The sequence below is a fragment of the Streptomyces sp. VTCC 41912 genome, assembly GCF_045799175.1.
GTDB lineage: Bacteria > Actinomycetota > Actinomycetes > Streptomycetales > Streptomycetaceae > Streptomyces > Streptomyces albulus_C.
This window is the reverse complement of sequence record NZ_JBJMAB010000001.1, coordinates 449,436-506,565: the sequence shown is the minus strand read 5'-3', so window position 1 is coordinate 506,565 and position 57,130 is coordinate 449,436. Positions and strand designations below refer to the sequence as shown.

Genomic DNA, 57,130 nt, shown 5'->3' with positions numbered 1-57,130 from the left:
GGAACAGCCCGACCGCGGCGCCGACTTCGTGGACCTGACGATCCTGCGGCTGGGCCTGTCCGGCCAGCGACGCGAGGTGGCCGAGGCCACCCGCTGGCTGGACGAGGGGGACCGCGCGCTGCTGTCGCTGTGGTGGCTGGAGGCCGCCGGCGAGATCGGCAGACCGGAGCTGGCCGCCGCCCTGGGGTGCGGGACGCGGCACGCCGCGGTCCGGGTCCAGCGGATGAAGCAGCAGTTGGAGACCGGGCGCCTCGTCGTCCGCGCCCTCGCCGGGAACCCGCCCTGCCCGGAACTCGTGCGACTGACCGACGCCTGGGACACCCACCCCGCGCCGCTGTGGCGCAAACGCATAGCCCGCCACGCGCGGGACTGCGCGACCTGCTCCGGTCACGCACGCGACCTGCTGCCCGCCGAGGGGCTGTTGGCCGGTCTGGCGATGCTGCCGCTGCCCGCGCACCTGACCCCGCCGCCGGTCCCCACCGCCGCGGCCGCCGCCACCTCCGCCACCTCCACCACCACGTCCGCCACCTCCACCGCCTCGGCGTCGGGCGGTCACCGGGCGCACCACCTGCTGCGCCGGCCGCCCCGCCCGCGCGGGGCCGTCGCGACCACCGCGGTGTCCGGCACCGCGGCGCTCACCGCGGCCGTCGTCGCCGCCGTGTGGTGGGGCTCCGGCGCCCCGCGGGACGAGCCGCCCACCGCGCCCCGGGCCGAGCCGACGGTGCAACGAACCACCGCCGTTCCCACCCCCACCCCCACGCCGACGCCCACCCCGACGCTCACACCCACCCCGACGCGCACCGCGTCCGCCACCCCCACGCCCGCGCCGCCGTCCCCCACGGCCACCCCGCCCGACCTGGAGGAACAGGCCACCGCGCTGATCAACCGCAAGCGGGCGCAGGTCGGTTGCGGTCCGCTGCGCATCGACCGGCGGCTGCACGCCGCGGCGCAGCGGCACTCCGCCGACATGGCCGCCCGCGGCTACTACGAGCACGTCTCGCCGGAGGGCGTCGGCCCCGATGCGCGGATCACCGCCGCCGGGTACCAGTGGAGCAGTTGGGGCGAGAACCTCGACCGCGGCCCGCAGAGCGCGGCCGCGGCGGTGCGGGACTGGATGGGCGACGCCCCGCACCGCGACAACCTGCTCGACTGCCGGTTCACCGCGGTCGGCATCGGGATCGTCCACGGGGCCGGCGGCCCGTGGTGGACCCAGGACCTCGCGGCCCCGCGCTGAGCGGGCGGGCCGCCCGGTGACGGGCCCGGCCCGGCCCGTCACCGCAGCATGGTCTCCACCAGGTCCGTGCCGATCCGGGCCGTCGCCTCCAGGTCCAGCTCGTGCAGGACGTAGCGGCCGCGCCGGCGGGTGCGGAGCAGACCGGCCCGCTTCAGCACGGCGAGGTGGCGGGAGACCTCCGGGGCGGTCAGCTTCCAGGACGCGGCGAGTTCGAGGGTGGTGCGCGGGCCGCGGGAGAGCGTGTGGGCCAGCCGCAGCCGGGTGGGGTGGGCCAGCGCCGCCAGCCGACGGCTCGTCAGGTCCAGCGGCATCGGCTGCGGCAGCCCCGGTTCCGGGACGGGGTAGTTGACGACCGGCTGCCAGCCCGCGGCGTGGACGACCAGGACGTGCGGATGGCCGAACGCGGTCGGCACGAAGGTGAGGCCGTCGCGGGCGCTGGTGGTGCCGTCGTAGATCTTGTCGACGACGATGCGCTGCCCACTGGCGTCGAGGGACAAGCAGGCGGAGACGGCCGGGAGGGCGCCGGTCAGGCCGAAGCGGCGGAAGAGCTCGGTCTTGTGCCGGGCGTCGGCGGCCAGCGCCGGCCGCACCCGCTGCCAGTGCTCGGCGAAGAACGCGCCCTCGCAGTCCTCCCACAGGCGGCGCAGCCGGCCGCGCACGGCCGGCGGGTCGGCGAGCAGCGCGTCGAGGAACGCGGCGGCGCGCGGACCGTCGGCCTGCGCCAGGACGCGGGCGCGCTCCCGGGCGGCCGGGTCGGTCAGCGGGGACCCGTCCGGCCGCGTCGGGTCGGCGCCGACGGCCAGGCAGAGCGCCCCGGCCACGAACTTCTCGTCGGTCAGCCGGTCCAGCGCGTCCAGCTCCTCGGCGAGGGTCGCGGCGGGCGCCGGCGGGAGCAGGAAGTCCGCACGGGTGGTGCGCCACAGGCAGTCGGCGGCCGACAGCCGGGCGGCGAGGGACGCGTCCAGACCGGCGCGGACCGAGCGGGCCCAGTCCTGCCGCGGCGGATGGTGCCCCGGCTCGGACAGCACGTGCAGCATCGCGGTCAGCTCGGCGAGTGGGGAGGGCGCGAAGCGGACGCCTCCGGGGGCGAGGGTGCTGATGTCGACGGTCAGGCTCACCCGTCCATACTGGCGGACCGGGCGGGGCGGCGGCCGACGGGAGCGAACGCGATGTTCTGCTGGTCCACGGGAACCGCCTCTTCGGGGGCGGCCGGCACCTTCCGGCGGGACGTGCGATGCGGTGCAGGGGATGCGACGCCCGGGGGCCGGACGCGTTCCGCGTGACCCCACATTCAGGTCGGTGGGCACCGCATGACGGTATTCCCAGGTAATCGTGCGATGTCAAGCCGGAACGAAGACGGACCGGAAAACCCTCTCCAAGGGCGAGCGGTTTGAGGGATTTGTCCTTTCAGGCGCGGGAATTGCCGAGCGTTCCCGGGCGCTTGGCGAAGAGTCGGCGGTGCGAATCCGCCAACTGTCCGGCGCGGCTTGACGACGTCGAACGGAAAAAGATCAAGTGGTGGTGCTTCGCCCGGACCGCATCGTTTCGTTGACCGACAGGAGGAGCTCCCTTGAGCACCGCGAACCTTCCGCCGGCCGGCACCCCGGCCGATGACGAAGGCTTCCGCCGCAGGGCCGGCGCGCTCCTGCACAGCGCCGCCGGCGACCTCAAGCGCACCTCCCGTTCGGCCGCCGCCGACCTGGGCCTGACCGACGCGGACTACGCGGCGCACCTCGCCCCTGAACAGGGCTTCTCCTGGGACCTCGCGCAGCGCGCGGCCACCGTCTGGCCCCTGAACGAACGCGATCTGGTGCCCGTCCGCAACGACTGCCCGCGCGGCGTGCGGGTGCTGCGCGCCACCGAGTCCGCATCCTCCGCCCGGGTCTTTCAGCGTGGCGGGATCGACTATTACGAGTACCGCGACACGGCGATGTCGCGCCTGGCCTCATTCCGCTCCGCGTGGATCCGGATGCTCTCCGTCGTCACCGACGACGATCCGCACAACGCCGACGTGCACTGGAACAACGGCCATGCGCTCTATCAATTCACCTATTGCGTGGGGCCGGTCAACTACTATTACCGCTGGAACGGACGCGACCACGTACTGCGGATGAACACCGGCGACTCCATCTGGGGCCTGCCCTTTTCCCCGCACACCTTCACCGCCCGCAATGCCGAGGAACCGGCATACGTCCTCGCGCTCACCTACGGCGGTGAACTCATGGGCGACGCGCAGCACGAACTCGCCGCCCTGGGACCGGACACCGCCCGCGGATTCGCCCTCGACACCGACTCCGCCGCGGCCGCCCAGGGCCGCCTGCTCCGCTCCTACCTGGACGCCTCGGCGCTCCCCCTGGAGCACGCGGCCGAGCTCTCCGGAATTCCGGCGGGCCGCCTGGCCGGCGTCGCCGACGGCGGCACCACCCTCACCCCCGGCGAGGTCACCGCCCTCGCCGCCGCACTGCGCCTGTCCCCGCGCGACCTGCTGCCCGTCGTGCCCGACGCCGTCGACGGCGTGAGCTTCCGCCCCGCCGCCACCTCCCGCTCCTGGTACCACCCCTCCGCCGGGCACCGCGACTACCGGGTGCGCGAACTGGCCGGCGACCGGCTGCACCCGCACACCCGCGCTCTGGAGATCCACCCGCAGCGCGCCGACTCCGACTCCGCCGACCAGGCCGTCACGCCCCTGCGCACCCACCAGCACCAGTACCTCCACAACGTCGGCGGCGGCCCCGTCCGGATGGCCTGGCAGCACGGCGGCGAGCGGTACGAAACGGTGCTGGAACCCGGCGCGTCGGCCTACGTCACGCCGTTCGTCCGCGCCGAGTTCACCCGCAGCGGTCGCGGCGACCCCACCGACCCCACCCGCCTGCTCGCGCTGCGCATCGGCGGCCGGGTGACCACCGAGGCCCGCTCCGCTCTGGGCTCGATGTACCCGGGCAGCCTGGAACGCCACCTGCACGAGGACCGCCAGTGGTGCGAGGAGCGCGGCACCGGCGGGAGCTGGACGTGAGCGCACCCGCGCCCGCCGGCACCGCGCCGCTGCTCCCGACCCAACACCGCTTCTTCGGCCGGGCCTTCGGCGAGATCGGCCACGACAACGAGCCGCTGCTGTTCGCCGTCGACCACTGCCTGGACCGGACCGCGCTCGCCCGCTGCCTGACCCGCCTCGCGGACCGCCACCCGGCGCTGACCTCGCGCTTCGTCGAACTGGCCGGCGAGCGCCGGGTGCGTCCTGGCGATTCGGCGGTGGCCGTCCCGCTGGAGTGGCACGACCACACCGGGCTCGACGAGGCCGCCGCCGACCGGGCGTTCACCGATGCGGCCCGGCGCCTCCACCACCGCCTCGACCTGCGCGAGGGACCCGTCTGCCGGGCCGCCTACTTCCGCCGGGACGGCGGGGACCGCCTGCTGCTCCTGCTGCACCACCTGGTGTGCGACGGCGTCACCCTGCACACCCTGGCCGAGGAACTCTCCACGCTCTACCGGCAGACCGCCGCAGGACTGGACGACACCCTCGGTCCGCCGCCGCCCTCGGCCCTGGACCACGCCCGCGAACTCCAGGACCTCGCCGACGCACTGCCCCGCGAGACACCCCAACTCGACGCCTGGCTGCGCCTCCCGTGGGACCGGGTGCGCCCCTTCCCGACCACGGCCGAGGACCCGGGCAGCCTCGCCCGACCCCACCTCCGCACCCTGCGCACCAGCCTGGACCCGCGCACCGCGCGGACGGTCCGCACGGTGGCGCGGTCCTCCCCGTACACCACCGAGGACCTGCTGATCGCGGCGGTGGCCCGCGGCGTCGCGGAGTTCTCCGGCGCCTCGGCCGCCTGCCTGGACGTGGTGCGCCACGGCCGGCTCTCCCCGCTGACGGCGGCCGACCTCAGCCGCACCGTCGGCCGGCTCTCCACGATCACCCCGTTCGTCCTCGACACCGCGGCCGACGGCACGCCGCCCGGTGCACCGTCCGCCGCCGGCGCCCTCCCCGACCTGCGCGCCCTCAGCGCCCAGATCGGCCGGCTCCACGCGATCGAGCACGTCTGGGGGGTGCTGCGCCACCTCCACCGGGACCCGGCCGTCGCCGGCCGCCTGGCCGGGCTGCCGAAGCCCGAGGTGTACCTCGACTTCCGCGGCGCGGGCCTGCACGACCTCCCGGTCGGCCCGCCGTTCTCCCTCGTCACGGGGGACACCGGCGTGACCCGGACCCCCACGCACCCCCGGCCCTACCCCCTGGAGATCAGGATCGACGTCGCGGACCAACGACTCGACCTGCACTGGAAGTTCAGCCTCCGGCGCAACGCCGAGGACGACATCCGCCGGCTGGCCCGCCGCTGCACCGACCTCCTCGTGCGCCTCGCGGAGTCCGCCACCGGTGCCTGAGCCATGCCCGCCGCCCGGCCCTCACGCCGGTGGTGCGGTGGAGCCGCGCACCACCAGGGAGACCGGGACGTCGGCCGGGCGGACGGGACGTTCGTCGGCCAGTATGGAGACCAGGGCGGTCATGCCCCGCCGGCCGGCCTCCTCGGCGGGCAGGCGGACCGTGGTCAGTTCCGGTTCCACCGCCGAGGCGAGGGTGAGGTCGTCGAAGCCGGTGATCGACAGGTCCGCCGGCACGCGGAGCCCGAGCCGGCGGGCGGCCTTGAGGGCGCCGACCGCGAGGACGTCGAAGTCGCACAGCAGCGCCGTGGGGCGGCGCCCGGGGGCCCGCAGCACGGTCTCCGCCGCGTGCCGTCCGGCGTCCATGGTGAGGGCCGCGCGCACGGTGCGCAGTTCCGCGCCGGTGCCCTCCAGCGCCGCCGCCAGCGCCCGGGAGCGCACGGCGAACGTCCAGGACTCCACCCCGGCGGCGAGGTGGGCGATCCGCCGGTGGCCCAGGGCCAACAGGTGCTCCGCGACCTGGCGCATGCCGTCCGCCACGTCGAGGTTGACGGTGGTGGCGGCCCGGGAGTTGGCGGGGTCGCTGTCCAGCATCACCAGCGGACGCCCGCCGTCGTCGAAGTCGGCGAGCACGTCGGCCGCCATCGACGAGGCGAGCACGCCGTCGAGGCTGGCCGGCGCGGACCCGAACGGGTTGCGGGCGGGACCGCCGTCCGCGGGGGAGGGGTACAGCACCACGCCGAATCCGTGCTGGGCCGCCACCCGCGCGGCACCGGTGTACAGGCGGGCGTAGTACTGGTTGGTGAGGGCCGGCACGATCAGCATGACGGTCTTGGTCCGTCCGGTCCGCAGGTTCCGGGCCGCGAGGTTGGGCCGGTATCCCAGTGCGTCCGCGGCGTCGCGGACCGCGGTGGCGATCCGCTCCGAGACCCGTCCGTGCCACTTCCCGCCGCACACCAGCGAAACCGTCGCCTGGGAGACGCCCGCCTCCCGGGCCACGTCGCGTGAAGTCGGGCGTGCCTTGTCGGCCACGGGGACGATCCTTTCCGATACGACCGGAGCCACTGGACCGGCTCACACCCAACATGCTAGACATCTCGCGGGAGTTATACGTACTACCGGAGTACGGAATTCCGTCGCCCGGCGGGCCGGGGCGGGAAATGGCCGGGGCCGTGGGGGAGTTCGCCCGGCCGTGCGGATCGCGGGCACGTCGCGCCTGTCGCAGGTATGTGCTTTGGCCGATTTTCCCCGGTGTCAAACCGTGTCACATCGCAGCAAAACGGTTGTGGTGAACGAGTTGAAAAGAAGTCAACTTCCGTTCTCGCGGGTAAGGCTCCGCAACGAAATCGCCGACCGCAATGCGGGTTGAGGTGCCACGTCGGTGAGGGGGGCGGTGGCGTGCGAGGGGGTGTCGAGCCGTCCCGGTGGCGTGACCGAATGGGGCGAGCGGTGCCCGATGCGGGCCAACCGCTGGTTCCGGACAATCGCCGATCGAGCCGTGTTCCTCTGTACACGGTTGTGATCAAATGTGAATATGACATGGCCATGGGCGGCGCAGAGAGTTATTCAGGAGTGCGTAACGCCCTGATGGTCGGTGCGGGGGCTGGTCGGAGAGTGTGGCATGCAGAGGGGACACATGAGCCAGATATCCGCAGTTCCTTGACGGTTCTCTTGCCTGAACTGGTTTCGCACGGCTGATCCTTGCTGGAAGCTTGGGCTTTGCAAAGCTGATCGGGTACCGGGGGATTGTGCTGCGTGTCGCACGCAGGAGTTGGCGAACCCGTTTGCTGGAAAGCCAAGTTGCCGCATGGCGCACGGCAACATGGAGAAAAGCGAATGACGAAGCGAGTAGTTTTTTCGAATGCCTCGTTCGGCTCGTCGTTGCGGCTCTTGCGCGAAGAGCGGGGACTTTCTCTTGGTGACCTGTCCCGGCTGGTGAATTATAGCAGGAGTCATCTGAGCCGCGTGGAAACGGGAAAGAAGCAACCGGCCGAAGGACTGGTGCGGCTGTGCGACGAGGCCCTGGACGCAAAGGGAAGTCTGCTCGCGCTGCTGGTGCGGGCCCCGCGGCGCCAGAGCGGACGCAGCTGTCCCATTCAACTGCCGCGGAGTATTTCCGACTTCACCGGTCGGGAGGGAGTGCTCGACGAACTCAACGCCCTGCTCTCCGAGGTGCACCGGCAGAGTGACGGGCAGGCCGTGGTCACGGTGGTCGAAGGGGCCGCGGGCGTGGGGAAGACGGCCACCGTCGTGCACTGGGGGCACGGCGTGCGGAGCCACTTCCCGGACGGCGTGCTCTTCGCCGACCTCCAGGGATTCGGCCCCGGCGGCCGCCCGGTCAGCACCCGTCAGGTGCTCCGGAACTTCATGACGGCACTGGGCGCCGAACCGGTCGAATTCTCCGGTGAAATCCACCACTTGGCCGCCAGCTATCGCAGCCTGCTCACCGGACGAAGGCTGCTGATCGTCCTCGACAACGCCGCCACCGCGGAACAGGTGCGCCCCCTCTTACCGGCTTCGCCCCGCTGTATGACGGTGATCACCAGTCGCAGTCGACTGACCGGACTCGTCACCCGGGACGGCGCCCACCGCATCACCGTGCCGCCGTTGACCGCGAGCGAGTGCGACGCGCTGTTGTCCCGTCTCGGGGTCGCGTCCCGACCGCCGAAAAGCGCGAGCCCGTGCGCCTGCCAATACCTGCCGCTGACCGTGCGGATCGCGGCGGAACGCCGGGAGACGGTCGGCGGCATGGACATTTGCGAGCGGTGCGGATCGGATGCGTTGCTCACTTACCTCTACAGCACGGGCGACGACGTCAGCAACATGTACACCGCGCTCTCCTGGTCGTACCGCTATTTACCGCCGGCGGTCGCCAGGGCATTCCGGGTGCTCGCGGCCGAGGTGCGCGACACGGTCACCGTTTCCGCGGCGGCGCGGTTGCTGGGCGTCGAGGTGATGGGGGCACGGAAAACGCTCGAATCCTTGGCCGACATCCATCTGTTGCAGTGCCTCTCCTCCGATGAGTACCGCTTCGAGAAGACCGTGCGGGGATTCGCGCGGGAACTCGACGGGCGGGACGTGGCGCGCTTCGCCCGTGCGGGTCACGACGCCGAGCGGGTCATGAGCTACTGAACGCCTCCCGAGTGTCGGTCCTGCCGCCCGCGCCGGACAGGGGTTGCCCGATGTCCCTTCCCGCGGACAACGGGCGACGGGCCGTGCCTGGGCCTCCCGCGCCGCGCCGACCGCCGGGACACCGCGCGGGACGCCGTTTCGGTGCCGCCCGCACCGACTCTCGGTAGGCCCGGACCCCGGTCACGGTCGTGGCCGTGATGTGCCCGCGGAGCGCCGAACGGACCATGGGGCGGTGCACTTCGCCGGACGTCGGGTGCGACCCGGCGCGGCGAGCGGTCCTATCCCAGCAGGAGGGTCTGCATGGCTTTTCGGATCACCAAAGAGTTCCACTTCTCGGCCAGTCACCGGCTCGCCGAGCTGCCCGAAGGGCACCCGTGCGGCCGGATGCACGGGCACAACTACGTCGTCGAACTGGAGCTCGCGGCCCCGGCCGACGGCCTGGACAAGGCGGGCTTCGTCCGCGACTACGGCGACCTCAAGCAGTTCAGCCGGTGGTTGGACGCCGAGGTGGACCACCGTCACCTCAACGACGTGCTGGACCGCAACCCCTCGGCCGAGCACCTCGCGCAGTGGCTGTACGAGCGGTGGCTGCCGCACTACCCGCAGTTGAGCGCGGTGCGGGTCTCCGAGACCGCCAAGACGTGGGCGGAGTACCGGCCGTGACGCAGATGCCCGCCACCCCGTCGCAACACCGAGGAGGTGGTGCCGCGGTGGAACCGAAGCTCGTCGTCAACGAGATCTTCGGCCCCACTTGAGGGCCGTGCAGGGAGAGGGCCCCTCGGCCGGGCAGCGGTGCGCCTTCGTGCGGTTGGGCGGCTGCAACCTGTCCTGCCGCTGGTGCGACACCCCGTACACCTGGGACTGGACCGGAGTGGGCGACTCCGGGGTCGCCTACGACCCCAAGCGGGAACTGCGGCCGATGCCGTGGACCGACGTGCTGCGCGCGCTGCTCGCCTACGAGGTCCCGCTGATCGTGGTCTCCGGGGGCGAACCCCTCAGCCAGCAGCGCCGGTTGCTGCCGCTGCTGGGCGCGCTGACGGAGGCCGGCCGCAAGGTGGAGATCGAGACGAACGGCACCGTGGTGCCGCAGGACGACCTGGTGGCGCTCGGCGTGCGGTTCAACGTCTCGCCCAAGCTGTCGCACTCGGGCGATCCGCAGGCGCGGCGGATCGTGCCGGACGCGTTGCGGGCGTTCGCGGCCGTCCCGGGGACCGCCTTCAAGTTCGTCTGCCGCACCACGAGCGACCTCGACGAGGTGGCGCAGCTCGTCGACCGGTACGGGACCCGCCCGGTGTGGATCATGCCCGAGGGGCAGGTACCCGCCGAGGTCGGCCAACACCTGTCCGCGCTGGGGGACGACGTCGTGGCACGCGGCTGGAACCTGACCACTCGATTGCATGTTGCCGTCTGGGGCGACAGGAGAGGCGTGTGAGCACAGTGAGCGGAGCCCCCGAACTGGACGTCCTCGACGACTCCGGGCCGCAGGTCCCGGACCCGCTGGAGGACGTCGCGCGCAAGCTGCTGATCGAGATCGGCGAGGACCCGGAGCGCGACGGGCTCAAGGAGACGCCGGCCCGCTTCGCCCGCTGGTGGCGGGAGTTCTCCCGCTACGACGCGGGGGCGGTCGACACGCTGTTCCCCCTCCAGACGGAGGGACAACTGGTCATGGTCTCGGACATCAACGTGTGGTCGCTGTGCGAGCACCACCTGCTGCCCTTCTCCTGCTCCCTGACCATCGCCTACCGGCCCAAGGGCGACGTGCTCGGACTGTCGAAGTTCGCCCGGATCGCCCATCGCCACGCGCACCGGCTCCAGGTGCAGGAGCGCCTGGTCCGCGACATCGCGGACGAGGTCACCAAGGTGACCGGTTCGGTCGACGTCGCGGTCATCGCCACCGGCGAGCACCTGTGCATGAGCATGCGCGGCATCCGTACCCCGGCGGTCATGACGTCCACGGCCTACTCCGGGGTCTTCGAGGAGTACGGGCCGGCCCGTCAGGAACTCGTGGCGACGGTGTTCCCGCTGCGCAAGTGACCCGACCCCGTCCACGATCGACAGGAGTACGCACGTGGCAGTTCGCGACATACGCACCGGGCTCAGCCTGGACGACGTCCTGCTGGTGCCCCGCCGCACCTCGGTGGTGAGCCGCTCGGCGACCGACACCAGCACCGAGCTGGCCGGGATCACCCTGCGGGTGCCGGTCCTCTCCGCCAACACCCCCTGGTGCACCGGCCGGCAGATGGCCGTCGCCATGGCGGTGGCCGGTGGGCTCGGGATCGTCCACCGCATGCAGACCGCCGAGGACCAGGCCGCGGAGGTGGCCGCGGTCAAGGCGACGCCGGTGCCCGACGGCACGGAGCGGGCCACCGTCGACGCGCAGGGCCGGCTGCGCGCCGGGGCGGCCGTGGGGGTGACCGACGACTATCTGGAGCGGGCCGCCCGGCTCGTCGAGGCGGGCGCGGACGTCCTGGTCACCGACGTCGCCCACGGCCACGCGGACTACGTCCTGGCCTCCGTCGAGAAGCTGCGGGCCCGTTTCCCCGACACGCCGCTGATCGCCGGGAACGTCGCCACCGCCGCCGGCACGAGGGACCTGATCGAGGCCGGCGCCCACGCCGTGAAGGTGGGCATCGGCCCCGGCGGCATCTGCACCACCCGGCTCGTCGCGGGCAGCGGGGTGCCGCAGCTGACCGCGGTCCTCGACTGCGCCGAGGAGGCGGCCGGTTCCGGCGTCCCGGTGATCGCGGACGGCGGGATCAAGGCGCCGGGCGACGTCGTCAAGGCGCTGGCCGCCGGCGGCCACGCGGTGATGCTGGGCAGCGCCCTGGCCGGCGCCGACGAGAGCGCGGCCCGCCTGGTGGAACGCGACGGCGTCCCCGTGAAGGTCAGCACCGGCTTCGTGACGTTCGGCATGCAGCTGACCCTGAAGCGGGCCCGCGGCGAAGAGGTCAGCCGCGAGGAGCTGGACGCGTACACCCCCGAGGGCGTCGAGGCCACCTTCGCCCACACCGGGCCGCTGGCCGCCACCCTGCGGCCGTTCGTCGGCGGACTGCGGTCGGGCATGAGCTACTCCGGGGCGCACACCCTGGCCGAGCTGCGGGCGCAGGCCGAGTTCATCCGGGTCACGCCGGCCGGACTGTCGGAGAGCCGCCCGCACGCCCTGGAGCGGACCCAGCAGGTGGCCCTGGACTACGCCCGGGAGGCCACCGGATGACGAACCCTTGGGAGGACGGCCGCTACGGCAGCCCGGAGATGCGCCTGCTGGTCAGTGACCGCAACCGCTACCAGCTCTTCGTACGGGTGGAGGGGGCGTTGGCCGCGGAGCAGGGCCGGTTGGGGGTGATCCCGTCCGAGGCCGCCGGGGCGATCGCCGCCCGGGCCCGCGACCACCGGTGCGACCTGGCGCGGATCGCCGAGATCGAGACGGTGAGCCGGCACGAGCTCTACGCCGTAGTCCAGCAGTTCGCCGAGACCTGCGCGCCCCACGGCCGCTACGTGCACCACGGGGTGACCAGCAGCGATGTCATCGACACCGCGCTGGCGCTCCAACTGGACGCGGCGATCGGGCTCCTGGGCGAACGGCTCGGCGTCCTGATGGCCGCGCTGTGCCGGCAGATCGCCGAGGAGGGTGGGCGGGTGATGATCGGACGGACCCACGGCCAGCACGCCCAGCCCGTCACCCTGGGGTTCAAACTGGCGGTGTTCCTCGACCAGTTGACCCGGTGCCTGGCGCGGCTGGCGGAGCTGCGCGAGCGCGCCGTGCGGGGCAAGGTCGCCGGTGCGGTCGGTTCGCTGGGCGGACTGGGACCGCAGGGCATGGCGGTGCAGCGGGCGGTGCTGGCCCGGCTGGGCCTGCCGGAGCCGCAGATCTGCGCCCAGGCGGTGGCGCGGGACCGGATCGCGGAGTTCGTCTCCTGGGCCGCGCTGACCGCGGCCTGCCTGGAGAACCTCGCGACCGAGATCCGCAACCTCCAGCGGACGGAGATCGGCGAACTCGCCGAGTCCTTCGCCGAGGGGGACCAGATCGGCAGCTCCGCCATGCCGCACAAGCGCAACCCGGTGCGCAGCGAACGCATCTGCAGCCTGGCCCGGCTGCTGCGGTCGCTGGTCGGCCCCGCGCTGGAGAACGTGGTGACCTGGCACGAACGGGACCTGGCCAACTCCGCCAACGAACGCTTCACCCTGCCGCAGGCGTGCGTGCTGCTCGACGAGATGCTCCTCACCACCACCGCCGTGGTGGACGACCTGAGGGTCTTCCCCGAGCGGATGCGGGAGAACCTCGACCGGTCGCGCCACAGTCACCTCAGCGAGGCGGTGCTGCTGGCCATGGTCGACCGCGGGACGGACCGGCTCGACGCCTACCGGGCCCTGCAACGGGCCAGTGCGCTCGCCGCCCGGGACGACCGCGACCTGGTGGCGGTGCTGGCGGACGACGCGTCGGTGACCGCGGTGCTGCCCGCACCGGACCTCGCGGCCCTGGCCGAGGCGGCCGCGGACACCGGCTTCTGCGACACCCTGGCGCAGGAGACCGTGCGCCGGGCCGAGGAAGCGCTCGCACAGTCGACGGAAGGAGCTCGGACATGCCCGGCACGGTGATCGTCGGTGGCCAGTGGGGCGACGAGGCCAAGGGGAAGATCTCCAGCTATCTGGCGATCCGGGACGAGCCCGCGGTGGCGGTGCGCGCCGGACTGGGGCCCGGCGCCGGCCACACCGTGGTGCACGCCGGACGCACCATGAAACTGCGCCAGTTGCCCAGTGCGGTGATCCGCCCGGCCACCCGCCTCCTGCTGGGCGCCGGCGTGTTGATCCGCCCGGAGGTCCTGTTGCGGGAGATCGCGGAGTTCTCCGCCGAGTCCCGGGTCGGCGTGGACTTCCGCGCCACCGTCATCGACCCCGAGCACGTCGCCGCGGAGGCGGCCGACGCGGGGCTGACCGACCGGGTGCGCAGCACCGGCAGCGGCCACGGCCCGGCCCTGGCCGCCCGCGCCATGCGTGCGGCGCGCCGCGCCGAGGACGTCCCGGAACTCGCCCCCTACCTCACGGACACCGTGCGGGTGGTGAACGACGCGGTCGACGCCGGGGACCGGGTGCACGTCGAAGGCACCAACGGCTTCGGCCTGTCGGTGCTGTACGGCACCTATCCCTACACCGTCGGCAAGGACAGCACGGCGAGCACCGCGGCGGCGGACGCCGGACTGGGCCCCACCGCGATCGACGAGGTGGTGCTGGTCTTCCGGGCCTACCCCACCCGGGTGGGCGCGGGGCCGTTCCGCACCGAGATGACCGAGGCGGAGGCCGAGCGGCTGGGCATCGTCGAGTACGGCACGGTGACCGGGCGGCGGCGCCGGGCCGGCACGTTCGACCTGGACCAGGCACGCGAGGCGGTGCGCGTCAACCGGCCCACCCGGATCGCGCTGACCTTCCTGGACCACGTGGACGCGTCCTGCCGCGCGGTGCGCACCGGGGAGTTGCCCGAGGCGGCGGCGGCGTTCGTGGCCCGGGTCGAGGAGGGCCTGGGCCGGCCGGTCGACCTGCTCGGGACGGGGCCGGGCACCGCCGACGTGGTGGACCGGTGGAACGGCCGGCCCGCCGGCACGGCCCGCAACGTGACGAGCGGCCAGGGAGGCGACCGATGAGCGGCACACCGATGTGGCGGCGGGACCGGCTGTTGACGATCAGTTGGGAGGCGATGGGCCGGATGCTGGCCGGACTGGCGGACGACGTCCGGGCCAGCGGCTTCGCCCCGACCGCGGTGGCGGGCATCGCCCGCGGCGGGCTGCCGCCGGCCATCGCCCTGGCGAACCTGCTGGCGATCGAGGACTTCCGCATCCTGGGCATCCCCCGCAACACCTCCAACTCCCGGTACAGCGAGCGGGGGGCGGCGGTGCTCAAGTACGTCGTTCCGGAGCGGGAGTTCGGCGGCGCGCGGGTGCTGCTGGTCGACGACATCATGGGCGACGGCGGCACCATGGCCCTGGCCAAGCGCACCGTGGAGGAGCTCGGCGCCGCGGAGGTCCGCACGGTCGCGGTGGTGCGCAACCTGGGCGCCGCCCAACGGGCCGACTTCCAGGCGGTCGAGGTGGACGACTGGACGGTCTTCCCGTGGGAAGCACCGCCCGGGGACAACGAACTCGCCGTACCGTTGCGGGTGTGAGCGACATGGTTGAGGAAATGGGTCGGACAGGGCGGACCACGGTCGTGCTGGACCGGGACGGCACCCTGTTGGACTTCTACGAGATGTTCCACCGCTTCGTCCTGGACCTCCACCGGCAGGAGGGGGTGATTCCGCCGCCCCGCGAGGAGATCCTCGGCTTCGGCTACTGGTCCTCGATCACCAGCGGGGCGCTGCACATCGGGTCGGTGCGGGTGCGGGACCGGGTCGACGAGGTGGCCCACCGGTACATGGCGCACGGCACGCTCTACCCCGGGGTGGTGCCGATGCTGTCGGCACTGTCCGGGGCCGGGGTGCGGCTCGCGCTGGTCAGCTCCTGGGTCGGCACCGAGGCCACCGTGGCCCTGCTGGAGCGCTACGCGGTCCGCCCGTGCTTCGGCCCGATCCTGACCCGGGACGACCTGGACGCGGGGGACGGCCCGGTCTCCGACGCCGACTGCAAGACCGCGTTGGCGCGGCGGGCGTTGGACGGGCTCGGCCACGCGCCCGACCACCGGCTCTACGTCGTCGGCGACACCCCGTCGGACATCGCGTTGGGCCGCCGGTTGGGGGCCGTCGTGGTCGGGGTGCGCACCGGCAACGGCGGCGGGCTGCCGGCCGAGGGCACGCCGGAGGGGCCGGACGTCCTGCTCCCGTCGGCCGCGGACCTGGGCCGCTTGATCCTCCAGGCGGAACCGGTGGGGTGAGCCCCTTCCGCCCGCCGAGGGCGTGCCGACGGGCCGGACTCCGCACGGAGTCCGGCCCGTCGCGGTGCTCGGCCCGTGGGCGGGGCCGGGCGCGCCCGGGGCGTCAGGGCGCCGGGTACGCCGTCACGTCGTCGAGGTAGCCGGTCGGGTCGGCCAACCCGGCGTTGCGGAACGCCTCCCGCCGCTCGTAGCAGGTCCCGCACGTCCCGCAGTGCCGGTCCCCGCCCTTGTAGCAGGACCAGCTGAGTTCCAGCGGGGCGCCCAGCCGGACGCCGTGCGTGGCGATGTCGGTCTTGGCCCAGGAGAGGAACGGCGCCTCGACCTGGGGGACCGCGAAGCCCTCGTTGGCCGTCGCGACCAGTTCGCGCAGCGCGGCGACGAACTCCGGCCGGCAGTCCGGGTAGATGAAGTGGTCGCCGGCGTGCATGCCCAGCGCCACCACCGACGCGCGGTGCGCCACCCCGATCGACACCGCGACGTTCGCCAGCACCGCGTTGCGGTTGGGCACGACGGTGGCCCGCATGGACTGTTCCGCGTAGTGCCCGTCGGGGACGCTGACCCGGTCGTCGGTCAGTGCGGAGCCGCGCAGCAGCGCCCCGTAACCGCGCAGGTCGACCACGTGGTGCTCGGCGCCGAAGTGGGCCGCCACCGCCCGGGCCGCGTCGATCTCGCGGTGGTGGCGCTGCCCGTAGTCGACGGTGACGGCGATCAGCCGGTACTGGAGGGCGGCGTAGTGCGCCATCAGCGTCGTGGAGTCCAGACCTCCGGACAGCACCACCACGGCGGTGAACGGGTCGGTGCGGCTGTCGTCTTGATCCATCACAAACCTCCGGAGTGGGAAGGGAAACCGAACGACCGGGACGCGGGGCGGCCCGGCGCCCGGGGCCATCGTGGCGGCCGGCCGGGCCGCGGAACATCACGGCCGGTGCCGTAGCGCGGGCGCCCCGGTACCGAGGGGTGGGTCCCGCGCGCCGGTCAGGTGGCGGCGGAATCGACCAGCAGCGGCCACAGCCCCGCGGTCCGGAACAGGTGCGGGAAGTCCTTGCGGCCGGTGATGTCGAGCTTGCGGTACGCACTGGACAGGTGGAGTTCGACCGTGCGGCGGGTGATGTGCAGGGTCGTCGCGATCCGTTCGTTGGTCGAGCCGCGCACGGCGTCGATGAGGATCTGCTTCTCCCGCTTGGTCAGCTTCAGCACGCCGCCCAGCGGCGACCGGTCGGCGGAGCGCCCCTCCGCGGCGGCGAGCCGCTGCCGCACCCGCAGCGCGAGCGGTCGGGCGCCGCAGCGGTCCGCCAGCTCCAGCGCCGTGCTCAGCTCCGCCGTCGCCTCCTCGTAGCGCCCGTCGTCGAACAGCAACAGGGCCAGGTCGGCGGCGGCGTGCGCGAGGTCGAAGTCGGCCTCCGCCGCGGCCAGCAGGCGCATCGCCTCGCGCAGCAGGTCCTCGCCCTCGGGGGCGCCGCCCAGTGCGCCGAGCACCCGCAGGGCGATGCCGCGTTCCCGCGGTGTGCCCATGGCCTCGGCGACCCGCAGCAGCGTCCGGGCGGTCTCCCGGGCCTGCACGTGCCGGCCCACCTGCGTCAGCAGATCGACGGTGTGGACGTAGGTGTGCACGCCGCCGGTGGGTCCCCCCGGGGCGTCGGTGAGCTCGGCCAGGTCCGCCGCCACGCCCGCCAGGTCACCGCCGTCGGCCCGCAGCCTCGCCCGGGTCAGCCACACCTCGCGGTGCAGTCGGTCCGGTGCCGGGCCGTCCAGGCAGCCGTGTTCGTGCAGCAGCGCGCGGGCCTCGGGGCCGCGTCCCATGGCCAGGCGGACCTCGGCCAGCATCCCCACGAGCCAGATCAGCAGCGGGTGTTGGGGCCGGGTCCCGTAGTGGGCCAGGGCGTCGAGGGATGCGCCGAGCCGGTCGTGCGCGGTGCGCAGCCGGCCGCGCAGCAGGGCCAGGTGGGCGGTGACCGGCAGCAGCAGGGCCCGGTGCAGCGGGTGCGCGTGGCAGTGCCCGCAGTCGTGGTGGAGCCGCAGGTGGGACGTCACGTCGGCGTCGCGGCCGTTCCAGGCGAGGATCATCAGCGCCATCAGCCGGAGCACCGGGTGCAGGCACAGTCCGCCCTCCGCCCGCAACGCCTCCCGCGCGCCGTGCACCGCGTCGGCCGGCCGACACGTCAGGTGGCTGCGCAGGGCGCGCACGACGGCGTCGGCGGCGGCCCGGTCCGCGCCGCAGCAGTCGGCCCCGCCGGTCTCGGGGCACCCCGGCCCGGGCTCCTCGGGCGCGAGGCGCTCCCCGGTGCGTCGGGCGGTGTCCGGCAGCGGGTAGGCGGCCAGGCCGTCGAGCAGGGCGTGCACGGGATGCCAGTCGGGCCGGGCGTAGTCCGGGGCGGGCGTCGTCCGGGCGGTCGCGCCGGGGTCGGTTCCGAGGTAGCGCGCGGTGCTGATCCTGGCCAGCAGCGGGAGCCGGAGGGCGTCCTCGGTGGTCTCCTCCAGGGTCCGGACCGCCTCCCGCAGCCCCGCTTGCAGGTCGATGCCGATCTCGGCGTCGACGAGCTCCAGCACCGCGGTCCGGCGGTCCGCGCCCGACGCCGCGCGTACGGCGTGCGCCAGATAGCGCCGGGCCCGTTGCGGTTCCCGGGCCGCGAGGGCCTTCTGCCCGGCCCGCAGCAGCACGGGGGCGGCCCACGGCTCGTCCAGGGTCACCGTCGACGCCGCGAGGTGGTCGGCGATCCGGTCGGCGGGCGCCTGCTTGCCGTGCAGGTGGGTGGCGGCCGCGAGGTGGGCGGCGTTGCGGGCCATCAGCGTCATCCGGCCCAGCAGCGCCTCGCGCACGACGCGGTGGCGCAGGTACAGCGTGTCGTCGTCGGCGACCAGGTGCATGCACACCAACAGGTCGACCGCGGCCAGGGTTTCGGCCAGGGTCAGCCCGCTGAGGTGGGAGACGAGCAGGGGCTCGGCTGCGGAGTGGGTCTCCGCGACGGCGATGGCCAGGGCGACCTTGCCGGCGTTCGGATCGAGTCCGGCCAGCCGGGTGCCGATCAGTTCCGCGACGGCCGCGGGCCGCAGTGCGGCGGCCAGCGGCGCACCGGCGCGATCCGCCGGCCGCTCGCGCAGCACCCGGGCGACTTCGGTGAGGAGGGCGGGGTTGCCGGCACAGGCGCGGTGGCACTCCGCGGCGACGTCGGGGGCCGGTGCCCGGCGGGCGACCCTGCGGAGCAACGCCGCGGACTGGGACGGGGCCAGCCCGGTGAGCGGCAGTTGCCGTGCGCCGGCGAGGAGTTCGGGCAGTGTGCCGGGGCCGCCGCCGCTGCGGTTCTCGCCGTCCCGGGCGGAGGCGACCAGGACGACGCGGGCGAGCGGCGGGGCGAGCAGGGCCCGGTGCAGGAAGTCCAGCGAGGCGGCGTCGGCCCGGTGGGCGTCGTCGAGGCCGAGGAGCACGGGTGCGCCGGCGGTCAGCGCGGTGAGGGCCGCCCTGACGTGGCCCAGCACCACGTCCGCCGCCACCGGCGTCGGGTCGGCCGGTCCGGTGCGGTCGGCCGGCGGGTGCGCGACGGCGTCGAGCGCGGTGCGGCGGGGGTGCTCCGGCGGCAGCAACGCGGCCAGTCGGCCCGCGAGGTGCCGGGCGAGGCCGAACGGCGGCAGGTGTTCGTGCGGCGGGCACCGCACCTCGACGGTGATCCAGCCCCGGGCGCGGGCCGCGGCCGCGCACGCCTGGAGCAGGGTGGTCCGGCCGATGCCCGGTTCGCCGGTGACCAGGGCGCGGACGGTCCCGCCGTGCGCGCCGTCGTCCAGGGCCGCGCCGAGCCGGCGCAACTCGTTCTGACGCCCCGTCATGGACGTCTTCGGTCCGTCGTCTGTGCGATACATGGAGTTCCCCTGTCACGGCTCACCGCTCTACCCGAGTAGCACCGTCTCTCTTCTCGGTGCGGCCGCCCGCCGAACGGGTTGGCCATTGCCTCTCGCAAGAGGCAATGGGGCAACGCGGCGGTGCGCGGCGCGAGCGCCGTCAGCGGGCGGATGGGCCGTCGCGACGTGCGGGTGGGCCCGAGGGGCGAGGGTGACGCCGTTGCCGGGGCGGTGGGGTGCCCCGCGCTCCGGCCCGAACCGGCCGGTAATCGACGTCGCGCTTGTCACTTACCGTAACTGTATTGCCGTTACGCGCCTTTGGGGCCCGTTTGCCCCTCCGTGCATCTTGCTGCATGGCAGCAAGATGCACCTCGCCCCGGCCGCATGCACATGCCCGAAATGGCATTGTGATCCGGGCCTGCCCGCCCGGCACATGCACAGATTCCGGGCCGGCCAGTGAACAGTCAGAAAACCGGGGGTGCACTGTGAACCACGCGTCGCAGAAGTTATGCGCTGTGCAGAGGGCGTCGATCCGCCCGCGCGGCACCGACGCCGCGGCCGGCCCGACCGGCGACGACACCGGGTGGGGTTAACCCGCAACCCGGGTCCACCAGTTCCTCCACGGGCGTGGCACACCTCCGGACGCAGAACACCTGCACACGTCGGCTTCCTCCGGGCACGGGTCCGCGTCACGCACAGCTCGCCCCCCACGCCGTCTTGCCCCCTCCTGCCCGCCGCGCGGGCGCCGGCCCCTCCCGGCCTCCGCGCCGGCCGCGCCAGGGAGTACGCGAATGGATGACCATGATTCTCACGGGTAACGAGATTGAGCGGGAACGGGCGAACGGCCGCATCACCATCGAGCCGTTCACCCCGGAACAAGTCAATCCGAACAGCTACAACTTCCGCCTCGGGAAGACGCTGCGGGTCTACCAGGACATGCCCCTCGACGCGCGGACCATGAACGCGTACGAGGAGATCGAGATACCCGACGACGGGTACGTCCTCGAACCCAACCGGCTCTACCTGGCCCACACCATCGAGGTGCTGGGCAGCGAGCACTACGCGCCGACCTTCGCGGCGCGCTCGTCCGTCGCCCGCCTCGGGCTGTTCATCAACCTCTCCGCCAGCCTCGGCGACATCGGGTACACCGGGCAGTGGACGCTCCAGCTCTACTCGATGAACCGGGTGCGGGTCTATCCCGGGATCAACATCGGCCAGATGATGTGGTGGCGACCCCAGGGCGAGATCGTCCTCTACGAGGGCAAGTACCAAGGGGCGGTCGGGCCGCGGTCCAGCGACATCCACGTCGACTTCGACAAGCAGTTCGCCCGCCAGCGCTTCCCCGGGCTCGCCGCCAGCATCGAGGTGTCGGAGGTCGGCCCCAAGTTCGCCGAACTCGCCCGCGCCAACGGCGACTTCCGGGTGCCGTCCGCGTTCTGCGTACCGGCCGGGGAGTTCGTCGACGCCCTCAGCGACGGACAGCGCGCCGAACTCGCCGACGCCTTCGCCGACCTCAAGGCCACCGTCGGCGCCTTCTTCACCGACGCCGTCGAACGGATCGAGAAGATCGGCGGCCAGGTCCGGCTCCCGGAGGACGCCCGCACCCTGCTGCGCGCCCGCCTCAACGAGGTCTTCAAGGACCCGCGGACCGACGTCGCGGTGCGCTCCTCGGGCCTGGACGAGGACACCGAGGGCTCCAGCCTGGCCGGCGTGCACAGCTCGATCCTCGGCGTGCGCGGCGCCGACGCGGTGATCGCCGCCGTCGAGCAGTGCTGGCGCTCCCACTACGAGGCGCCGGCGGTGGCCGCCCGCGTACGGGCCGGCGACTTCGACCCCACCCCCCGCCTGGCCGTCATCGTCCAGCGCATGGTGCACCCCCGCATCGCCGGCGTGGCCTTCACCGGGCTCGACGGCGCCGCCGACCAGCGGGTGTCGATCGAGTACGTCGAGGGCCTCGCCGACGAACTGGTGGCCGGCGTCGCCGTGCCCCGGAGCACCGACTCCGACCGCCTGGGCGCCGAACCGGGCCCGGACGACGACGCGGACGGCCCGGCGCTGCGCCAGGTCGTGGAGATGGTGCGGGCGCTGCGGGAGCGGCACGGCCACGACGTGGACGTCGAATGGGCCGTCGACGCCGACGGCCCCCACCTCCTCCAGGTCCGCCCGCTCACCGCCACCCGCGGGCAGCGCAACAGCGTCCCCGAGCCGGTGGCCCAGACCCACCGGCTGTACTTCGACGACCTGCCGCCCACCTTCCACCTCGGTGACGTCGCGGGCGTCTACGGCAGCTACGTGGCCAAGCGCGGACCGGCCCACCGGATGGCGCACGACTGCGGAGTCTCGGTGGGCGCCGGCTGGATCCTCCAGTTCAACGGCCGCGGCCTGCGCGACGCGACCACCGCCGACGCCCTGCGGGCCGCGCTGGCCGGCGGTTCCGCGGAGTGCGTCCTGGACCTCGGCGACACCCTGCGCCAGATCGTCGTCCCCAAGGAAGAGGTCCTCGACCGGCTGGCCGTGACCGCCGGCGGCGACGGCTCGACCCTGCACGCGGCCGTGGTGCGCGACTTCATCCGCGGCGACCTCGGCGTCATCTCCCGCCGGGCCGGCGACGGACTGATCGTCGAATACACCCCCGAGGGCCTGATGGCGCTCAACCGCGGCACCGCCGGCGGCGAGACCATCGTCGTCACCGACCTCGACCGCGGCTTCGACGCGGCCGGCAACGTCGTCGCCGCACCGAGCGGCACCGCGCTGCTGACCCACCTCGACGAGATCGCCCGCTTCACCACCGCCATGCACGCCAAGCACGGCCCGGTCACCATCGAGTGGGTCTTCGACGGCGGACGCCTGTACTTCGTGGACTACTCGGTGCTCGGTGGCGACGACGCCGTCGTCCTCGCCCGGGGCGAGGTGTGCATCTCGCCCGGCACCGCGAGCGGACCGCTGCTCCGCCTGGACGACGACGCCCTGCTGCGCCGGCTCTCCATCGGCCCGGCCGTCAGCATCGACAAGTCCCAGGACGTCAGCGAGCACGACGGCCTGGCCCGCATCCTCGACGAGGTCAAGGCGTACGACGAGAAGCCGATCATCTGCGCGGCCCGGCCGTACGCCGTCCTCTCGGTGCTGATCGACCACGTCGCGGGCTTCGTCTTCGACCAGGGCTCGGCCCTGGGGCACCTGGCGATCCTGCTGCGCGAGGCGGGAGTTCCGGCCGTCACCGCGGCCGGCGTCACCGGGACCGCAGCAGTGATCAGCGACGGCACGGTCGCCACCACCGGCCACAAGGGAGACTGACATGACCACCCACCACCGCGACGCCGCCGCCTGGCTCGTCCTCGGGGGCCTGCACCTGCTGAACGGCACCGCCCCGCTCGCCGACACCGACCCCCTGGTCCTGGTGTCGCTGACCGCCCCGGTCGAGGAGCCGTTCCCGGCCAACACCGTCATCGTCACCTGGGCCGACCTCGGCACCGTCACCCTGCACGCCCGCACCCCGGCGGGCCCCGCCGGCCCGGCCGTCGAGGCGCGCGGCGGGGACCTCTTCCCGCGCATGCTGCCCGGCGCGCCGCTCACCGACGCGGTGGCCGCGCTCGGTGCCGGCGAGCACACCGGCGGGCCCCTCGTCCCGCTGTTCTACGTGACCGCGCGGGACGGCCGCGCCCACGTCCACAGCCAGGTCCGCTTCCTGGCCGAGGACGCCTGCTTCATCCGCCTCACCGAGGAGCCGCTCGCCGCCGCCGACGTGCCGGACCTCGGCTGGCTGCCGGCGGCGGTCGCCCGCCACGCCGAGCAGTTCCTGTTCCTCAACAACCACCAGCGCTACTACCGCAAGTGCTTCAGCGGCCAGGAGCTGGAGTACAAGTACACCCTCCAACCGCCGGTCGACACCTGGACGCTGACCGTGGAACTGCACCACCGGGTGCTGGACGGCGCACTGCCCGGCTACGTCATGGAGTACCGGGACGAGTTCCAGGCGTGGGACTACCTCAACCACCTCTTCGAGGTCACCGGACCGGGCGAGGCGGAGCGCGGCTACGCCTCCTTCATCCCCACCACCGACGGCAAGCACCTGATGAAGCGCAAGTGGTACGCCGAGGACGCGTTCCAGCGCCGCGAATCCCACACCTACGGCCTCGACCTGACCGACGACGGCGGCTTCGAACGGTACGTCACCGAGGAACTGCGGGTCGACGCCGTCCGCCTGCCGTCCTTCCGGCGGGTGCGCTACGACATCAACTTCGAGTCGGTGCGCAGCGGACACGTCTACGGCATCTTCTTCGACCACTGCAGCCTGGTGGACGCCCGGGACGTCACCCTCAACCAGTGCGAGCTGGAGTACCTGCGCAGCCGCACCGCCGTCGAGCCCGACGAGGCGCTGGTCAAGGAGGAGATGGCGCAGCTCGCCGACTGGCTGGAGTCCTTCCTGCGCGAGCACGGCCTCTGTGACGAGCGCGGCGTCTACTCCAAGCGCACCTTCCTCAAGGACGCCGTCGCCGCCCGTCCCGAACTGGCCCGGCCGGTGGTTCGATGACGGGCACGCCCCTCCGTGCCGCGCTCCTGGACCTGGAGGGCACGCTCTACGCCAACGAGCGGGTCATCGAGGGCGCGGCCGCCGCCATCGGCGCGCTGCGGGAGCAGGGGGTGGCGCTGCGCTTCCTGACCAACACCGACTCCCGGACGACGGCGCAGATCCACGCCCGGCTCACCGGCTACGGCCTGCCGGTCCGGCCGGAGGAACTCTTCACGCCCGTGGTGGCGGCGCGGCACCTGCTGACCGCCCCCGGGGTCCGCACCTACGCCCTGGTCTCGCGCGCCCTGCGCGACGGGGTGCCCGGCCTGGTGTCCGAACCGCCGTACACGCACGTGCTGATCGGCGACTGCCGCGACGTGCTGGACTACCCGGCGCTGGACGGCGCGTTCCGGGCCGTGCGGGACGGGGCCGAACTCCTGGCCCTCCAGCGCGGCCGGTACTTCAAGCGCGCCGACGGCGACCACCTGGACACCGGTGCGGTCGTCGCGGCCGTCGAGTACGCGGCCGGAACCACCGCCCGGGTGCTGGGCAAGCCGGCTGTGGACTTCTTCGCGCTGGCCGTCCGCTCGCTGGGCGTGTCCGCCGACGAGTGCCTGGTGGTGGGGGACGACGCGAGCACCGACGTCGCCGGCGGGAACGCCGCGGGGCTGCGCACCGTGCAGGTCCGCACCGGCAAGTACGCGGACCAGCACGCCGAGGGGCTGACCGGGTCGGCCACCCACACCTGCGACTCCGTCGCCGAACTGCCCGACCTGATAGCCAAGTTGGGGGAACGGTGACGGTCTACTGGGTGGTCTGGGACGCCGCCGCGCACTGGGTGGTGGACCGGCTCGAACGCGAGGGCGCGCTGCCCGCCGTCACCCGGATGCGGGCCCGCGGCACCTTCGCCGCGGCCCGCCCGGCCCGGCCCAACTGCCAGACACCACCCTCACTGGCGACGCTCTTCACCGGTGCCTGGCCGGGCGAGCACGGCGTCACCGGCTTCACGGTGCCCGGCGCCGGCGACGGGCTGGTCAGCCACGTCAGCGGCTTCGCCCCGCGGTTCCCCGCCGTGCCACCGGTGTGGGAGTCCGCCTCGGAGCACGACCGCAGCAGCGCCTTCGTGCACGCCCCCTGGGTGTTCCGGGAGACCGGCGGCACCGGGCACTACGTCGACGCGGCCGTGGAGGCGTACAGCCGCCGGCTCACCCGGCACGCGGTGTGCCCGGTCGTGCCCGGCGCCGGCACCCAGACCTGGGACCTCGGACCGTTCCGCGCCGAGGTGGAAGCGGCGCCGCAGGACGGGCGGGTACGGGTCCGCACCGCCCGCACGGACCTGCGGCTCGACGTCGGCGGCGACTGGCAGCCGCTGCTGCTGGACGACGCCGGCCACGGCACCTGGGTCTGCTGCGTGCGCACCCCGCAGGGCCTGCTGCTGGTGCACACCGGCGTCTGGGACGTGCGCACCGCCGGCCGGAACACCCCGCTGGTGCGGGCACTGGCGGCCGGCCCGCCGTTCGCCGGCGAGGGGGTCGGTCCGCTCTACCGGGCCGGCGTCTTCGGGCCGCGGCTCGCCGAAGGGGGCGACGGCACCGCCGAGGAGGTGTTCCTGTCGTCGGTGCGGTGCGTGTCCCGGTCCTTCGGTGCCGCCGCCGACCAGGTGCTGCGCGCCCACGACGCCGACCTGGTCGTCGTCTACCTGCCGATGACCGACGACATCGGCCACGAACTCCTGGGCTGGTGCGACGAGAAGAGCGCCGCGCACCGCCCGGACATCGCCGACCAGGTGTGGTCCTGCCTCCGCCGCTGCTACCAGGACGCCGACGCGGTCCTGGGCCGGGTGCTGGACCGGGCGGAGGACGACGACACCGTGGTGCTCGGCGCCGACCACGGCATGGTGGGCAGCACCCACCTGGTGCACGTCAACGACCACCTGGTGCGGGCCGGACTGACCGCGACGGACGCCGACGGCGCCCTGGACACCCACCGCTCGTCGGTCCTCTACCACCCGGCCAACAACGGCTCCCTGTGGGCCACCGACCAGGCGGACCCGGTCCGGGCCGGCTCAGCCGTGGCCCGCGCGGTGGCGACCCTGCGCGCCCTCACCGACCCGGACACCGGCCAGCCGGTGCTCAGCGCCGTCCTCGACGACCGCGGGAACGTCCTGCCCGAAGGGGCCGCGTTCCCGCCCGTGGTCTTCCTCGCGCTCGCCGACGACTACCAGCCCTCCTCGGTGCTGCTGGGGGAGGGCCCGGCGGTACGCCGGACGCCGAAGACCGGGGCGCACGTGGTCTACACCGGGGACGGCCGGCTGCACGCCGTGCACGCCGCCGTCGGCCCGGGCATCCCGGCGGGCGGCCGCCCCGACGTCCCGGACGTCATCGACAACACCGCGCCGGCCCGCCTGGTCCTGCGCCAACTGGGCGTGGCGCCGCCCTGGGCCGAGTAGTCGCCGCCCGCCCACGAATCCCACCGAAGCAGACCGAAGAAGGACGGACCCGATGGGTGCACCCCCCGGATTCCCGCACGCCCTGTCCCCGGCGGAGCTGACGGCGCGCCGCCACGCCCACGTCGCGGAGTTCCTCGCCGGCCGCGGACTCGACCCGCACTGGCTCACGGCGCTGATGCGCGAGCGGGTCGGCGAAGGGCAGCTGCTGCTGACCAGCTCGCCCGTGCACGGCCTGGCGAACGCCACCAGCGACCTGGACTTCATCCGCATCCAGGCCGACGAGATCCACGGCCCGCGGATCTCCACCAAGATCTTCGTCGATGGGCACCACCTGGAGGTGGTCTCCTTCAGCGAGGCCGAACTCGCCTCCAACCTCACCGAGTTGGACCGGTTGGCCGCCGCGCCGCCGGCCGCGACGGTGGCCGGCTTCCGCAGCTGGGACAAGCAGCGCGAACCGCGCCGCAAGCAGACCGAACGCATCGTCAACGGCATCGCCCTGGACGGCACCGCGCCGCACCTGGCCGCACTGCCCGCACTCAGCACCGTCTGGTCCCGGGCCTCCTTGCACACCGCCCTCGAACACGTCGTGCACACCGCGCTCGCCGAGGCCGCCGGGGAGAGCCGGGGACGCGTCGGCTACGCCTACAACGCCCTGCTGCACCTGATGGACGCGCTGCTCTCGCACCACGGCGACGTCTACACCACCCGCAAGTGGTACCTGCTGCGCTGGGCCCGGTTCGTGGCGGAGGACACCTGGCCCGACGACGCGGTGCGCGCCGCCGGCGCGGAGCTGGAGCGGCTGCGCAAGGACGTCGCCGCCGCACTCGCTCCGACGGCCGGCGCCCGGCCGTTGGCGGGGGAGTACGTGGCGCTCGCCCAGGAGTGCCTGCGCGCCACCGGCACGGCCACCACGGCCACCGTCCGGCTGGAGCTCACCGGCACCCTCCAACCCTTCCTCCCGGGCGCCGCGCTGCTGGTCGCGCCCGGCGGCAGCGTCGTCCTGCCCGGTGTGACGGACACCCTCCCGCTCGCCGGCGAGGCGATCGGGCTCGACGCGCTCGGCAAGCTCGACCCGCACGACGCCGCCACCCTGCTGCGGGCCCTGCGGGCGGGCGCGGCGCGACTCGACATCGGCTACCACGGCGAGGAGACCACGGCATGACCCCCAACCGGAACCAGGAACCGGACGCGCCCGGGCGCCCCGGCATCGGCGACCGGCTCCCGGTGTTCCCCACGGTGCGCGGCGGACACGCCATGCCGGCCCCGCAGTCCGTCGAGGCGTGGGTGCAGGCCGCCTGGCTGATGCTGGCCGAGGGCCGGGCCTACATCGAGGACCTGGAGGGCGGCACCGACCAGCCCCAGATGCAACAGGCCGCCAAGCTAAGGCTGTTGGAGCAGCTCCTCGACATCGACCAACGGCTCGCCGGCCGCGCCGCGGTCGACGACGCGCACTGCCTGGCGGTGGCGCTGGAGTACGGGATGGGGGAGGTGGTCGACGCCTCCGGTCCCGAGCTGATCGAGGCGTTCGGCCTGGCCGAGGAGTTCGGCGGGGACACCTGCCGGGTCGAGGAGATCCACGCCCTGTGGGAGCGGATGCTGGCGGCCTTCCCCGGCGAACTGCCCGACCGGCTGGTCGCCGAGGGACAGCGGGACATGCTACGGACCCTGCGGGTGTGGACCCGACTGGCCCGGGCGGCCGGCCTCGACATCGGATTCCTCGCCCCCTTCATGAAGGCCGCCTGAACAGAGAGGTCTGACCACCGTGCCCGAGATCCATGCAGAGACCCGGCTCGCCGGGCGGTCCGCGGACCAGGCGTGGGCGATCGTCAAGGACGCCCGGACCTTCGCCCCCGCCGCCGACCACGTGCTCGCCGTCCGGCAACTGCCGTCCACGAGCGAACGGCACCGCTCGTCGGAGTGGACCGTGCTGTTGAACGGCAGCGAAGTGACCTGGGTGCAGGACGAGGCCGCCGGCCCCGGCCTGCAACTGCACTTCACCCAGACCGCCGGTGACCTGGAGGCGCTGACCGGCGCGTGGCGGGTCGAGGAGACGCCGACCGGCGCGCGGATCTCCCTCGCCCTCGCCTTCGAACTCGGCATCGACGGCCTCGCGCCGCTGCTCGAACCCATCTGGGCCCAGTCCTTCCAGGCCCACGCCGACGCCCTGCTGCGGGCGGTCGCCGCCCACCCGCCCGCCGACGGAGAGTGAGCTCCACGTGATCCAGTACCTCAACTTCCTGCACACCACCGTGCAGTTCGACCTCGCCGACGACGCGGTGGGCGTCTTCGCGCCGATCCACCGCTTCTTCCGCCACCTGATGGGCGACGCCCCCGCGCAGCAGCCCACCTTCCGCATCGCGGTGCACGGCTACGACCCGTCCACCGACGTCGACGCCGAGGTCTGGCGGCTGCCGCTCTCCGTCATCCGGCGCAGCAACGCCGCGGAGTTCAACTTCGACGCCCACGTCGTGGACCGCGGCGGCCGGCGGCTCTACGTCAACCGTGCGACGCTGCTCGACGCCCCCGTCGACGCCCGCAAGGACGACACCTTCCACCTCCGCCTCACCGAGGGCTCGGTGGTGCAGGTCCTCGACTTCGTGCGGGACCTCGTCATCCGCCACGAGGAGGACCTCGGCACGGTCGTGCTGCACGCCTCCGGTGCGCACCGGGACGGCGAAGCGGTGATCATCGCCGGGCCCAAGGGCGCGGGCAAGACCACCACCCTGCTGTCGGTGCTGCGCCGGCCCACCTGGCAGTACTTCACCGGCGACAAGCTGTTCTGCACCCTTGAGGACGGCCGGATCACCGTCCACCCGTGGCGGGACTACCCCTACGTGGGGGTCGGCACGATCCGGGCCGACGCCCGGCTGGAAGCGCTGGTGCGCGAGCGGGTCGACCCGCGGCTCGACGCCCACGAGCCGGGGCACAAGATCCTCATGGACCCGGACGTCTTCGAGTCCTGGTTGGGCTCGGAGTTCTCCGCCGAGCCCAAGCGGTTGGCGGCGCTGCTGCTGCCCGAGGTCGCCCCCGGCCAGCCCCTGACGACCCGTCACCTCACCGACGACAACGAGCGCTGGGCCCACCTCAACAAGATCGTCGACCGCCAGCTGGACACCACCTTCTTCACCTGGCAGACCCACCTGGTCCCCGACTACACGCGCTTCTACCAGTCGCTCGCCGCCCTCCGCACCGCCCTGGACTCGATCGACATGGTGCGCCTGCACGGCACCCTCGACGTCGACCCGGACGCGGTCCTGGACCGCACCGCCCACCCCGCACCATCGAAGGAGACCCGATGAGCAGCGCGTCCGGCCGCACCCTGCGGGTGTCCGTGATCGGCCTGAGCGGGGCCGGCAAGTCCACCTGCGCCTCGATGATCGAGGAGTTCGCCCGGGAGCGCGGACTGTCCCACACCCGCGTGAAGCTCGCCGCGCCGCTCTACGACCTCCAGGCCGAGGTCTACCGCACCGCCGGCGCGGAACTGGCCGCCGGCGCCCAGGACCAACTCCTGATGGAGGCGCTGGCCGGCGCCCTGCGCCGGATCCGCCCCGCCTCCCTCGCCGACGACTTCACCCGCCGCCTGGCCGGGACCGACGCCGACGTGGTCATCAACGACGACCTGCGCGACCCGCACGTGGACGCCCCGGCCCTGCGCGCCCAGGGCTTCCGCGTGCTGCGCATCGTCTGCGACGAGGGCCTGCGGCAGAAGCGCCTGGCCGAACGCGGCGACCCGACCCGGGCCGACGCCTCGACCCGGGAGCTCGACCGCATCGAGCCGGACGCCGTCCTCGACAACGGCGCGGACCTCGACACCTACCGCACCGCCGTCCAGCAGGTGTTGGAGGGCTGGCTGTGATCCTCAGCGGACCCGAGATCCTGTCCGAGGTGCGGGCCGGACGCATCCACATCGACGACTTCGACCCCGAGCGCCTGGAGCCCAACAGCTACGGCTTCCGGCTGGCCGAGGACATCCTCTGGTACGACGACGACGTCATCGACTGCTTCACGCCGCCGAAGGCCCAGCACATGACGATGGGCCCCGACGGCATGGTCCTGGAACCGGGGCGGTTCTACCTCGGCGGCACCATGGAGGCCATGGGCAGCCCGCACTACGCGGCCACCCTCTACGCCTGCCGGTCGGCCTCCACCCTCGGCATCTGGATCCAGTTCTCCGCGCCGCTCGGGCACAGCGGGGCGGTCTTCCCGTGGACGCTGGAGATGAAGGTCGCCCACCCGGTCCGCGTCTACCCGGGCATGCTGATCGGGAAGTTGGCGTTCTGGGCGATGCAGGGCGACGCCGTCGGCTACCTCGGCAAGTACACCGGGTCGTCGTCGGCGGTCGCCTCCCGGCTGAGCCTGGAGGACCCGCGTGTCACAGGGTGACCTGTGCCGGGCCCTGGCCGCCCTGCTGCTCCTGCTGCTCGCCGCCCACCTGGTGGGCCGGCTCTTCGCCAAGTTCCGGCAGCCGCCGGTGATCGGTGAGATCCTCGGCGGCCTGCTGCTCGGCCCCACCCTGCTGGGCCAGCTCGCCCCGCAGGTGGAGCAGTGGCTCTTCCCGCGCCAGGGCCCGGTGGCCACCTGCCTGGAGCTGGTCTACCAACTCGGCATGCTGCTGCTGATGTTCCTCGCCGGCCTGGAGATGCGGACCGTCTTCTCCCGCCGGGACGGCCGGGCCGTCGCACTGATCGCGGTGGTGGGCATGGTGGTGCCGTTCGCGTTCGGCCTGCTGCTGGCCAAGGCCGTCGACCTGTCGGGCCAGCTCGGGCCGGCGCGGAACACCACGGCCCTGACGCTCATCATCGCCTGCGGCATCGCGATCACCAGCATCCCGGTCATCTCGCGGATCATGATGGACCTGGGCCTGATCAACACGCCCTTCGCCCGCGTGATCCTCTCCGTCGCCGCGCTGGAGGACATCGCCCTCAACGTGGTGATCTCCATCGCCGTCGGCATGGTGAGCAGCGTCGGGCCGCGTGCCTTCGGCCTCGCCCCCGAACTGGGGATCACCTCGGCCGGCGCCTCCGCGGCCTACCACTCCGTCGCGTCGCTGGCCTTCCTCGGCGCCGTCGCCCTGCTCGGACTGGTCATCCGCCGGCTGGCGCCCGGCGGCGGCCCGGGCCCGGTGAACGGACTGGCGGTGCGCGTCGCCGCCGTCCTGGCCGCCGCCGCCCTGTGCAGCTACCTCGGCGTGGCGCCCATGTACGGCGCCTTCGTCGTCGGGCTGATGTCCAGCGTCGGCGGGCGGACGGCGCCGGCGGCCGCGGACGCCCTGCGGAGCGTGCGCGGCTTCGCCACCGGCTTCTTCATCCCGATCTACTTCGCGGTGGTCGGGCTCCGGCTGGACCTGGTGCGTGCCTTCGACCCCGGCTTCACGCTCGCCTTCATCGCGGTGGCCTGCGCGGTGAAGGCGGTCAGCGTCTACCTCGGCGCCCGCCTCGCGCAGCGGCCCGCGGCGGACTCCCGGCACCTCGCGGTGGCCCTGAACGCCCGGGGCGGCCCCGGCATCGTCCTGGCCACCGTCGCCCTCGACGCACAGATCGTCAACTCCGCTATGTTCACCACGCTCGTGCTCACCGCCGTCATCACCTCGCTCCTCGCCGGCTGGTGGCTGGAACGGGCCATCGCACGAGGGCAGTTGACGACCGAACCGACACCACTCGCACCAGCACGGCAGCCACAGGAACAAGGAGTCCCGACGTGAGCCACGCATCGACCCCGCGCCCCGTCGTCGCCCTCGTCGACGCCTACTCCACCGCCAGTCACCTCGCCCCGCTCTTCCACGCCCAGGGGTACGACTGCCTGCACGTGCAGAGCATGACGTCACCGCCGGCCGCCTTCACCGCGTCCTTCCGACCGGAGGACTTCATCGGCACGGTCCTGCACGAGGGCGACGTCGACGCGACGCTGCACGCGATACGCGCGTACGCGCCGACCGCCCTGCTCGCCGGCGCGGAGATCGGCGTCGAACTCGCCGACGTCCTCAGCGAAGCCCTGGGACTGCGCACCAACGGCACCCGCCTGAGCAGCGCCCGGCGCGACAAGTCCCGGATGCAGGAGACCGTCCGGGCCGCCGGCCTGCCCGTCGCCGACCAGATCCTCGCCACCGACCTCGACGCCCTCCTCGACTGGTACGGGCCGGCCCCCCGCCGGGTCGTCCTCAAGCCGGTGCGCAGCGCCCTCAACGACGGGGTGACCTTCTGCGACGACGTCGACGAGGTCCGCGCCGCCTTCGACCGCCTCATGGGCATGCAGAGCGCCGTCGGCCAACGCAACGACGCGGTCCTCGCCCAGGAGTACCTCGTGGGCGCCGAGTACTACGTGAACACCGTCAGCCTCGACGGCAAGCACTACGTCTGCGACCTGTGGAAGACCCAGCACCTCGGCATCAACGGCGTGCGCGACCTCCTCGGCGGCTCCCAACTGATGCTCCGCGACGGTCCCGAGCAGGAGCAGCTCGTCGCCTACGCCGGCGCCGTGCTGGACGCCCTCGGAGTGCGCAACGGCCCCGCGCACACCGAACTCAAACTGACCCCGCAGGGCCCCCGGCTCATCGAGACGGGCGCCCGGGTCTGCGGCGCGATGCTGCCGCTGCTCACCCGCGCCGCGCTCGACGAGAGCCAGTTGGAGTGGACCGTGGCGGCCTACACCGACCCGGCGGACTTCCTGGCCCGGTGGGAGACCGGCTACGAGGTGAAGCGGCACGCCGTCTGCGTGAACATGATCGCGCCGAGCGGCGGAAAGCTCGCCGGCTACCCGCGGTTGGCCGAACTCCAGGCCCTGGAGAGCTACCACGACGTGCTGCTGAAGGTCGCGCCCGGCGAGGAGATCTCCCGCACCGTCAACGACATGACCTACCCGATGCTGGTCCACCTCCTCCACGAGGTCGAAGGCACCGTCACCCACGACTACATGACGGCCCGCTACCTCGACGGGGAGGGCTTCTACGATGTCGTCTGACCGCCCGGCGCCGACGGTGCTGGCCCACCTCAGCGACCTGCACCTGGACGGCGGACCGCGCGCCACCGAACGGACCCGGGCCGTGGTGGCGCACCTGCTGGACCTGCCCGGGACGCTCGACGGCGTGCTGGTCACCGGCGACCTCGCCGACCACGGCACCGACGAGGAGTACCGGTTGGCCGCGGAGCTGCTGAAGCCCCTGGCCGACCGCCACCCGCTGCTGGTCTGCCCGGGCAACCACGACGCCCGCGAGCCGTTCCGCCGCCTCCTGCTCGGCGGCGGCGAGCCCGGCGACGCACCGGTCAACCAGGTCCGGGACCTCGCCGGCACCCGCGTCGTCCTGTGCGACTCCTCGATCCCCGGGCGCGCCGAGGGCCGGCTGGCGCCCGAGACGCTGGCCTGGCTCGACGCGACGTTGTCCGCCGCACCGCGGCTGCCGGCCCTGGTCGCCCTGCACCATCCGCCGGTCGACCTCGGCCTGCCCTACATCGACCGGATCGGCCTGCGCGAGGCCGAGGGGCTGGCCGCGGTGCTGGACCGCCATCCGCAGGTGACCGCCGTGCTGTGCGGCCACGCCCACACGTCGGCGGCCACGACCTTCGCGGGCCGGCCGCTGCTGTGCGCCCCCGGCGTGGCCTCGACGGCCCTGGTGCCCTGGGAACAGGAGCCGGGCCAGTCGTGGAAGACCGAGGACGCCGACCCGGCGCTCACCTTCCACCTGCTCCACGAGGGGCGCCTGACAAGTCATCACCGGACCGTGCGCACCGCTTGACCCGGCTTTCGGAGGCCGGCCGCCCCGCACCTTCCCGCACCACCGCACCAACCCCTCTCCTGGAGACTCGATGCAGCAACCCCGACCGCGCGCCGCCGAGGACCGCCCCCTGCTGGTGCTCATCTCGACCGGCCCGCACAAGTACCGGGAATACCTCCTGGCGGCCATCAGCACGCGCTACCGCATCCACCTGGTCAACACGTCCGAGCCCAGCTGGGAGCTGCCCTACCTGGCCGGCAGCACGCTGGTGCCCTCCACCGAGCTGACCGTGGTGTCCGAGGCGGTCGCCGCGGTCGTCGCGCGCGAGCCCGTGCACGGCGTGCTGAGCTGGGACGAGGCCCGGGTCCACCAGGCCGCCGCGGTCGCGGGCGCGTTGGGGCTGCCGACCACCCCCGCCGACGACGTCTGGCGGTGCCGCGACAAGCACCAGAGCCGCACCGCGCTCGCCGCCGCCCAGCTGCCCCAGCCCGCGTTCGCGCTGGTCGGGACGGCCGCCGAGGCGCTGGCGGCGGCCGAGCGGATCGGCTACCCGGTGGTGGTCAAACCCCGTGCGGCCGCCGCCAGTTACGGGGTGTCCCTGGTCCGTTCCCCGGAGCAGATGACCGAGTTCTTCGGGTTCGCGGACCGCGCCACCGTGCCGCACATGCCCGACTACGACCAGGGCGTCCTGGTCGAGGAGTACCTCGACGGGCCCGAGGTGAGCGTGGACTCCGTCGTCGTCGGCGGCAAGGTCCGCCCGCTGTTCGTCGGCCACAAGCGCACCGGCTACCCGCCCTACTTCGAGGAGACCGGCCACGTGGTCACGCACCGCGACCCGCTCCTCGCCGACCCGGCGTTCCTCCAGGTCCTCCAGGACACCCACACCGCGCTCGGCTTCACCGACGGCTGGACCCACGCGGAACTCAAGCTCACCCCCGAGCCCAAGGTCATCGAGGTCAACGCCCGGCTCGGCGGCGACCTGATCCCCTACCTGGGCAGCCTGGCCTCCGGCATCGACCCGGGGCTGGTCGCCGCCGCCGTGGCGTGCGGCCGGGAACCGGAGATCACCGTGGACCGGGACCTGGTGGCGGCCGTGCGGTTCCTGCACGCCGACCACGACGACACCGTCATCGACAGCGTGGACTTCGACACCGCCGCACTGCCGCCCGAGACAGACCGGGCCGTGGTGCTGGTCGGCCCCGGCGACACGGTCTCCCCGCCGCCGCGCGGGCTGCTGACCGGCCGGGTCGCCTACGTCACCGCGGTCGCCCCGACGGCCGAGCGGTGCGAGGCGGCACTCGACGCGGCGGCCGCGGCCCTGCGCATCGTCGAACGCCACCCCGGTGCGGGCCGATGAGCGACGTCACCGAGGCCAAGCCGGCACCGGGCACGGCCGACGCCGGAGTGCTGGCCACCTTCGCCGGCTCGCCGTTCGCGGTGAAGGCGCTGCTGTTCGGCGTCCTGGTCAACAAGTTGGGCGGCTTCCTCCAGGTCTTCCTCGTGCTGTTCATGACCGGCCGCGGCTTCACCGCCGTCCAGGGCGGCACCGCGCTGGGCGTCTACGGCGTCGGCTCGGTGCTCGGCGTGCTCCTGGGCGGGACCCTGAGCGACCGCATCGGGGCCCGCCGGACCATCGTGGTCGGGATGGCCGGCACCGCGGCGCTGCTGGTCGCCGTGCTGCACGTCACCCTGTACCCGCTCCTGCTGGTGTCCGTGGGACTGGCCGGACTCATCAGCCAGGTCTACCGGCCGGCCGCCGCGGCCTACATCGCCGAACTCACCCCCGGCAACCGCCAGGTGATGGTGACCGCCATGTACCGCCTGGCCCTCAACCTCGGCACCACGGCCGCCCCGCTGCTCGGCACGCTGCTGGTGGCGGTCTCCTACGACCTGCTGTTCTACGGGGAGGCCGTCGCGGCCCTCGCCTACGCGGTGGTGGTCCTGGTGGCGCTGCCGCGCACCGCGGCCACCCCGGCGCAGGCGTCGCCCGCCGGATCCGCGGCCCCCGCACCGCCCCGGACCACCTACCGCACGGTCCTGCGCGATCGCCGCTACCTCGCCTACCTGGTGGCGGTGCTGCTCAACTCGGCGGTCTACATCCAGTACCTGAGCACCCTGCCGCTGGCCCTGCGCGCCCAGGGCTACAGCACGTTCTGGTACGGGGCGATGGTCGCCGTCAACGGAGCGGTGGTCATCTGCTTCGAGCTGCTGATGACCAAGGTCGTGCAGAGCTGGCGCATCCGCACCGTGCTCACCGTGGGCTTCGTCCTGCTCGGCGCCGGCATGGCCCTGTACGCGCTGCCGGGCGGTCTGGCCGTCTTCTTCGTCGGCACCCTGCTGTGGACGCTGGCGGAGATCATCGAGGGGCCCACCATGTTCGCCTACCCGGCCGTGGCCGCCCCCGCCCAGGCGGGCGGCCGGTACGTCGGGGCGGCCCACGCCATGTTCGGCATCGGCACCGCCATCGGCCCGGTCGTGGGCGTCGCCCTGTGGACCGGCATGGGCCGGGCTGCCTGGCTCCTGCTCGGCGCGGTCTCCGTGCTGGCCCTCCTCCCGGCCTGGTTCGGGGTGGGCCGGCTGGGCGCCGTGGCCTCCCTGAAGGACGACGCCACCACCAAGGCCGAGGACGACGGCTGACGCCGCGTCCCCTCACGACCACCGCGGAACGCGTCCACCGACGTGCCCTCCGCCACCCCTCGCCGGCCCCGCGGAGCACCCTGCCGCCGCCGGCCCCACCTCACCCCACAAGGGAGAACGCCGTGTCACCCACCACCGCCACCGAGGCCGGCACCGCAGCGCCCGCGCGGATCGCCACGCCCCGCCGGTTCCTGATGTGCCCGCCCCGGCACTTCGACGTGACCTACTCCATCAACCCGTGGATGGACCCGGGCAAGCCGGTCGACGGCGCTCTCGCCCTCGCCCAGTGGACCCAACTCGTCGAGCTCTACCGGTCGTTGGGGCACACCGTGGAGGTGATCGAGCCGCTCCCCGGGCTGCCCGACATGGTCTTCGCGGCGAACGGCGCCACCGTCGTCGACGGCCGGGTGTTCGGGGCCCGGTTCCGGCACGTCGAGCGGACCGCCGAAGGCCCCGCCTACCTCTCCTGGTTCGTCGCCCAGGGCTACACCGACGTCTACTGGCCCGAGCACATCAACGAGGGGGAGGGCGACTACCTGGTCGTGGGGCGGAAGGTGCTGGCCGGCACCGGATTCCGGACGGACCCGCGGGCGCACGCCGAGGCCCAGGAGTTCTTCGGCCTGCCGGTCATCGGCCTGACCCTGGTGAACCCCGAGTTCTACCACCTGGACACCGCGCTCGCGGTGCTCTCCGACGACGAGGTCATGTACTACCCCGAGGCGTTCACCCCGGGCAGCCAGGCCGTGCTGCGGGAACTGTTCCCCGACGCGATCCGCGCCACCGCCGAGGACGCCGCGGTCTTCGGACTCAACGCGCTCTCGGACGGCCGGCACGTCCTGCTGCCGGATGCCGCGGTCCACCTCAAGCAGGAGCTGAGCGCCCGCGGGTTCCTCCCGATCGGGGTGGAGCTGACCGAACTGCTCAAGGCCGGCGGCAGCGTGAAGTGCTGCACCCTGGAGCTCCGTCCGGCGCGCTGACCGGCCGCGCGCCGCAGCCCCGTGCACCCCGGCCGGGCGTCGCACGGGGCTCCGGCGCGGGCACGTCGCAAGCCGTCGCCCGCGGGCCCTCGGCGATGACTGAAATTCTCCCCATCCACCGTCACCGCCGAGGCCACCTCGTGCACCGGGCCCGTCCGTCGGCTGCCGTGCCCTCACCCGTGGCACGGTCGCGACGACGGACCGGGGTAACCGATGCGGCAGGCGGTGCGGGGGCGCGGCGGGGCGTCGCCGGGCCGAGCACTCGTTTTCCGCCCTATTCGTGCACCGCCAACAGATATCCGGCCTGAAAACGACTTTCGGCACCCAGCGCGGCCATGATTTCCGCCACGTGTCTGCGGCAGGTACGCACCGACATGCCCAGCCGCCGGGCGACCGCCGCATCCGTCAACCCGGCGGTGAGCAGCCGAATGATGGCCTCCTTCACGTCATGGGTGATTTCCGGTTGCGTATCCGCGTCGACCGTGAACGGCACCGCCGTCAACCACATGCGCTCGTACACGTCGGTGATGAAGTCCACGACATAGGGATCCCGGACGAGCACCGCCGCGTCCTGGCTCTGCGGAACCGCGAACACCGCGCATTCCCGGTCGAACACCAAAAAGCGCATGAACTGGTCGTCCAGGGTGCGCACCTGCGCGCCGAGCCGGGTCACCTGCTCCACGTACGACTGCGTGCCCAGGCTCGACCGGGCCGTGTGCTGGTAGAGCATGCGCATCGTGACGCCCCTGCGCAGCGTGTCGTAGTCGCGGGGGGCCGCCTCCACGAGGACGTCCTCACGGCGGCCGCCGCCCGGCTGGGCGGTCAGGATCTCCCGCTTGGCCCGCGCGCTGAGTTCGGCGATCGTCCGCCGCACGTCCGCGAGGTCCTCGATCAGCTCGATCTGCCCGCCGCCGCCGCGGGCATGGGTGTCGAACGTCGAGGCGAAGGACATCATGCGCCGCCGCGCCCGCTCGATCTGGAGGCGCCGGGTGTGCATCTCGTGTTCCAGCGGCCCGATGACCCGGCTCACCGCTTCGTGCGGGGAGATGGCGACCCATCCCTGATTCGGTCCGTTCCGGAGTAGTCCCAGTGCGGTGAGTTCGGTGAGTGCGGCGGTCGTTTCGGTGAGGGGAACGCCGAGTTCGATGGCTATTTCCGCGGCGTCGGTTTCCTCGCCGAACGGGCCGCACACGGCGCCGTAGACTAATTGCAGGAATGCGTCATCGGGTGAATTCTGCCCAACGTGCGGCGTGGCGTTCATCATTCCCCTTTCGTGATCGCGACAACGGTCCACCAGGTGGCCTGTGCGGCCTCCTCCCGGGATGCGGACCTCGTTGTTCCGCGGCAGTGGTCAGGGTAAGCGATCATGTTCGAAGGCGATCGGGCCGATTCTGGCCGAGATTCGCCGGCGTTCTGCGGGGCGGGTATCGCCGCTCCGCACGACTCCCGCCGCGCACCGGACCGGAATGTCCAAAGGCTACGGATTTCCCAACGCTCCGCTATGAAGAGGCGGTTGAGTCTCCCTTTCGGCGGCGTGCGGGAGCGCCGTCGGCGCCGGTCGGGGCGAGCGCCGCGAGGTGGCGGTCCGACCGCCCCGGGGCGGCGCGTACGATCGGCTGCCCTGCCCTGCCCTGCCCTGCCCTGCCCTGCCCCGCCCTGGAGCCCGCCCGGTGACCGCCGTCCTCCCGCCGCCCCGTACCCGCGCCGGTCTGCTGCCCGTCGGGCGCACGTCCCGCACCGAGGACGGGGAGCGCCTGCACGCGCTGCTGTGGGTCGCCGGTCCGGGCTGGCGGATGATCAGCACCGCCGTGCTGGGCGGCGGCCTCGGCGAACGCGCCTGGGTCCTCAACGCCCAGGTCGCCCACGGCTACCGCCGCACCGACCCGGACCGCCACCTCGCCGAACTCGCCCGCGACGCGGGCGTGCGGGGCGCGGGCGTGGGGCTGATGACGGCCGCCGACGTCACCCGTCACGGTCAGGCGGCGGACGGGGGCGTCGAAGCCGTCGCGAGCGCCGGCATCACGGTCCGCGGCTGGGCCGCGGTGCCGGCCGAACGTGCCACGGCCCCGGTGGGTCCCGGCACGATCAACATCGTGGTCGCGCTGCCCGTGCCGCTGACGGACGCCGCCCTGGTCAACGCGGTGGCCACCGCCACCGAAGCCAAGGTCCAGGCCCTGCTGGAGGCCGGCCACGACTGTTCGGGCACCCCCACCGACGCGGTGTGCGTCGCCGCCCGCACCCCGCGCCCCGGAGAGCAGGCGCACGCCTTCGCCGGGCCGCGCTCGCTGTGGGGGGCGCGGCTGGCCCGGGCCGTCCACCGCGCCGTCGGCGGCGCCCTCCCGCCGTCCTGACCCGGTCGACCCGTCGCCCGGGCGTCACAGGCGGACGACGACCAGGGCGACGTCGTCCCGGGCGCCGCCGGACACGCCCAGCCGCGCGAGCACGGCGTCGGCCAGCCGCTGCGGGCTGAGCCGGCTCAAGTCGGCCAGCGCCGCGGTGAGCTGGCCCAGGCCGGCGTCGATGTCCTCGTCCCGGCGCTCGATCAGGCCGTCGGTGTAGAGCACCAGGGTGTCGCCGGTGCGGTAGGCGCAGCCGGCCTGGGGACGCGGCACGTGCTCGGGCCGGGCCCCCAACGGCGGGTCGGTGGCCTGGTCCAGCAGCCGGCAGGCGCCGCCCGCGCTGACCAGTACGGGCGGCGGGTGGCCGGCGCTGGAGTAGACGATCAGCTTCGAGCGGGTGTCGATCAGGGCGGTGACCGCGGTGGTCGCCAGGGCCCCCTCCACCGAGCGGGCGTACAGGCCCAGCACCTCCAGCGCCTGCGCCGGCCCGGACACCGCCCGGCTGGCCGCGGACAGCGCGCTGCGCAGCATGCCCATGACGGTGGCGGCCTCCAGACCGTGGCCGACCACGTCGCCGACGGCGACGGTGAAGCGGCCGTCGGCCAGGTCGACGGCGTCGTACCAGTCGCCGCACACGTTCAGCGAGCCCACCGCCGGCAGGTAGCGCACCGCGACGTCCTCGTGCCGGGCCAGGTCGGGGGAGTGCAGCATCGCCTCCTGGAGGGTGACCGCGACCTGCCGCTCGCGGGCGTGCGCGGCCCGCAGTTCGTCGTTGAGCCGTTGGAGCTCGCGGGCCCGCACGTACAGCTCGGCCTCCATGCTCTGTGCCCGCTGGGCCAGGGGACCGCCGTGGAAGCGGCGGGTGCGCACGAAGTCGGTGACGTCCTCGACCCGGTGGATGATGTAGGCCACCTCCCCGTCCGGTCCGCGGACCGGCGTGTTGATCGGCGACCACCAGCGTTCCTCGAAGGCGCCCGGCCGGTGCACCACCGGGATGTCGTAGCGCTGCACCGGCATGGTGTCCGCCCGGCCGGACTCCAGCACCCGGGCCAGCGAGGCGCCCAGGTTGCGGACCCCGTCGGCCATGCTGTCCGCGGGGTTGTCCGGGAACGCGACGAACAGGTGCTGCCCGACCAGCTGCTCGGGCGTGCGGTTGGTGGCCCGGCAGTACGCGTCGTTGACGTCCACGACGACCAGGTCCGTCCCCAGCACCAGGTACGGACTCGGCGTCGCGGCGAACACCGCCCGGTAGTCGAGTTCCGGCTCCACGTGCGCGCCTCCTGGGAAGGGTCGCCCCCTCTCAGCCACCACGCTACGCACCACCGGCCCGCCCCGCCCGGCTACGGGCCCGGTTCAGGCGATGTCCAGGACCGCCTTGCCGTGCAGCCGCCGGCCGAGCAGGGCGTCGACGGCCCCGGCGGCGTCGTCCCAGGCGCCGCGCCAGGCCAGGTGCGGGGTGAGGTCGCCGGCCGCCACCCGCTCGGCGAGCCAGGTCAGGTCCCGCGCGAGTCCGGTGCAGCCGAGCAGGAAGAACGTGGCGAGCGAGCGGTCGTGCCGCCCCTGGTCGCCGAAGAGCGCCCCGTACGGGAAGGTCTCGTCCGTGCCGGCGGAGTGGCCGACCGCGACCAGGGTGCCGCCCTCGGCCAACCGGTCGTAGGCGGCGACGAGTTGCGCTCCGCCCACCAGGTCGACGACCCCGTCCACGGCCGTGGTGAGCCGGTCGGGGCCGGCCACCACGTCGTGGGCGCCCAAGGCGCGCAGGCCCTCGGCGTGCCGTTCCGGGGAGCCGGTGGAGGCGATGACGTGGGCGCCGCCGAGGCGGGCGAGCTGCACCGCGTAGCGGCCGGTGCCGCCGGTGGCGCCGGTGATCAGGACGCGTCGTCCCAGGAGGGGTCCGACCCGGTGCAGGGCGCGCAGCGCGGTGGCCCCGGCCACCGGGACGGTGCTGAGGGCTCCGGGGTCGGCGCCGTCCGGCGCCACGCCCAGCAAGTCGGTGTCCACGGCGCGGAGTTCGGCCCAGCCGCCGGCCGGTCCGAGGGTGACCACGGGGGTGCCGGCGGCCGGGCCGGAACCGTCGGCCGCCGCCCGCTCGACCACCCCCGCCGCGTCCCATCCCAGGACGGTGCCGGCCGCGGCCTGCTCCAGGCCGACGGCGACCTCGCCGTAGTTGAGGGAGGTCGCCGTCACCCGCACCAGGACCTGGTGCGGGGCGGGGTCGGGGTCGGGGGCCCGGCCGATCCGGAGGCCGGCGGGGGCGGAGTGGTCGACGAGCAGAGCACGCATGGCGCGGTGCACCCTTCGTGAGGTGGTGGGAGACCCGGTTCCGCACAGTTATGCCACTCAGTGGCATAAGCCTGCAAGTGGCATTCACCCCTCGGGTACGCTGTCGCCATGGGCACCCCACCGCCGCCGCTCGCCGCCGACCGCCTCCCGCTGCGCGAACGCAAGAAGCTGCGGACCCGGGAAGCGCTGATCAGCACCGCCCTGGAACTCTTCACCGAGCGCGGCTTCCAGGGCGTGACCCTCGACGAGCTGTGCGATGCGGTGGACACCTCCAAGCGCACCTTCTTCCGCCACTTCACCAGCAAGGAAGACGTCGCCATGGCGCCGCTGGAGGACCTGTGGCGGACCTTCCTGGACGACCTGGAGACCCGCGAGCCCACCGGCGGACCGCTCGTGACGCTCCTCCAGGACGCCGTGCTCGCCGCACTGGAGCGGATGCCCGCCACCGACTGGCCCCGACGCGTCCGCCTCAACCGCCAGTTGGCCGCCCGCACCCCGTCCATGGACGCCCACGGCCTGCGCTTCTGCCAGGACACCAGCCGCGCCGCGACCGAACTGCTGCGCCGCAGGTTCGGCCTCGCCGACCCGGCCGACCTGCGCCCGCGGCTCGCCGTCGACCTGCTCGTCGCCGCGTTCCACTGCGCCCTGGACACCTGGACGTCCTCGCCGGGCACCCCCACCCGCGGCGACCTGGCCACCCACCTGCGCACCGCCTGCGCCGCCCTCCCCGCGTCCCTCAGCCTGACCGTCGCCCCGGCGCCGGCGCCCTGACGGCCCGCTCCCCGCCCGAACGCGGCGCCGCCGCCGTGTGAAGATGCTCGGCAGGCACGAGGAAAGGGCGACGATGGACCTCCTTCAGCTGCGCTACTTCCAGGTCGTGGCCCGCTACGAACACATCAGCCGGGCCGCGGAGGAACTCCGGGTCGCGCAGCCCTCGCTCAGCCGCGTCATCGCCCGCCTCGAAGCCGACTTGGGCACTGCGCTCTTCGACCGACGGGGCCGCCGGATCCGGCTCAACGCGTACGGCGTGACGTTCCTGCGGCACGTCGAGCGCGCGCTCGGCGAACTCGACGACGGGCGGCGTGCGGTGCGGGACGCCCGCGACCAGGTCCTGGGCCGGGTCGCCCTCGCCGCCGAGACCCTGCTGACCCTCACCCACGTCCTGGGCGACTTCCGTGCCGCGCACCCGCGTGCCGACGTGGTGCTCCGCCAGGCCACCGCGCCGGAGATGGAACGCCGACTGCGCGCCAGGGAGGTCGACTTCTGCCTGGCCTCCCAGCCGCTGACCGGCCCGACCCTGCACAGCGTCGAACTGGCCCGGGAGGAGGTGCTGCTGGCCGTGCCGCTCGGCCACCGGTTGGCCGGCCGGGACCGCGTGACCGTCGCCGAGATCGTCGACGAGCCGTTCGTCACCACCCGCATCGGCACCTGGCCGCGCGCCCTGCTGGAGCGGCTGTTCGCCGCCGAGGGCCGCACCCCGGTCCTGTCCTGCGAGGGCGACGAGCCGGGCGCCACCGGGGACCTGATCGGCGCCGGCCTGGGCATCGGCCTCGTCCCGGAGATGTCCCGCCGGCTCCCCGCGCGCGTGCCCGCCGCCTGGCTGCGCCTCGACGCCCCCGACTGCCACCGGGTCCTGAGCCTGGTCTGGGACCGGGAGGCCTACGTGTCCGCGGCCGCCCTGAAGTTCCGGGAGTTCGTCACCGGCCGGCCCTTCGCGTCGTACGGGCTCCCGGGTGCCGGAGCGGTCGGGAGCCCCGCCGACGGAGGGGCAGGCGGTCGGCCGGAAGGCGTAGCGCCGTCCGGCGGCGGCGTGTGACGCGCCGACTCGTCCCGTTCGGTGGCTACATTTCGGCTCCGAACGGTCCCGCGTCCGCCGCGTGGGGCACGTGTGCGCCGCCGATGGAGGAGGGGTCCGTGCTGGGCCAGCGTTCCGTTGAGGAGACCGGCAGACTGGTCGAGGTGAAGCTCGGCGGCCTCCCGGTGCACCACGAGCAGATGGCGTTGGTCGCCGGCATCCACCGCGCGGCGGCGGCCGTGCGGCAGCACGTCGAGAACTCCGTGCTGCGCGGCCCGGACCTGACGTGGACCGCGTTCGTGGTGCTCTGGGTGGTGTGGGTCCGCGGCGAGTCGGAGACCCGGCACGTCGCCGAGGAGGTCGGGATCTCCAAGGGCACGCTCACCGGTGTCGTGCGGACCTTGGAGTCCCGCGGCCTGCTGCGGCGCGCCGACCACCCCGCGGACGGCCGGCTGGTGCTGCTCCGGTTGACGGCCGACGGCGAGGCCCTGATGGGTCGGGTGGTGCCGGAGTTCAACGCCGAGGAGGCGTTCGTCACCGGGCGGCTGGACGACGCGGAGTGCCGCTGCGCGGCGGAGTTGCTGCGCCGGGTCGTGGGGCAGGTCGAGAGCCACGGTGCGGAACGGCGGTCGAGCCTGCTCGGCGGCGCCGAGCAGGCGCCGCGGCGTAGCGGCCGGCGCCGGTCGAAGGCGTGAGCGGCCGGCCGCGGTCCGCGGGGGCCGGTGGCGTCAGGGGGCGGTGGCGTCGGGGGTGTGGCCGAAGGCGTCGAGCAGGCGGGGGACGCCGCCCGCGCGAAACGCCGCGAGCATGCGGTCGGCGGGGGTCTCGCGCCGGTCCAGGCGGGTGAAGAGCGGCGCGAGGAAGGTCTCCTCCCCGGCGCCGCGGGCGCGCAGGCCGTCGGCGGCGAGTTCCAGCAGCTCCCGGATCCGGGCCAGCGCATCGGCGTCCTCCGCGGCGAGGCCGTGTGCGCTGGCGCGGACCCACAGGGCGCGCCAGTCGTCCCACGCGACCTTGTGCAGCAACGCCTCGGCGTCGTCGAGCCGTTCCACGAGACCGAGGGTGAGGGCCGCGGCCACGCCCTCCTCGCCCGGTGGGGCGACGCCGCTGGTGCGGTTCTCCACGTAGCAGCGGACCGCGTGTTCCTCGAAGTACGGCCCGAGCCGACCCCGGGTGAGGGCGGTGCGGACGTCGTCGAGGTCGGTGCGCGCGTCGAAGCCGTAGTGCAACTTGGCGGCCGGCCAGCCGTATTGGTGGATGCGGTCGAGCATCTGCCGGTCGGGGGCGATCATGATCCGTTCGCCGTCGACCCGCCGGGCCGGCACCGGCTCCGGGGACATGAGGAAGTCCCGGAAGGAGCGGCCGCCGAGCACCTCGCAGCCGCTGGTCTTGCCGTCGGTGAGGAAGTAGAGGCGGGACGCCCAGAAGTGTTCGAGGTACGCGCCGACGTCGGCGTAGGGGGTCGGCGGAATGCCGTTGGAGGTGTAACGGGCCTCCTCGGCCGACACCTTGCCGCTCCGCTCGTGCCACACCCAGTTGCGGGTCTCCTTCCACGGCTGGATCCGCCCCCGCGCGATCGGCGAACCGGCCGTGAGGGCGGTGAAGACCCCCGCGAAGCCGCTGAGCACGTTCACCGCCCGGGCCGCCTCGTTTGGTGCGACGTCGACCGCCACCTGGTGGGAGGCGATCGGGACGAACCAGTGGTGGTAGTGCCAGCGGCGGGCCAGCAGCAGGTACCAGTCCTTGCGGGTCTTGCGGGCGGCGTCGAACCAGGTGTGCGGCTGGATGCCGGCGCCGAGCACGGTGAGGCCGAGGGGGTCGAGGAGCCGGTGGAGGTCGCGCAGGATCGCGTGGGCGCCCGCGACCGCCCGGCCGATGGTCTCCGCGGGGGCCAGGGAGAGTTCCACCGTGCAGATGCCGGTGTCGGTGTCCACCTGGTCGACGAACGCCCCGTTGGGGCGGGTCACGCCGAGGGTGACGCCGGTGACCTGCTCCCGGGCGAGGGACCACCCGGGGTTTCGGGCGACGAAGGCGGGCCACAGGCGCGCCGCCGTGCCGCGGTCCATGCCGCGGCCGGTGTCCCGTGCCACGACCGGGAATTCGAGTTCCAACCCGATGCGGCGGCGGGGCGCGGGGGCGGTGGCCCCGCCCCGGTCGGCGGTCGGCCGGCTCATCCGCGAGGCCGCGCGTCGAGGGCGCGGCAGGGTTGTGGGGGCCAGCAACTGCCCTTCGTCTGCGCTGTGTTGACGTGACGGCTGGTGGATGCGGCGGGAGTGCGGGCGCGGTGGTGGCGCGGTGGCCGTGGGGTGGTGGTGGGCGGTGCGGTGGGCGGCGGCACGTGGGGCATGGGCTGGCATACCTTTCCTCGCCTGATGACGTGCTCGACGGCGCGGCCGGGGCCGTTCGCCCGGTGCGCGGGGCGCGTCGCGGAGCGGCTGGCGCCGGGGCGGTTGATTCATGTTCCGGGCGCGCTCGCCGCAAACCTGAGCGTCGTTCCCCTGCACCGGATCGGGCCATCGCGGGCCGCGGTGTGCCCCGTCGGGGCGGAACGAGGTGCGAAAAGCGCTGGACAGGACACCCCGCGACTGCAAATGTATGCAACATGACGCATGATTATTCTGTCGAGGGTGTGGCACCGGCATGGCCGACCGGCTTTCGCGCGTACACCGGCCACGGGGGACTGCGCGACCAGGGCGACGACGTCTCGATCGTGGCCTCCGACCGACCGGCCGTCAGCGCCGCCATGTTCACCAAGAGCCTCTTCGCCGGACCCGCGGTCGTCCTCAGCCGCGCCCACGCCGCCGGACAGCGACTGCGCGCCGTGGTCACCCTGGCGCAGAACGCCAACGTCGCCACCGGCCGGCAGGGCGCCGAGCACGCCGCCGAAGTGGTCGGCCGGGTCGCCGGCATCCTCGGCCTCTCCGACGACGAGGTGCTCATCGGGTCCACCGGCGTGATCGGGCGCCCCCTGCCCATGGACACCATCCGGGCGCACTTCGACGGGGCCGCACAGCGCGGCCCCGACGCCTTCACCGCGGCGCCGCTGGACGTGGCGCGGGCCATGATGACCACCGACACCCGCCCGAAGACCGCCGTCCGCACGGTCGGCGCCGCCCGGCTCGTCGGCGTCGCCAAGGGCGTCGGCATGCTGGAGCCGGACATGGCCACGATGCTGGCCTACGTCGTCACCGATGCCGAACTCGCCGCGACGGACCTGGACCGGGCGCTGCGGACGGCCGTCGACGCGACGTTCAACTGCCTGAGCGTGGACACCGACACCTCCACCTCCGACACCGTCGCGGTGCTCGCCAACGGCGCGGCCGGCCCGGTCGATCCCGAAGAGTTCGCCGCCGCCCTCGCCGCCCTCTGTCTGGACCTGACCCGGCAGCTCGCCAGCGACGGCGAGGGCGCCACCAAGCTCCTGCGGGTCACCGTGACCGAGGCGCGCGACGCCGCGCAGGCCAAGCGCATCGCCAAGAGCGTCGTCAACTCGCCCCTGGTCAAGACCGCCGTCTACGGCGCGGACCCCAACTGGGGACGGGTCCTGATGGCCGTCGGCAAGAACACCGACGACCGCGACATCGAGCCGCACCGCGTCACCGTCGCCTTCGGCGGCACCGAGGTCTACCCGACCGAGCCGACCCCGGAACTGCTCGCGGACCTCACCGCCGCGCTGCGCCGCAGCGAGGTCGACCTCGCCGTCACCCTCGGCATCGGCGACGGCGCGGCGACCGTGTTCGGCTGCGACCTGTCCCCCGGGTACGTCCGGATCAACGCGGACTACACGACGTGAACCGCCCCGCCCACGGCCCCGGCCCGTTGCTGGTCGTCCCGCAGTGGCAGTGGCAGTGGCAGTGGCAGTGGCAGTGGCAGGGGTCGGCGGCCGGCGCGCCGCAGCGGGTGGCGGCCGGCGCGCACCGCCTGGGCACCCTGCTGCCGGCTGTTCACCGGACCGGCCTTCCAACAGGGCGCCGGTGCGGGACGGTTCCGCTCAGGCGTCGACCGGCTGCCAGGCCGCTCGGTCGCCGTCCGCCCGGACCCGCCCGAAGACCACGTCGGCGAAGTGGATGCCGAAGCCGACGGTGTCCGGCTCCCGGAGTTCCGCGATCAGGCGGCGGCGGGCGGCGACGGCCGCCGCGGGGTCGTGGTCGGGGGCCGCGCGCCACTCCGGGTGGCCGATCTGGATCGGCGAGTGCAGGGCGTCGCCGAAGGCGATCAACCGCCGCCCGCCCGCGGTGATTTCGTAGCCGGCGTGCCCCGGTGTGTGGCCGCCGTAGAACCGGATCCGCACGCCGGGGAAGACCTCCTCGCCGTCCGCCACGGTCCGGACGCGGGGCGCCAGTGCGCCGAGGATCTCCGGGCCGATGCCGTGCGCCGCCATCAGGTCGCGGTGGGCCCACTCGGGCTCGGCGATCAGGTAGTCGGCGTGCGCGAAGGCGGGGCGGTCGCTGCCCGGGGCGGGGTGCCAGGCCCAGCCGAGGTGGTCGGTGTGGAGGTGGGTGACGGCCACCGCCTCGATGTCGGCCGGCGTGCGGCCGAGGGCGGCGAGGTTGTCCAGCAGCGCGCCGCCGTGCAGGGCGCCGTGGGCGTTGCCCGGTTCGGCCGGCAACGACTGCGGTCCGACGCCGGCGTCGATCAGCAGCGCCCGGTCGCCGTGCTCCACCAGGAGTCCGCCGACGCCCGCCACCAGGTTGCCGGTCGCGTCCAGGTACTCGGGGTGCGCGGCCCAGGTCGCGTCCGTGGTGTCCGGCAGCCAGCGGCGCGGGACCAGCTGCACCGCGCCGTCCGGCACGTACGTGACGGTGGTCGCGCCGAGCCGCAGGGAGCGGCGGACGGCGGGTCGGCGGAGACGTTCGTGGGTGCTGGGTGCGGCGGTGCTCATGGTCGCGGTCCTTTCGGAAGGGGCGTGCGGGGCAGGGGTGTTGCGGCGCTCCCCACTGCGGCGGGGCGCCGGCGCCGCACCGGAACGCGGCGACACCGCCACCATAAGCATCAAGCTTTAATGATTCAAGCTCGGATTATTTAGGCTAGGTGTACTTGGTAGGATGACCCCATGACGACGAACCCGGAAGAACAGGCCCTCGCGGAGCGCCAGCTGTGCGGCCTGGTGAACGGGTTGGCCCAGCAGATCGCCGACCACGTCCGCCGGCGCGCGGCCACGCTGGGCCTCACCGCCCCCCAGGCCACCGCGCTGCGCGAACTGGCCGGGCCGTTGACGATGCGGGAGCTCGCCGAGCGGATGAGCTGCGAGCCCTCCAACGCCACGTTCGTCGTCGACAAGCTCGAAAAGCAGCAGCTGATCGAGCGGCGACCGCACCCCGTCGACCGCCGCGCCAAGCAGCTCGTCCTCACCCCGCAGGGCACCGAACTCCGCGCCCGGCTGCTCGCACTCCTGGAGGCCGAGTCCCCGCTCGCCGGACTCGACGAGGAGGAACGGAGCGCGTTGCAGGGCCTGTTGGCGCGTGCCGTGGCGCACCCCGCGAAGGGCGCGCCGCCGGCGCAGCGGTGACGCGCGGGCGGTCGGGGCGCCGCGCCGCCCTCAGGCCCACTCGACGAGTTGCAGCACCACGCCGTTCGGATCGGTGACCTGGAACAGGCGCTCGCCCCAGGGCTCTTCGCGCAGCGGCATGGTGAGCGGCACCCCGGCCCGGCGCAGGCGCTCCTCGTGGCCCGCGAGGTCGGTGACGGTGAAGGCGAGGATCAGGCCGCCGGCCCGCTGGTCGCGCTGCGCGGCGGGCAGCATCTCGGTGCCGCGCTGCAACAGCACGAGGTCGACGGCGGCCGCTTCGTGGGTCAGCTTGGCGAAGCCGTCGGCGGCCGCGACCTGGGTGTAGCCGAAGTGCGCGATCAGGAAGTCGCGGGAGGCGGACACCTCGTCGACGGTCAACGAGACGGTGGAAGCGGTGATGGTGATGGGGTCTCCTCGGGGGCGGGCGGCGACGCGCACCGCAAAAATTACGACGGGCGTAAATTTAGAATGAGGGCATGGAGGGGTCAAGGGGCTTTTTATGTCGGAGGTAAAGTCGTGCCATGGATGTCGAGCCCCCCTTGGGCCTCCGCGAGGCCAAGAAGCAGGAGACCAGGCAACTGATCTCCGACCACGCCACCCGCCTCTTCCAGCGGCAGGGCTTCGAGGCGACGACGATCGCGGAGATCGCCACCGCCGCCCGCGTGGCGAAGAAGACGGTCACCAACTACTTCGCGCGCAAGGAGGACCTGGCGCTCGACCACCACGAGGAGTTCACCGCGAGCCTCGCCCGCGCCGTGGACGCCCGGGAGCCGGGGGAGTCCGCGCTCGCCGCGGTGCGCCGCGCCTTCGGCACCGCCCTGCGCGAGCGCGACCCCGTCGCGGGCTTCGCCGGGCCGGCCTTCGCCCACATGGTCGCCGACAGCCCCACCCTCACGGCCCGGCTGCGGGAACTGCACGAGCAGCGGGAACGCGCGCTGGCCGGCGCGCTCGCCGCGGCCACCGGCGCGCCGGCGGACGACGTCCTGCCCCGCGCCGCGGCCGCCCAACTGGCCGCCGCACTGCGCCTCTTGTTCGTGCGCATCCAGGAACGCACGCTGGCCGGCGACCCCGAAGCGGAGATCGCCGCGACGATCGGCGCCGAGGCCGAGCGGGTCTTCGACCAGCTCGAACCGGCCCTGGGGCGCTACGCGGTCCGGTAGTTCCGCGGGCCGGCCGCCGCCCCCCCCGGGGTGCGGGGCGCGGCGGCCGGCGCGGGGCGTCAGAGCCGGTCGAGGAGTGCGGTCAGCTTGGCGACCTCGGCGGCCTGGCCGCGGACGACGTCGTCCGCGAGCTTCTTGGCGGTGGCGTTCCGGCCGCGCCGCTGCTCGTCCTTGGCCATGTCGATCGCCCCCTTGTGGTGGGCGATCATCATCGTCGCGAACGCGCGGTCGAACGCGCGGCCCTTGGCGGCCTTGAGCGCCTTCATGTCCTCGTCGGACATCATCCCGGACATGCCGGAGCCGTGCCCGCCGGCCCCGGAACCGTGGTCCATGGAGCCGGAGCCGTGGTCCATGCCCGGCATGGCGCCGGCGGACTCGGGCTTGCCCCACGCCTTCAACCAGGCGCGCATCCGCTGGATCTCGGGGTCCTGCGCCTGCTTGATCGCCGCGACCAGCTTCTTGACCTCCGGGTCGGTGGCGCGGCCGTCGGCGAGCCGGGCCATCTCCAGGGCCTGCTGGTGGTGCGGGATCATCATCTGCGCGAACCTCACGTCCGTGTCGCCGACCGGCCCCGGGGCGGGGTTGCCGCCGGCGGTGGCGGACGGACTGCCGCCGTGGTCCGCGGAGCCCTTGCGGTCGGCTTCGGTGGCGCCGCCGCAGGCGGCGAGGAGCAGGACCGCGGAGGCGGCGAGTGCGGTGAGGGCCAGTCGGCGGGCCCCGGGACGGGGAGTCCGGCGGGCGGGGCGGTCGGTGCGCTGATGCGCGGTCATATCGATACCTCGTGCTGTCTGTGCGGTGGACTACTCGGACGAACGCGGGGGCGTGCGGGCAGCGCGGGGCGCCCGCGGTGGCGTTCGGCCTAGATCCGCAGGATCGACAGCTCGGCGAGGTCCGGGGGCCGCGGCGGGGGATGGGGCCGCATCCGGGCGAGCGTGCCGGCGCGCAGCGGGACCAGCCAGTCGGTCCGGCGGCGCAGCGCCCCGTACAGCAGGGCGGCCAGCGCCCAACTCCCCAGGACGGCCAGGCACAGCGACGTCATGTCCATCCCCGCGCCGGGCCCGTGTGAGGAGGGGCCGGGTGAGACGGCCCCGGGGTGCGCGGCGGCGTGTCGCTGGTGCGCGGCCGGCCCGGCGGCCGGGGCCGGGTGGGTGCGGGCCGCGGCGCCGTGCGCGGCGGTCGCCGCACGGGCGTCCGGCGTGTCGGAGTGGCCCGTGGGGTGGCCCAGGGTGTGCATCGCGAAGACGCCCAGGGCGAGCACGGCGACCAGCAGCAGGTGCCCCCAGGCACCGGCCGCCCGCATCCGCCGGTTCGTCCGCATCTCCTCGACCTCCCGGATCCGAGGGTAGGGCAGGCCGCGTCCGGCGGGCGGCGCACCCCCACCCCTCACCCACATACCCCCGGGGGGTGGGGTCGGGTCTGGTCGCGGAGTGCCGGTGCCGTCAGGCCGGACGAGAGGGAAAGGGGATTCGGGAAGTCTCCCCGGCCTCCCCCGCTCGCCGCCGGCCACGAGCGCCCCGGTGACAGATCTGGTGCGGTGCCGCCGGGGCCTCGGCCCCTTCCCGGTGCGTCACTGGTCCGCGGCCTGGAACCCCCGCAGCCGCAGGCTGTTGCCGACGACGAAGACCGAGGAGAAGGCCATCGCGGCCCCCGCGATCATCGGGTTGAGCAGCCCGGTCGCGGCCAGCGGCAGCGCCGCGACGTTGTACGCGAAGGCCCAGAAGAGGTTGGACTTGATGGTCCCCAGGGTGCGGCGGGAGAGCCGGATGGCGTCGGCCGCGGCCCGCAGGTCACCCCGTACGAGGGTGAGGTCGCCGGCCTCGATGGCGGCGTCGGTCCCGGTGCCCATGGCCAACCCGAGGTCCGCCCGGGCCAGCGCCGCCGCGTCGTTGACGCCGTCGCCGACCATCGCCACGGTCCTGCCCTCCTGTTGGAGGCGCCGGACCACCTCGACCTTGTCCTGCGGCAGCACTTCGGCGATCACCCGGTCCGCGTCGATGCCGACCTCGGCCGCGACGGAGCGCGCCACCGCCGCGTTGTCGCCGGTCAGCAGCACCGGCGTCAGGCCGAGCGCGCGCAGCCGGCGGATCGCCTCCGGGCTGCTGTCCTTGACGGCGTCGGCGACCTCCAGCACGGCCCGGGCCGCGCCGTCCCACGCCACCGCGATCGCGGTCCGCCCGTTCGCCTCGGCCGCCGCCTTGGCCCGGGCCAGCTCCTCAGGGAGCGGGATCGCCCATGCGGCCAGCAACTGCTCCCGGCCGACCAGCACGGCGTGCCCGTCGACGACGCCCTGGACGCCGAGCCCGGCGATGTTGGCGAAGTCCTCCGGCACCGGCAGGATGCCCACCTGCGCGCTCGCGCCCGCCGCCACGGCCCGCGCGATCGGGTGTTCCGAGGAGTGCTCCAACGCACCGGCCAGCCGCAGCACTTCGGCCTCGTCGGTGCCCGCCGCGGTGTGCGTGGCCAGCAGGGTCATCCGGCCCGTGGTGACGGTGCCGGTCTTGTCCAGGACGATGGTGTCGACCTTGCGGGTGCTCTCCAGGACCTCCGGGCCCTTGATGAGGATGCCGAGCTGTGCGCCGCGGCCGGTGCCGACCAGCAACGCGGTCGGCGTGGCGAGCCCCAGCGCGCACGGGCAGGCGATGATCAGCACCGCGACCGCCGCGGTGAAGGCGGCCGTCAGGCCGGCGCCGCTGCCGATCCAGAAGCCGAGGGTGGCCAGGGCGAGCGCGAGGACGACCGGGACGAAGACCGCGGAGATCCGGTCGGCGAGCCGCTGGGCCGCCGCCTTGCCGTTCTGCGCGTCCTCCACCAGCTTGGCCATCCGGGCCAGTTGGGTGTCCGCGCCGATGCGGGTGGCCTCCACGACGAGCCGGCCGCCGACGTTGAGGGTGGCACCGGTGACGCCGTCGCCGGCCGTGACCTCCACCGGCACCGATTCGCCGGTCAGCATCGAGGCGTCCACGGCGGACGCGCCGTCCACCACCGTGCCGTCCGTCGCGATCTTCTCGCCCGGGCGGACCAGGAACCGGTCGCCGACGCGCAACCGCCCGATCGGCACGGTCTCCTCGCGGCCGTCGCGCAGCACGGTGACGTCCTTGGCGCCCAGTTCCATCAGTGCCTTGAGCGCCGCGCCGGCCTTCCGCTTGGAGCGCGCCTCGAAGTACCGGCCGGCCAGGATGAAGGCGGTGACGCCGGCCGCCGCCTCCAGGTAGATGTTCCCCGCGCCGTCGGTGCGGGCGATGGTCAGCTCGAACGGGTGGGTCATGCCGGGGGTGCCGGCGGTGCCGAAGAACAGCGCCCACAGCGACCACAGGAACGCGGCGGAGGTGCCGACCGAGATCAGGGTGTCCATGGTGGCCGCGCCGTGCCGGGCGTTGGTCCACGCGGCGCGGTGGAACGGCCAGGCGGCGTAGGTGACGACCGGTGCGGTCAGCGTCAGCGACAGCCACTGCCAGTACGTGAACTGCAACGCCGGGACCATGGCCAGCACGATCACCGGGACGGCCAGTGCGACCGCGGTGACGAGCCGCTGCCGCAGCGGCCGCAGGGGGTCGGTCTCCGCGGTGCCGCCCGTGTCGCCCCCGGTGCCGCCCGCGGTGCCGTCCCCACCGGCGGGGACGAGCGGCGCGGGCTCCTGCGCGGTGTACCCGGTGGCCTCGACCGTGGCGATCAGGTCCCGGACCGACACGTCGTCCTGGAAGGCGACCTTCGCCTTCTCGGTGGCGTAGTTGACGGTGGCCTCGACCCCGTCCATGCGGTTGAGCTTCTTCTCGATCCGGGCCGCGCAGGAGGCGCAGGTCATGCCGCCGATGGCGAGCTCGACCTCGGTGGCGCCGGGGCTGGTGGTGGTCATGTCTGCTCCTCGCAGCTCACGGAAATAGGGGTGCGGACGGGGTGCGTGCGGGCCGGTCAAGAGGGGCTGCGACCCGGCCGCCAATACCCTAGGGGGGTATCCGGTCGGCGTGACTCATGTATACCCCCCGCCCGTATGCATGGCAAGCACCCGTGGCGGGTTGACTTGTTACCCCCTGGGGGTATGGTGTGGGCGCATCGATCGGCCGCGACACCGGCGGTACCCGCCACCGGCGGCCCCTGAGGAGGGATTGCGCCATGCACACCGGACTGAAGGTCGGGATCTTCGCCACCGCGCTCGCCGCGACGTTCGGCTCCGCCTACGGCGTGGGGAAGGCGGTCGGCCCCGTACTGCCGGACGCCCCCGCGGCCCGGCACGCCGGGCACGCCGGGCACGCCGGGCGGAGCGGCGGAGCGACCGCCCCGGCCGCGCCCGGCGGACTCCGGGTCGCCGAGGGCGGCTACGCCCTCGACCTGAAGACCCCGGCGGTCACCGCCGGCACCCCCGCCGACGCGGGTGCGGACGGAGTCACCGGCGGCGACCGCCAGGCGGCCGGCGGCGCCCGTCGGCACTGACCGCCCGGGCCGCCGTGCCCCGCCCGAGCGGCTGCGCCGGCCCCGGCCACCGCCCCCGGTCTTGACTCTTTCCACCACGAGAGCAGCCGGGAGCTTTACTGCACATTGGTTGCAAGTAAAACCAACCCGCAGGAATGTAGGGGGGTGCTCCGGTAGAGGCCGGTGCCGAACGGAAGAAAGCAGTACCAGCCATGCCTACGCCCCCCGCCCTGACCCTGGCCGGACAGGCCCCGCCGTCACGCCGACAGCGGATCGCGCGGTCCATGACCCGCGCCGAGTGGGGGCGGATGGCGGGCATGGCCGGGTTCATTCTCGCGCTGCACGTGATCGGCTGGTTCACCCTGGTGGCGATCGTGGCCCCGGAGCACTACAGCCTCGGCACCAAGAGCTTCGGCATCGGCATCGGGGTGACCGCGTACACCCTCGGCATGCGGCACGCCTTCGACGCCGACCACATCGCCGCCATCGACAACACCACCCGCAAGCTCATGCACGAGGGGCAGCGGCCGCTCTCGGTCGGCTTCTGGTTCTCGCTGGGCCACTCCAGCATCGTCTTCGGCCTGGCGTTCCTGCTGTCCCTCGGCGTCAAGGCGCTCGCCGGACCGGTCAAGGACGACAACTCCCAGCTGCACGCGGTGACCGGCCTGATCGGCACGACCGTCTCGGGCGTCTTCCTCTACGTCATCGCCGCGATCAACATCGTGATCCTGGTCGGGATCTGGGGGGTCTTCCGGCGGATGCGGGCCGGCGACTTCGACGAGGCCGCGCTGGAGGACCAGCTCAACAACCGCGGCCTGATGAACCGCCTGCTCGGCCGCGTCATGAAGTCGATCACCAAGCCCTGGCAGATGTACCCGCTGGGCCTGCTCTTCGGCCTCGGCTTCGACACCGCCACCGAGGTCGCGCTGCTGGTACTGGCCGGCTCCGGTGCCGCCTCCGGGCTGCCCTGGTACGCCATCCTCTGCCTGCCGGTGCTGTTCGCTGCCGGCATGAGCCTGCTCGACACCATCGACGGCTCGTTCATGAACTTCGCCTACGGCTGGGCCTTCTCCAAGCCGGTCCGCAAGGTCTACTACAACCTCACCATCACCGGTCTCTCGGTGGCCGTCGCCCTGATCATCGGGACGGTGGAGCTCCTCGGCCTGCTCGCCGACAAGTTCGACCTGCACGGCGCCTTCTGGAACTGGGTCGGCGGCCTGGACCTCAACGTCATCGGCTTCGCCATCGTCGGACTGTTCTTCCTCACCTGGATCGTCGCCCTCGCCGTCTGGAAGTTCGGGCGCATCGAGGAGAAGTGGACGGCCCACGTCCGCCCGGCGGAGGAGCCGGCCGCGGACTGATCCCACCGTGCCGCCCCGGCGCCCCGCGGCCCGCTCTCCGGGCGGGCCGCGGGGCGCCGGCGTCAGGGCGCGGGGGTTGCGGCGTCGCCGGAACCGGCGTCCTCGGCGGCGTGCGAGGCCAGCACGCCGGTGCGGTGCCGCTGCACGAACCAGTAGTAGGCGAACCCGCCCAGCCCCACCACACCGATGAACACGAACGCGCCCCAGCGCAGGTACCAGTGCTGCGGGCCGGTGGCGTTGTAGACCGCCGCGCGCGGCCAGGCGAGGTTGATCGACATCGCCAGGCCCCAGAGCACCGCCAGCACGTTCACCGGCAACCCGAACCTGCCCAGCGAGAAGCTGCCCTTCGGCACCGACCAGTTGCCGCGCAGCCGCTGCACCAGCATCGGCAGCGTCACCATCAGGTAGGCCAGGTAGATCATGATGATCGCGATGCTGGTGATCACCGAGAAGATCTGCGGCTGGTCGACGTTGATCAGCAGGATCACGATCCCGACCAGCCCGATCACGATCGCGGGCACCACCGGCGTCTGGAACCGCGGGCTGACCCGGGCCAGCTGCCCGGA

At 73.6% G+C, this 57,130-nt stretch carries 51 protein-coding genes (2 of these 51 only partly in view); 37 read left to right on the top strand and 14 right to left on the bottom strand.

Going from position 1 to position 57,130, the window contains the following annotated elements; genetic code table 11:
- Positions 1-1,234: the 3' portion of a sigma-70 family RNA polymerase sigma factor gene (locus ACJ6WD_RS02305; protein ID WP_407615033.1), read on the top strand. It extends 302 nt beyond the left edge of the window; only the last 1,234 of its 1,536 coding nucleotides appear in the window; its start codon lies beyond the left edge, outside the window; its stop codon occupies positions 1,232-1,234.
- A 38-nt stretch (positions 1,235-1,272) separates the two neighbouring features.
- Here ACJ6WD_RS02305 and ACJ6WD_RS02300 read toward each other — a convergent pair whose 3' ends face one another.
- The gene (locus ACJ6WD_RS02300) at positions 1,273-2,352 is read right to left on the bottom strand and encodes a DUF5937 family protein (protein ID WP_331246493.1); all 1,080 of its coding nucleotides are present in this window, start codon (positions 2,350-2,352) and stop codon (positions 1,273-1,275) included.
- A gap of 452 nt (positions 2,353-2,804) precedes the next feature.
- On the opposite strand from ACJ6WD_RS02300, the gene ACJ6WD_RS02295 reads away from it, so the two are divergent.
- Both ACJ6WD_RS02295 and ACJ6WD_RS02290 read left to right on the top strand, forming a co-directional pair.
- On the top strand, positions 2,805-4,247 hold the full coding sequence (locus ACJ6WD_RS02295; RefSeq protein ID WP_407615032.1) for a hypothetical protein: 1,443 nt from the start codon (positions 2,805-2,807) through the stop codon (positions 4,245-4,247).
- Entirely contained in the window at positions 4,244-5,614 is a 1,371-nt protein-coding gene (locus ACJ6WD_RS02290; protein WP_407615031.1) for a condensation domain-containing protein, read from the top strand. Before ACJ6WD_RS02295 ends, ACJ6WD_RS02290 begins: the two co-directional genes overlap by 4 nt.
- Before the next feature lie 21 nt (positions 5,615-5,635).
- Here the strand turns inward: ACJ6WD_RS02290 and ACJ6WD_RS02285 are convergent, their stop codons facing one another.
- Entirely contained in the window at positions 5,636-6,643 is a 1,008-nt protein-coding gene (locus ACJ6WD_RS02285; protein ID WP_407615030.1) for a LacI family DNA-binding transcriptional regulator, read from the bottom strand.
- A gap of 723 nt (positions 6,644-7,366) precedes the next feature.
- On the opposite strand from ACJ6WD_RS02285, the gene ACJ6WD_RS02280 reads away from it, so the two are divergent.
- From ACJ6WD_RS02280 to ACJ6WD_RS02240, 9 genes are all read left to right on the top strand, one after another.
- Complete coding sequence (locus ACJ6WD_RS02280) at positions 7,367-8,743, top strand: helix-turn-helix domain-containing protein (RefSeq protein ID WP_376438617.1); 1,377 nt, start codon at positions 7,367-7,369, stop codon at positions 8,741-8,743.
- Between the two features lie 300 nt (positions 8,744-9,043).
- Complete coding sequence (queD, locus tag ACJ6WD_RS02275; protein WP_038523196.1) at positions 9,044-9,406, top strand: 6-carboxytetrahydropterin synthase QueD; 363 nt, start codon at positions 9,044-9,046, stop codon at positions 9,404-9,406.
- A gap of 97 nt (positions 9,407-9,503) precedes the next feature.
- Entirely contained in the window at positions 9,504-10,175 is a 672-nt protein-coding gene (locus ACJ6WD_RS02270; RefSeq protein WP_233656380.1) for a 7-carboxy-7-deazaguanine synthase QueE, read from the top strand.
- A gap of 5 nt (positions 10,176-10,180) precedes the next feature.
- Positions 10,181-10,777, top strand: coding sequence for a GTP cyclohydrolase I (gene folE, locus ACJ6WD_RS02265; RefSeq protein ID WP_233656747.1), 597 nt, complete (start codon positions 10,181-10,183; stop codon positions 10,775-10,777).
- A 34-nt stretch (positions 10,778-10,811) separates the two neighbouring features.
- Complete coding sequence (locus ACJ6WD_RS02260; protein WP_331246490.1) at positions 10,812-11,957, top strand: IMP dehydrogenase; 1,146 nt, start codon at positions 10,812-10,814, stop codon at positions 11,955-11,957.
- Entirely contained in the window at positions 11,954-13,339 is a 1,386-nt protein-coding gene (gene purB / locus ACJ6WD_RS02255) for an adenylosuccinate lyase (RefSeq protein WP_407615029.1), read from the top strand. Before ACJ6WD_RS02260 ends, purB begins: the two co-directional genes overlap by 4 nt.
- Positions 13,324-14,379 (top strand): adenylosuccinate synthetase, encoded by a 1,056-nt coding sequence (locus tag ACJ6WD_RS02250; protein WP_233656382.1) that lies wholly within the window; start codon positions 13,324-13,326, stop codon positions 14,377-14,379. The genes purB and ACJ6WD_RS02250 overlap by 16 nt, the downstream gene beginning before the upstream one ends.
- The gene (locus ACJ6WD_RS02245) at positions 14,376-14,897 is read left to right on the top strand and encodes a phosphoribosyltransferase (protein ID WP_233656384.1); all 522 of its coding nucleotides are present in this window, start codon (positions 14,376-14,378) and stop codon (positions 14,895-14,897) included. The genes ACJ6WD_RS02250 and ACJ6WD_RS02245 overlap by 4 nt, the downstream gene beginning before the upstream one ends.
- 5 nt (positions 14,898-14,902) lie before the next feature.
- Positions 14,903-15,601 (top strand): HAD family hydrolase, encoded by a 699-nt coding sequence (locus tag ACJ6WD_RS02240; RefSeq protein ID WP_232817357.1) that lies wholly within the window; start codon positions 14,903-14,905, stop codon positions 15,599-15,601.
- Positions 15,602-15,704: 103 nt separating this feature from the next.
- Here the strand turns inward: ACJ6WD_RS02240 and queC are convergent, their stop codons facing one another.
- Together queC and ACJ6WD_RS02230 are read right to left on the bottom strand one after the other, a co-directional pair.
- Positions 15,705-16,421, bottom strand: coding sequence for a 7-cyano-7-deazaguanine synthase QueC (gene queC, locus ACJ6WD_RS02235; protein WP_233656385.1), 717 nt, complete (start codon positions 16,419-16,421; stop codon positions 15,705-15,707).
- A 155-nt stretch (positions 16,422-16,576) separates the two neighbouring features.
- Positions 16,577-19,453, bottom strand: a complete 2,877-nt coding sequence (locus ACJ6WD_RS02230) for an AAA family ATPase (protein WP_407615028.1) — start codon at positions 19,451-19,453, stop codon at positions 16,577-16,579.
- 774 nt (positions 19,454-20,227) lie between these two features.
- Between ACJ6WD_RS02230 and ACJ6WD_RS02225 the strand changes: the two genes are divergently transcribed.
- The 16 genes from ACJ6WD_RS02225 (at position 20,228) to ddaH (ending at position 37,713) form a co-directional block, all read left to right on the top strand.
- Positions 20,228-22,726, top strand: a complete 2,499-nt coding sequence (locus ACJ6WD_RS02225) for a dCTP deaminase domain-containing protein (RefSeq protein WP_376438605.1) — start codon at positions 20,228-20,230, stop codon at positions 22,724-22,726.
- A 1-nt stretch (position 22,727) separates the two neighbouring features.
- Positions 22,728-23,963 (top strand): hypothetical protein, encoded by a 1,236-nt coding sequence (locus ACJ6WD_RS02220; protein ID WP_407615027.1) that lies wholly within the window; start codon positions 22,728-22,730, stop codon positions 23,961-23,963.
- Positions 23,960-24,742 (top strand): TIGR01458 family HAD-type hydrolase, encoded by a 783-nt coding sequence (locus tag ACJ6WD_RS02215; RefSeq protein WP_407615026.1) that lies wholly within the window; start codon positions 23,960-23,962, stop codon positions 24,740-24,742. The genes ACJ6WD_RS02220 and ACJ6WD_RS02215 overlap by 4 nt, the downstream gene beginning before the upstream one ends.
- A complete protein-coding gene (locus ACJ6WD_RS02210) occupies positions 24,739-26,391 on the top strand; it encodes an alkaline phosphatase family protein (RefSeq protein WP_331246486.1) in 1,653 nt (550 codons plus the stop codon). The genes ACJ6WD_RS02215 and ACJ6WD_RS02210 overlap by 4 nt, the downstream gene beginning before the upstream one ends.
- 52 nt (positions 26,392-26,443) lie before the next feature.
- A complete protein-coding gene (locus ACJ6WD_RS02205; RefSeq protein WP_407615025.1) occupies positions 26,444-27,553 on the top strand; it encodes a DUF6001 family protein in 1,110 nt (369 codons plus the stop codon).
- Positions 27,550-28,134 carry a DUF6031 family protein gene (locus tag ACJ6WD_RS02200; protein ID WP_376438594.1) on the top strand — a complete coding sequence of 195 codons (585 nt, stop codon included), beginning with the start codon at positions 27,550-27,552 and terminating at the stop codon, positions 28,132-28,134. The genes ACJ6WD_RS02205 and ACJ6WD_RS02200 overlap by 4 nt, the downstream gene beginning before the upstream one ends.
- A gap of 19 nt (positions 28,135-28,153) precedes the next feature.
- Positions 28,154-28,600, top strand: coding sequence for a type II toxin-antitoxin system RatA family toxin (locus ACJ6WD_RS02195; RefSeq protein ID WP_016575482.1), 447 nt, complete (start codon positions 28,154-28,156; stop codon positions 28,598-28,600).
- A 7-nt stretch (positions 28,601-28,607) separates the two neighbouring features.
- On the top strand, positions 28,608-29,690 hold the full coding sequence (locus ACJ6WD_RS02190) for a hypothetical protein (RefSeq protein ID WP_376553937.1): 1,083 nt from the start codon (positions 28,608-28,610) through the stop codon (positions 29,688-29,690).
- A complete protein-coding gene (locus ACJ6WD_RS02185; RefSeq protein WP_407615024.1) occupies positions 29,687-30,247 on the top strand; it encodes a hypothetical protein in 561 nt (186 codons plus the stop codon). The genes ACJ6WD_RS02190 and ACJ6WD_RS02185 overlap by 4 nt, the downstream gene beginning before the upstream one ends.
- Positions 30,244-30,774 (top strand): dCTP deaminase domain-containing protein, encoded by a 531-nt coding sequence (locus ACJ6WD_RS02180; protein WP_233656396.1) that lies wholly within the window; start codon positions 30,244-30,246, stop codon positions 30,772-30,774. Before ACJ6WD_RS02185 ends, ACJ6WD_RS02180 begins: the two co-directional genes overlap by 4 nt.
- Positions 30,761-32,092, top strand: coding sequence for a cation:proton antiporter (locus ACJ6WD_RS02175; RefSeq protein WP_407615023.1), 1,332 nt, complete (start codon positions 30,761-30,763; stop codon positions 32,090-32,092). Before ACJ6WD_RS02180 ends, ACJ6WD_RS02175 begins: the two co-directional genes overlap by 14 nt.
- Positions 32,089-33,348 carry an ATP-grasp domain-containing protein gene (locus ACJ6WD_RS02170; RefSeq protein WP_407615022.1) on the top strand — a complete coding sequence of 420 codons (1,260 nt, stop codon included), beginning with the start codon at positions 32,089-32,091 and terminating at the stop codon, positions 33,346-33,348. The genes ACJ6WD_RS02175 and ACJ6WD_RS02170 overlap by 4 nt, the downstream gene beginning before the upstream one ends.
- Positions 33,338-34,120, top strand: coding sequence for a phosphodiesterase (locus tag ACJ6WD_RS02165; RefSeq protein ID WP_233656399.1), 783 nt, complete (start codon positions 33,338-33,340; stop codon positions 34,118-34,120). The genes ACJ6WD_RS02170 and ACJ6WD_RS02165 overlap by 11 nt, the downstream gene beginning before the upstream one ends.
- A 70-nt stretch (positions 34,121-34,190) precedes the next feature.
- On the top strand, positions 34,191-35,456 hold the full coding sequence (locus tag ACJ6WD_RS02160; RefSeq protein WP_233656400.1) for an ATP-grasp domain-containing protein: 1,266 nt from the start codon (positions 34,191-34,193) through the stop codon (positions 35,454-35,456).
- Complete coding sequence (locus ACJ6WD_RS02155; protein ID WP_233656402.1) at positions 35,453-36,736, top strand: MFS transporter; 1,284 nt, start codon at positions 35,453-35,455, stop codon at positions 36,734-36,736. Before ACJ6WD_RS02160 ends, ACJ6WD_RS02155 begins: the two co-directional genes overlap by 4 nt.
- 194 nt (positions 36,737-36,930) lie before the next feature.
- Positions 36,931-37,713, top strand: a complete 783-nt coding sequence (ddaH, locus tag ACJ6WD_RS02150) for a dimethylargininase (protein WP_233656749.1) — start codon at positions 36,931-36,933, stop codon at positions 37,711-37,713.
- Between the two features lie 274 nt (positions 37,714-37,987).
- On the opposite strand, the gene ACJ6WD_RS02145 is transcribed toward ddaH, so the two are convergent.
- Complete coding sequence (locus tag ACJ6WD_RS02145; RefSeq protein WP_407615021.1) at positions 37,988-38,977, bottom strand: LuxR C-terminal-related transcriptional regulator; 990 nt, start codon at positions 38,975-38,977, stop codon at positions 37,988-37,990.
- 406 nt (positions 38,978-39,383) lie between these two features.
- Between ACJ6WD_RS02145 and ACJ6WD_RS02140 the strand changes: the two genes are divergently transcribed.
- Positions 39,384-40,064 (top strand): adenosylcobinamide amidohydrolase, encoded by a 681-nt coding sequence (locus tag ACJ6WD_RS02140; protein ID WP_233656405.1) that lies wholly within the window; start codon positions 39,384-39,386, stop codon positions 40,062-40,064.
- Positions 40,065-40,088: 24 nt separating this feature from the next.
- Here the strand turns inward: ACJ6WD_RS02140 and ACJ6WD_RS02135 are convergent, their stop codons facing one another.
- Positions 40,089-41,321, bottom strand: a complete 1,233-nt coding sequence (locus ACJ6WD_RS02135) for a SpoIIE family protein phosphatase (protein WP_331246479.1) — start codon at positions 41,319-41,321, stop codon at positions 40,089-40,091.
- Between the two features lie 84 nt (positions 41,322-41,405).
- Positions 41,406-42,335, bottom strand: a complete 930-nt coding sequence (locus ACJ6WD_RS02130; RefSeq protein WP_407615020.1) for a zinc-binding dehydrogenase — start codon at positions 42,333-42,335, stop codon at positions 41,406-41,408.
- A 108-nt stretch (positions 42,336-42,443) separates the two neighbouring features.
- Between ACJ6WD_RS02130 and ACJ6WD_RS02125 the strand changes: the two genes are divergently transcribed.
- The 3 genes from ACJ6WD_RS02125 (at position 42,444) to ACJ6WD_RS02115 (ending at position 44,825) form a co-directional block, all read left to right on the top strand.
- Complete coding sequence (locus ACJ6WD_RS02125) at positions 42,444-43,106, top strand: TetR/AcrR family transcriptional regulator (RefSeq protein ID WP_233656409.1); 663 nt, start codon at positions 42,444-42,446, stop codon at positions 43,104-43,106.
- 73 nt (positions 43,107-43,179) lie between these two features.
- Positions 43,180-44,151, top strand: coding sequence for a LysR family transcriptional regulator (locus tag ACJ6WD_RS02120; RefSeq protein WP_407615019.1), 972 nt, complete (start codon positions 43,180-43,182; stop codon positions 44,149-44,151).
- An 83-nt stretch (positions 44,152-44,234) separates the two neighbouring features.
- Positions 44,235-44,825 carry a MarR family transcriptional regulator gene (locus ACJ6WD_RS02115; RefSeq protein WP_267952222.1) on the top strand — a complete coding sequence of 197 codons (591 nt, stop codon included), beginning with the start codon at positions 44,235-44,237 and terminating at the stop codon, positions 44,823-44,825.
- A 33-nt stretch (positions 44,826-44,858) separates the two neighbouring features.
- Here ACJ6WD_RS02115 and ACJ6WD_RS02110 read toward each other — a convergent pair whose 3' ends face one another.
- Positions 44,859-46,484 (bottom strand): glutamate-cysteine ligase family protein, encoded by a 1,626-nt coding sequence (locus ACJ6WD_RS02110; RefSeq protein WP_407615018.1) that lies wholly within the window; start codon positions 46,482-46,484, stop codon positions 44,859-44,861.
- A 245-nt stretch (positions 46,485-46,729) separates the two neighbouring features.
- On the opposite strand from ACJ6WD_RS02110, the gene argJ reads away from it, so the two are divergent.
- Complete coding sequence (gene argJ / locus ACJ6WD_RS02105) at positions 46,730-47,920, top strand: bifunctional glutamate N-acetyltransferase/amino-acid acetyltransferase ArgJ (protein ID WP_233656413.1); 1,191 nt, start codon at positions 46,730-46,732, stop codon at positions 47,918-47,920.
- A gap of 198 nt (positions 47,921-48,118) precedes the next feature.
- On the opposite strand, the gene ACJ6WD_RS02100 is transcribed toward argJ, so the two are convergent.
- Positions 48,119-49,009: an MBL fold metallo-hydrolase gene (locus ACJ6WD_RS02100; protein WP_407615017.1), complete on the bottom strand. Its 891-nt coding sequence runs from the start codon at positions 49,007-49,009 to the stop codon at positions 48,119-48,121.
- A gap of 171 nt (positions 49,010-49,180) precedes the next feature.
- Here ACJ6WD_RS02100 and ACJ6WD_RS02095 point away from each other — a divergent pair, with 171 nt between their 5' ends.
- The gene (locus ACJ6WD_RS02095) at positions 49,181-49,636 is read left to right on the top strand and encodes a MarR family winged helix-turn-helix transcriptional regulator (RefSeq protein ID WP_407615016.1); all 456 of its coding nucleotides are present in this window, start codon (positions 49,181-49,183) and stop codon (positions 49,634-49,636) included.
- A 30-nt stretch (positions 49,637-49,666) separates the two neighbouring features.
- On the opposite strand, the gene ACJ6WD_RS02090 is transcribed toward ACJ6WD_RS02095, so the two are convergent.
- Complete coding sequence (locus ACJ6WD_RS02090) at positions 49,667-50,041, bottom strand: VOC family protein (protein WP_407615108.1); 375 nt, start codon at positions 50,039-50,041, stop codon at positions 49,667-49,669.
- Between the two features lie 116 nt (positions 50,042-50,157).
- Here ACJ6WD_RS02090 and ACJ6WD_RS02085 point away from each other — a divergent pair, with 116 nt between their 5' ends.
- Positions 50,158-50,796 (top strand): TetR/AcrR family transcriptional regulator, encoded by a 639-nt coding sequence (locus ACJ6WD_RS02085; protein WP_233656417.1) that lies wholly within the window; start codon positions 50,158-50,160, stop codon positions 50,794-50,796.
- A gap of 59 nt (positions 50,797-50,855) precedes the next feature.
- Here ACJ6WD_RS02085 and ACJ6WD_RS02080 read toward each other — a convergent pair whose 3' ends face one another.
- The 3 genes from ACJ6WD_RS02080 to ACJ6WD_RS02070 all read right to left on the bottom strand — a co-directional run bounded on the left by ACJ6WD_RS02080 (position 50,856) and on the right by ACJ6WD_RS02070 (position 54,649).
- Complete coding sequence (locus ACJ6WD_RS02080) at positions 50,856-51,566, bottom strand: DUF305 domain-containing protein (RefSeq protein WP_407615015.1); 711 nt, start codon at positions 51,564-51,566, stop codon at positions 50,856-50,858.
- Positions 51,567-51,655: 89 nt separating this feature from the next.
- A complete protein-coding gene (locus ACJ6WD_RS02075; protein ID WP_233656420.1) occupies positions 51,656-52,114 on the bottom strand; it encodes a DUF6153 family protein in 459 nt (152 codons plus the stop codon).
- A gap of 249 nt (positions 52,115-52,363) precedes the next feature.
- Positions 52,364-54,649, bottom strand: a complete 2,286-nt coding sequence (locus ACJ6WD_RS02070; protein WP_407615014.1) for a heavy metal translocating P-type ATPase — start codon at positions 54,647-54,649, stop codon at positions 52,364-52,366.
- A 257-nt stretch (positions 54,650-54,906) separates the two neighbouring features.
- Between ACJ6WD_RS02070 and ACJ6WD_RS02065 the strand changes: the two genes are divergently transcribed.
- Both ACJ6WD_RS02065 and ACJ6WD_RS02060 read left to right on the top strand, forming a co-directional pair.
- A complete protein-coding gene (locus ACJ6WD_RS02065) occupies positions 54,907-55,224 on the top strand; it encodes a hypothetical protein (RefSeq protein WP_407615013.1) in 318 nt (105 codons plus the stop codon).
- Between the two features lie 263 nt (positions 55,225-55,487).
- On the top strand, positions 55,488-56,564 hold the full coding sequence (locus tag ACJ6WD_RS02060) for a HoxN/HupN/NixA family nickel/cobalt transporter (protein ID WP_407615107.1): 1,077 nt from the start codon (positions 55,488-55,490) through the stop codon (positions 56,562-56,564).
- A 62-nt stretch (positions 56,565-56,626) separates the two neighbouring features.
- Here the strand turns inward: ACJ6WD_RS02060 and ACJ6WD_RS02055 are convergent, their stop codons facing one another.
- Positions 56,627-57,130: the 3' portion of an APC family permease gene (locus ACJ6WD_RS02055; RefSeq protein WP_233656423.1), read on the bottom strand. 1,089 nt of this gene lie beyond the right edge of the window; 504 of the gene's 1,593 nt are visible here — the last part of the coding sequence; the start codon falls outside the window, past its right edge; it ends in the stop codon at positions 56,627-56,629.

Coding starts and splice junctions, on each gene's coding strand:
- ACJ6WD_RS02240 (WP_232817357.1), top strand. CDS start 14,903: ATGGTTGAGGAAATGGGTCGGACAGGGCGGACCACGGTCGTGCTGGAC.
- ACJ6WD_RS02215 (WP_407615026.1), top strand. CDS start 23,960: ATGACGGGCACGCCCCTCCGTGCCGCGCTCCTGGACCTGGAGGGCACG.
- queD (WP_038523196.1), top strand. CDS start 9,044: ATGGCTTTTCGGATCACCAAAGAGTTCCACTTCTCGGCCAGTCACCGG.
- ACJ6WD_RS02075 (WP_233656420.1), bottom strand. CDS start 52,114: ATGCGGACGAACCGGCGGATGCGGGCGGCCGGTGCCTGGGGGCACCTG.
- ACJ6WD_RS02130 (WP_407615020.1), bottom strand. CDS start 42,335: ATGCGTGCTCTGCTCGTCGACCACTCCGCCCCCGCCGGCCTCCGGATC.
- ACJ6WD_RS02165 (WP_233656399.1), top strand. CDS start 33,338: ATGTCGTCTGACCGCCCGGCGCCGACGGTGCTGGCCCACCTCAGCGAC.
- ACJ6WD_RS02080 (WP_407615015.1), bottom strand. CDS start 51,566: ATGACCGCGCATCAGCGCACCGACCGCCCCGCCCGCCGGACTCCCCGT.
- ACJ6WD_RS02085 (WP_233656417.1), top strand. CDS start 50,158: ATGGATGTCGAGCCCCCCTTGGGCCTCCGCGAGGCCAAGAAGCAGGAG.
- ACJ6WD_RS02245 (WP_233656384.1), top strand. CDS start 14,376: ATGAGCGGCACACCGATGTGGCGGCGGGACCGGCTGTTGACGATCAGT.
- ACJ6WD_RS02125 (WP_233656409.1), top strand. CDS start 42,444: ATGGGCACCCCACCGCCGCCGCTCGCCGCCGACCGCCTCCCGCTGCGC.
- ACJ6WD_RS02060 (WP_407615107.1), top strand. CDS start 55,488: ATGACCCGCGCCGAGTGGGGGCGGATGGCGGGCATGGCCGGGTTCATT.
- ACJ6WD_RS02200 (WP_376438594.1), top strand. CDS start 27,550: ATGACCCCCAACCGGAACCAGGAACCGGACGCGCCCGGGCGCCCCGGC.
- ACJ6WD_RS02230 (WP_407615028.1), bottom strand. CDS start 19,453: ATGTATCGCACAGACGACGGACCGAAGACGTCCATGACGGGGCGTCAG.
- ACJ6WD_RS02155 (WP_233656402.1), top strand. CDS start 35,453: ATGAGCGACGTCACCGAGGCCAAGCCGGCACCGGGCACGGCCGACGCC.
- purB (WP_407615029.1), top strand. CDS start 11,954: ATGACGAACCCTTGGGAGGACGGCCGCTACGGCAGCCCGGAGATGCGC.
- ACJ6WD_RS02225 (WP_376438605.1), top strand. CDS start 20,228: ATGACCATGATTCTCACGGGTAACGAGATTGAGCGGGAACGGGCGAAC.
- ACJ6WD_RS02095 (WP_407615016.1), top strand. CDS start 49,181: ATGACGACGAACCCGGAAGAACAGGCCCTCGCGGAGCGCCAGCTGTGC.
- ACJ6WD_RS02220 (WP_407615027.1), top strand. CDS start 22,728: ATGACCACCCACCACCGCGACGCCGCCGCCTGGCTCGTCCTCGGGGGC.
- ACJ6WD_RS02185 (WP_407615024.1), top strand. CDS start 29,687: ATGAGCAGCGCGTCCGGCCGCACCCTGCGGGTGTCCGTGATCGGCCTG.
- ACJ6WD_RS02145 (WP_407615021.1), bottom strand. CDS start 38,977: ATGATGAACGCCACGCCGCACGTTGGGCAGAATTCACCCGATGACGCA.
- ACJ6WD_RS02115 (WP_267952222.1), top strand. CDS start 44,235: ATGGAGGAGGGGTCCGTGCTGGGCCAGCGTTCCGTTGAGGAGACCGGC.
- queC (WP_233656385.1), bottom strand. CDS start 16,421: ATGGATCAAGACGACAGCCGCACCGACCCGTTCACCGCCGTGGTGGTG.
- ACJ6WD_RS02110 (WP_407615018.1), bottom strand. CDS start 46,484: ATGCCAGCCCATGCCCCACGTGCCGCCGCCCACCGCACCGCCCACCAC.
- ddaH (WP_233656749.1), top strand. CDS start 36,931: ATGTGCCCGCCCCGGCACTTCGACGTGACCTACTCCATCAACCCGTGG.
- ACJ6WD_RS02070 (WP_407615014.1), bottom strand. CDS start 54,649: ATGACCACCACCAGCCCCGGCGCCACCGAGGTCGAGCTCGCCATCGGC.
- ACJ6WD_RS02160 (WP_233656400.1), top strand. CDS start 34,191: ATGCAGCAACCCCGACCGCGCGCCGCCGAGGACCGCCCCCTGCTGGTG.
- ACJ6WD_RS02120 (WP_407615019.1), top strand. CDS start 43,180: ATGGACCTCCTTCAGCTGCGCTACTTCCAGGTCGTGGCCCGCTACGAA.
- ACJ6WD_RS02250 (WP_233656382.1), top strand. CDS start 13,324: ATGCCCGGCACGGTGATCGTCGGTGGCCAGTGGGGCGACGAGGCCAAG.
- ACJ6WD_RS02100 (WP_407615017.1), bottom strand. CDS start 49,009: ATGAGCACCGCCGCACCCAGCACCCACGAACGTCTCCGCCGACCCGCC.
- ACJ6WD_RS02065 (WP_407615013.1), top strand. CDS start 54,907: ATGCACACCGGACTGAAGGTCGGGATCTTCGCCACCGCGCTCGCCGCG.
- argJ (WP_233656413.1), top strand. CDS start 46,730: ATGACGCATGATTATTCTGTCGAGGGTGTGGCACCGGCATGGCCGACC.
- ACJ6WD_RS02205 (WP_407615025.1), top strand. CDS start 26,444: ATGGGTGCACCCCCCGGATTCCCGCACGCCCTGTCCCCGGCGGAGCTG.